The organism is Desulforapulum autotrophicum HRM2 (assembly GCF_000020365.1).
Taxonomy (GTDB): Bacteria; Desulfobacterota; Desulfobacteria; order Desulfobacterales; family Desulfobacteraceae; genus Desulforapulum; species Desulforapulum autotrophicum.
The window spans coordinates 1,383,271-1,440,941 of record NC_012108.1 but is presented as its reverse complement, the minus strand read 5'-3'; the positions used below and the strand labels follow the sequence as shown (position 1 = coordinate 1,440,941).

The following is a 57,671-nucleotide window of genomic DNA, read 5'->3' as shown; positions in this document are numbered from 1 at the left end:
GGGCTTTTCTGGCAATGGCGGACCCCCGCCACAGAATGATACAAAAGAGGACCAGAATGGCAAGAACACCCACAAGCCCCAGCTCTTCCCCGATGACCGAAAGGATAAAATCCGTGTGGGGTTCGGGAAGATAATGAAGCTTCTGCATTCCAAGGCCAATGCCCTTGCCAAAGATTCCACCCGATCCAAACGCCTTGAGGGAATGGGTAATCTGGTAACCGGTGTTCAGAGGATCATCCCAGGGGTTCATGAAGGCCAGAATTCGATCCATGCGGTAATCCACTCGATAGACCAGAAAATAGGCCACCGGCGCAAGGAAAGGAAGGGGCAGCAGCAAATGTACAAGTCTGACCCCGGCCACAAACATCATCCCCCAGGTGATGCAACCCAGGATCATGACCGTTCCAAAGTCGGGCTGCAAGAGGATGAGGATCGAAAGTACCACCAGCAGAATGACATGGGGCATAAACCCGACTGAAAAATCCTTGATCATCTCCTGGTCGTCCTTCTTTGAAAGGGAGTAGGCCAGAAACAGAACCAGGGCAAGCTTGGTAAATTCCGATGGCTGAAAGGTAAATCCGGCAAGGGCAATCCATCGACAGGCACCGCCCGCTGAATGACCGATTCCCGGCACCTGAACCGCCACCAAAAGCACAACGGCAAGCCCCATGAAGAAATAGGCAAACACCTTGAAAATTCGATAGGGCAGCAAGGCTGTTGTGAACATCACCCCAAGGCTCAGGAGGGCAAAGGATGCCTGGCGCTGCATGTAAAAAAGATTGTTATCAAACCGTGTCACGGCCAGGGCAGCGCTTGCACTGTACACCATGACAATCCCCATGCCAACGAGCAGGAGCACCGGAAAAAGGATGGCCGACTCCCCTAAACAACCATGTATTTTTTGGGCTGCTTTGTTCACGGCGTGTTTCCTTTGAGTTTCATCACCTGGTCTTTAAAATCCCTGCCCCTCTGGGCGTAATTGTCGTACATGTCAAAACTTGAACACCCCGGGGAAAGAAGGACCGTGTCGCCATGGGTTGCAATGCGGTTTGCAACGGACACGACATCGGCCATGGACCCAGCTTCCAGAATTTCGACTGTTGAACCCAAGACCGCCTTGATCTCCCGGGCAGCTTCTCCCATGAGAATGACGGTCTTGACCCGCTGGTTGATTAGGGGCACCAGGCAGGAAAAGTCGGTTCCCTTGGATCGACCCCCCAGGATCAGAATCACCCGGTCAAACCCCCTTAAGGCTCCTTCAACAGCATGGGGATTGGTTCCCTTGGAGTCGTTATAATAATCCACCCCATTGATGGCTGTCACATACTCGGTTCGATGGGCAAGTCCTGAAAAGTCGTCCAAAGCGCCTTGAATTCCTGCCTGGCAGGCCCCGGCCAGAAGGGCTGCAAGGGCAGCGGCGGCGATGTTTTCCCGGTTGTGGGCACCCCTTAAGCGGGTCACGGACAGATCCAGGACAAATTTTTGGTCCTGGGTGCTGATGGCAATAGACCGGGTGTCAATGGCGGCGTTGCAGGCCTTGTCTTCACCAAAGGTCAGAAGAACTGCCTTGATTGTTCGTTTCCGGTCGGAATCAATGGGAAGGGTTTGGTTGACAACGGCAATATCATTTTCCGACTGGTTGCCCAGGAGCGCCCACTTGGAATCGGCATAGGCAGAAAAAGCTGTGTACCGGTCCATGTGGTCCTCGGCAATGTTGAGCAACACAGCCACCCGGGGAGCGAACATTGTTGCCGCATCCAACTGAAAGCTGCTCACCTCTGCAACAACTACATCTTCCGTTTGTCCTGATTCAAGAAACTCAACCAGGGGGGTTCCGATGTTTCCGCCGGTAAACACGCTTAAACCCGACCTTTTCAACATCTCACTGACAAGGGTGGTTACCGTAGTCTTGCCGTTGGTGCCGGTGATGGCCACAAGGGGACGTTCAAGGAAATAAAAAAACAGGTCAAGCTCGCCCGTTACGCTTATTTTCTTGGCCCTTGCCCGTTCAAAAAAAGCCATGTCAAGGGGAATGCCAGGGCTGGTCACCACCAGGGCCGCACCTTCAAATGTTTCAACCCTGTGGCCGTTGGTTTCACATCTTACGCCAAGGGCTTCAAGGGGTGCTGTCACATCCTGGCCCAGGGGCCGGCTGTCCGTTGCAACCACATCAATATTTTTTGACCGCAGAAACCGGGCAATGGCAACCCCGGAGACGCCAAGGCCGGCCACAAGCACGTATCCCTCGTCCGGGTGTTTTAACAGGGATGCCATGACAGTTGAAAGGGTCATTGTCGGTTTCCTAACGAATCTTAAGGGTTGAAAGGGAAATCAGGGCCAGGGTAATGGCAATGATCCAGAACCGCACGATCACCTTGGACTCGGGCCACCCCTTGAGCTCAAAATGGTGGTGCAGCGGTGCCATGCGAAACACCCTTTTCCCCTTGGAAAGTTTGAAATAACCCACCTGGATGATCACGGAAAGGGCCTCGATGACAAACAGTCCGCCCACAACCAGGAGCAGAATTTCCTGCTTGGTAATCACTGCAATGGTTCCAAGAATCGCCCCCAGGGGAATGGACCCGGTATCGCCCATAAAGACCTGGGCCGGGTGGGCGTTAAACCAGAGGAACCCGAGTCCTGCCCCGGCAAGGATGCCACAGACAATGGTGATCTCGCCGCAGGAGGCAATGTGTTTCACCTGGAGATAGGAGGCTATGGTGATGTGGCTTGCCACATAGGCAAAAATCATATAGGTCACCCCTGCAATGATGATGGGTCCGATGGCAAGGCCGTCAAGGCCGTCGGTGAGATTTACGGCATTGGAGGTCCCGACAATCACAAGGGTTGCAAAGGGGATGTACCAGATGCCAAGATCCGGGGTGAAGTTCTTTAAAAAAGGGATGGACAGACTGGTATCAAAATCCGGACAGAGATACACCAGGTAGGAGATCACAAGCCCGGCCATGATCTGAACCAGGAACTTACCCCTTGCCGTGAACCCCATGTTTCTTTTTTTAACCTGCATCAGATAGTCGTCAATGAACCCAATGGCACCAAAAAGCAGCATGGATAAAAGGGTTATCAGGATGTAGTGGTTGGTGAGATCAGCCCAGAGAAGGGTAGAGACCCCAAGGGAAAAAAGGATGAGAATTCCGCCCATGGTGGGTGTACCCTCTTTTTCAAAATGGGTTTCAGGCCCGTCATTTTGAATGAACTGACCGATCTGCATCCTTGAGAGTCTATTGATCACCCAGGGTCCGAGCAGAAAACAGATCAAAAAGGCGGTAAGCCCCCCATAGATGGTACGAAAGGTGATATACCGAAACAGGTTGAAAAATGAAATTTCGGTGTGCAAGGGATAAAGGTAGTGAAACAGCATATTCTAATTCCCGTCGGAGGGGTCCATCTTTCCCCCCCCGGCAATGGTTGTGGTTCGTTTGAGTTGAGAGACGATCTTTTCAAGCCGCATTCCCCTGGAACCCTTGACCAGGATCCAGGCGTTTTCAGGTGTATGTGCCAGCAGGTCCGCGGCAATCTCATCCCGGGTGCCGGTCATGGCCGCCGATCCTGGGAAACCGGCCTTTACGGCCCCGTGGATCACATGGTCAGCCATGGGACCATGGGCGTATAGCCTGGATATTCCCGATGCTGCAGCAAGGGCACCCATCTCCCGGTGAAATTGTTCAGTCCCCGGCCCAAGCTCGAGCATGTCGCCAAGAACGGCAATGCCGACCCCGTTTTGCGTAACCCGCTCAAGGGTTTCAAGGGCAGCCCCCACAGAACCTGGATTTGCATTATAGGTGTCGTCGATGATGGTGGTGTGGTTAAAGCCAGGCTCAAGGTGCATGCGTCCCGGTTCCGGTTCAAAGGCTTCAAGACCCTGTTTAATCACGTCCATGGAGATGCCGGCAGCAAGGGCCGCACCAGCGGCAGCAAGGGCATTGCTGACCATGAAACGGGCCGGCGTGTGAAGAAAAACTTCCCGCGTCCCTTCCGAGGGTGAGACAAGGGTAAACCCCATGCCTTCTTCCCTGTCTGCTATTGCCGATGCCCCCACACAGTCCATGTTCAAACGGTCCATGGAAAAACAGACAATATTTTCAATGGCGGTATTGGCCCGGACCGCTGCGGAAAAAATGGGAAAACGTGGGTCGTCCAGGTTCAAGACCGCACTCCCATGGACTCGGACATGGGGCAGGAGTTCTGCCTTGGCCCGGGCCACGCCTTCCACCGTTCCCAGCCCCTCAAGGTGACAATGACTGGTGTTTGTGATTACGCCGATGTCGGGCAGGGCAATTGATCCCAGGCGGTGAATCTCACCTCCATGGTTCATGCCCATTTCCACCACGGCCCATTCATGGTCCAGGGAGAGTCCCAGGAGTGTCAGGGGAAGTCCAATCTCGTTGTTGAGGTTTCCCCGGGTCGTAAGGGTATTGAATTTGCGGCCGAAAATTTCCCCGGTCATCTTCCGGGTGGAGGTCTTTCCATTGGATCCGGTGATGGCAACCACTCTGACCCCGGCCCTCAACCTCTGGAATCGGGCAAGGTCACCCAGGGCCGTGAGGGTGTTGTCCACGGAAAAAAACAGGCAGCCCGGGACATCCTTGGGAATCTTTTGCCCCTTTTTAACCACAAACCCCCGGACGCCCCTTTTCACAAGGTCGGCAATAAAGGTGTGGCCGTCAAACCGTTCTCCTTCCAGGGCCACAAACAGGTCCTGGACGCCAATGGTGCGCGAATCGGTTGAAACGCCTGAAAAAACAATCTCAGTTACCGTATGCGTGGGCCCTTGTCCCAGGGCCTTTGCGATGTCAGCCACCCGCCAGGGTATGGGCCGGTTCATAACGTTTCTCCCAGCCCTTGCACACCTGCAAGGGCACTGGATAAAATTTCCCTGTCGTCAAAATGAATAGTGCCACCCTTTAAGATCTGATAGGTTTCGTGGCCCTTGCCTGCAGCAACAAGGATATCACCCGGGGTTGATGCAGCAACGGCCAGTTCAAGGGCTTTTCTTCTGTCAGGCTCCACAAAAAAACCGTTCCCGGTTTTCAACTGATCAGGTTTGAGCTCAGGACAGAGGGCCGTATCAATCCCCTTAAGGATCTCCTGGATAATCCCATGGGGATCTTCGCTCCTTGGATTGTCAGAGGTGATGATGGCAACATCACTCAAGGTTGCAGCAATCTGGCCCATGATCGGCCGCTTTGAACGGTCCCGGTCCCCGCCGCAACCAACAACGGTGATAATCCGTTTCGGGGCCTGGGCCTTAAGTGTTTCAAGGATGGACATCAGGGCGTCCGGGGTATGGGCATAGTCCACAAATACATGGCGACCATTGTCGGGCTCAACCCTCTCAAGGCGGCCGGGAACACCCTTGCAGCCTTCAATCCCCCTGACAATGACCTGGGGATCGATGCCAATGGCGTGTGCAGCCCCGGCAGCCGACAGTATATTTTCCACATTGAACGCCCCCACAAGGGCCGAGGAAAACGGGTATGGGGCCCCATCTATTTTCAGGATTCCGGTTGTGCCGGTTATGGTTTCAGCAAGGTCAAGGGCACAGACATCGGCACGGGAATCTCTTCCCGTGGTCACCACCTTTGTGGCTGCGGCGTCCCTGAGGGCCTGCCCCTTTTCATCATCCAGGTTGATAACGGCCATGGCTGTCAGAGCCTTGGGACCGCTTGGCAGTATCCGTGTAAAAAATCTTCGTTTGCAGGCAAAATAGCGGCCCATGGTCCGGTGGTAGTCCAGATGGTCCTGGGTAAGGTTGGTGAACACTCCGGCATCAAACCTGCAGTTTCTCACACGGTGAAGGTCAATGCTGTGGGATGAAACTTCCATGACAACATGGCTAACTTGAGCAGCCTTCATCTGGGCCAGGATCCGCTGAAGATCTATGGATTCAGGAGTGGTTACGGGGTTGTTAAAGAGTTTTCCCCGGTACCGGAAGTTTACCGTTCCAATCACCCCCACACAATGGCCGGCCTGGGCAAAAATACTCTCAAGGATAAAGGAGGTAGTGGTCTTACCATTGGTCCCGGTAATTCCCACAAGACACATTGATTCCGAGGGGTTGTCGTAAAAACGTGCAGCAATGGAAGCCATGGCCTTTCGGGTGTCAGCCACCTCAACCATCCGTTGTTTACCCGGAACTCGTTGCTGGACAACAACGGCTGCGGCCCCCCGCTCAAGGGCGTCTTCAACGTAGTCGTGACCATCGATCTTGAATCCTCGGACAGCAATGAATAGCCCTCCTGGCTTTACATCCCTTGAGTCGTTGTGGATGGACGTAATTTCAGGGTCAGAACCAGGATCAGAGGCCGGGTCCAGGCTGCGACGCCACAGGGGGGTACATTCTTTTAATAAATATGATAATTTCAACGGTTATACTCCATCTGACACCCTTGCAACCACCTGTTTCGGACCTAAGTCCGGACCAATATCCGGGGGGATGTTAAGATAATGAAAGGATTCTGCAACAATACTTTTAAATGCCGGTGCAGCCACAACACCGCCATAATGATTTCCCCGGGGTTCATCAACCACCACAACAACGGCTATCTCGGGACTATTTTCCGGGGCAAACCCTGCAAATACCGCTGTATAGCGGTTTTTGGCGTAGCCCCTGCCGTTCTGTGCAACCTTTTGGGCCGTTCCCGTCTTGCCACACACAGAATAGCCCTCGATTGCGGCATTGGTGCCTGTGCCGTCTTCCGTCACAACAGACCGCATCATCTGGCGAACCGTTTGTGCCGTCCGGGCAGAGATGACCCGCCGGACCCGTTGGGGTTCAAAGGTCTGATCGACCTCACCGGTATTGAAAAGCGTTTTTTGAACCAGAAGCGGGCGCATGAGCACCCCGTCGTTGGCAATGGCGGCGATGGCGGCCACAAGCTGAACTGCTGAAACCGACATGCCCTGGCCAAAGGATATGGCCGCAGCATCTATGGCGGACCACCTCTGGTAGAAGGACAAAGAACCAGGGGTTTCCCCCGGAGACGATACACCTGTTCGACTGCCGAACCCGAATCCGGAAAGGCCCTCGTAAAGGGCCTGTTCACCTGTTGTTTCTGAAATTTTCACAGCGCCTATATTGCTCGAATACTTAATAATCTGTGCCAGGGTCAGCCAGCCGTGTTCATGGGTATCATGGACGGTATAGGACCCGACCCTGTAACTGCCGTTCTCGCAGAAAAAAATAGATTTAGGGGTACAATACCCTTTGTCCATGGCAGACGCTGCCAGAAACACCTTCATGACGGACCCCGGCTCAAAGGGATCTGTCACGGATCGATTTCTCCAGCGCTCCCGTGTAAATTCAGAAAAGGCATTGGGATTAAATTCAGGATAGAGTGCCATGGAAAGGATTTCACCGGTTTTCGGCCGCATGGCAATTGCCATGGCAGATTTGGCCTTAAAACGGGTCACCACGTTCTTCAGCGCCCCTTCGGTGATATACTGGATATTTCTGTCAATGGTCAGGACCAAGCCGCCGCCGCTGAGTACCTCGCTTAAATTTTTGTCCGCATCAAGCCTTCTTCCCGCAGCATCCTTGGTGATGGTGAACTTGCTCTGCTTTCCCTTCAGTACATCCTCATAACCATACTCCAGCCCCTCCAACCCCTTTGAATCAGACCCTGTAAACCCAATCACCTGGGCTGCAAGGGTCCTGTTGGGGTAGAAACGGACCACATCTTTTTGAAACGACAAACCTGTAAGGTTAAGGCCCTTGAGCGCCTCTACCTCTGCAGGGGAAATTTTACGCTTAACCCAGACAAAATTTTTACTCGAAGATATTTTCCCCGCAAGTTTCACCGGGTCCATCCCCAGAACAGCTGCAATTGATCGGGCATCCTTTGCCGGGTTCCCAAGACGTTTTGGGAAAACAGCAACGGAAAGCGCATCAATGGTCGTACACAGCCGTTTGAGGTTTCTATCCAGAATCTCTCCCCTTTTTCCCTGGATCTGGACGGTATCTGTATACTCGTTTTCCGCCTTTTTAGCAAGATCATCACTGTCAAAGATCTGAATTTTAACGGCCTTTGCCCCAAGAAGACTCATGAACAGAAAAAAAAACAGCTCTACCAAAAGAATTCGAACCTGCATTCCGCTGTCTTTTTTCTGGCCCATTTGTGCCCTTTCCTCGTCATCTGGTTTTATGAAACTCCCACCGAAATCTCATAATCAGAGGTGTTTCATCATTTATTGTGGCAGGGGCCGATACCCTGCTCCGGCCAGGCCGGTGAGTTCATTGTGGGTCCATGTAAACGACCTGATCCTGTTCCGGCATCTCAAGGCCAAGTCTTGTTCTTGCTATTTTTGCGATTCTCTCGGGCGCTCCCAACCGATCCAGCTCGATGATCAACTCTTTCTGGTAAGTCCGTGCCCTTTTTCCCGCCTCTTGGGCCCGGGAGATCTGAAATCGGTTCCGTGTACAATCCACCCGGATACCGGTATAAATAAAAAGTTCACAGATAAAAAGGAGCAGAAACACCAGCCAGGGGCCTTGAATCTTTTTAATCTCCGACTTTACGGCGTTCCTACGTAATCTGCCGAATTCGTCTCCCATGGAATCATACCCTCCAGGCAACCCTGAGCCTTGCACTTCTTGCCATGGGATTTATCTCAATTTCCTCGGGTGTCGGCATGACGGCCCTTTTGGTCACGGATTTGAGCCTGGGCTTAAACCCGCACACGCACTCTGGAAAATCCCGGGGGCAGGTACAGCCCTGCTCAAGGGCCCTGAACCGCCGCTTGACCATCCTATCCTCAAGGGAATGGAACGAAATGATGCAGATCCTGCCCCCTGGGTTTAAAAAATCCACAAAGGTCTCCAAAAACCGCTCCAGCTGCTCAAGTTCCCGGTTAACACTGATCCGGAGGGCCTGGAACACCCGGGTTGCCGGATGAATCTTCTGCTGGTGAACAATTTTAGCAGGAATGGCAGCCCTTACAATTTCGGCAAGTTCACAGTTCCGGGTTATCGGAGCAGACGCCCTTTGTCTGACAATGGCCCGGGCAATCTTTCTTGACATTTTCTCTTCACCATACTTGAAAAAAATGTCTACAAGGGCCCTTTCTTCAAGGGTGTTCACAAGATCGGCGGCCGTTAAAGCTGTACGCATGTCCATGCGCATGTCCAGGGGTTCGTCTCCCTTGAAGCTGAATCCCCTTTGCCCCTTCCGGAGCTGATGGAGCGACAGTCCAAGGTCCAGCAGGATGCCGTCCACCCCCTTTATGCCAAGACTGTCAAGAATGGCGGGAAGATGGGAAAAATTGTCGTGAAAAATAGATACGTTGGCCATGTCATCTGCAAAGACCCTGTGGGCATTCTCAATGGCATCCAGGTCCTGATCAATCCCTATGAGCCTGCCGTTGGGCAGCACGGCCGCCAGGCTTGTTACGGCATGGCCGGAACCGCCAAGGGTACAGTCAACGCAGGTTTCTCCAGGCTTGAGATCCAGGCCGTCTCGGACCTCCCGGGGCATGACGGATCTATGTTCAAATTTCATTGATTAAAGCCCATATTAAAAGCCCCATAATTAAAGACCAAGGGATGCGATTGCTTCTCGTACTTCCTTTTTTTCCAGCTCTTCTTCCATCAAGTTGTTTTCCCTGTCCCACTGCTCCCTGGACCAGATTTCAAAATGATCCAACATCCCCACAAGTACGATTTCCTTCTCTAACCCGGCATAAGCCCTAATGCTCGGAGGAATCAGTATACGGCCCTGCTTATCACAGAGGCATTCACAGGCATTCCCAAGGAAAAACCGCTTGAATCGCCGCATGGGCTCACTCTTTGCGGAAAGAATCTTCTTTTCGATGGCCTGCCACTCGTTAAAGGTATAAGCGTAAAGTGCCTTGTCCAGGATCGAGACCATAACCCCATCTGCGCCACCGGCCCGAATATCATCCCGGAACCGTGCCGGAACAATGATTCTGCCCTTGGGGTCAATGGTATGGAAAGAGCTCGCTCTGAACATTTGGTTCTACATCCGTTTTTTTTTTGGATTTTCCTGGAACTACATCCACCTTACTCCACCTGAACGCTATAAGATTACGAAAACTGATATTTATGTCAAGATAAAAAAAATTTTTAAAAATAAAATGCAAGCATATCAGGAATATATATTTTTGTGGATAATAGTGGAAATTAATCCCATACCTTGATTATTTTTTAGCCCAAATCTGCCTGGCAGACATTTATGGTGGACCTTACCCAAGGGATATGCTACCCCAATCTGCGTATTTAATGTTTGAATCAGGAGTTCTGAATGTGGGGACAATGACAAACGGTTAAAAAACGGAGCAGAACGTGGAAGACCTTCAAAAAAATATTAATTTTGGGCGGCAACGGCAATGATTGTGGGCGTTGTCTTTGGTTCGGGTCTATTTTGCAAGGCAGATGGTGTACTCAAGGCTTCGGAAGTTAACATCACCAGAACCCCATGACATCAATTTTTGCATCCATAGAATACACCGCATCCATAGTACTTCCCATGGGCGGGGTCATGTTTTTGAGCCTTTTCGGCATTGAGTTTTTCATGCAGATGGGGCTGATGAAACACCTCAAGCCCCTGGGAAAGCCAATAGCAGGGTTTGCCAATCTGCCATCGGAAAGCGCGGTAAGCTTTCTTGCTGCCATCGGATCCATGATTGCGGCCCACACCATGGCGGCAGGATTCCATGCTGACCAACGGCTCACGGACCGGGAACTGATCCTCACGGGGGTCCTCAACACGGTGCCCTTTCACTTCAAGGAAACCCTCACCTTTCAGCTCCCCGTTATTCTGCCCCTCCTCGGCCTGAAACTCTGCCTTGTCTACATTACCGCATTCTGGTTGACAGGATTCATCAAAATCGGATTTGTTGTTCTGGGGGGCCGTTTTTTTATTTCTAAAAGGAAACAAACCAGGGACGCCTTCAGCACCTTTGAGTGCGACCCCCTGGACCCCGGATGTGGGCCGCGGCCATGGAAGCGACTGGTTTCAGACACCTGGAACACCCGGAAAAAAATGTTTTCCCGCATGATGACAACCCTTACCGCGGTGACCCTGGCCATTCAACTCCTCACAAATTTTGGAATGCTCAAATGGTTTGAACAAATCATCATTCCCATGACGGCCCTGTTTGATCTTCCCCCCGGGGTTGTGGGGCCGATCAGCACCTATGTGTTCAGCCCAACCGTGGGAATCACTTATATGTCGAACCTTCTCAACCAGGGAACGGTCACCCCGTTCCAGGCCATTGTAGCCCTCCTTGCCGGAAGCCTTTTAATGATCCCGGTCACCCGGCTGAGAAGGACCCTGCCAAGGTACACCTCCATCTACGGCATCCGGAACGGGTTTTCCATCTGCGCATGGACCACTTTTTTAAGCATGCTCTCAAGGGTAATGATTCTTACCTGGGTGCTCGTATTCTTCTGACTCAAGAACCACCGTTGTCCAGATTTTTCCCAGGGTGTTGAAAAGAGCCTCAGTGACAGGGATGTCTTTCCTGGAAGGACAAGAGGCTTTCAATGAAATCTGCCATCAGCTCTGGATCCTGGAGCCGTTGGGATTCCTCCACAGGAATGGTGGGAAACCGCCGGGTAAAGGCCCGTGCAAACAGCCCCCTTCCCGTGGGCGTAACCCCACCTTCTGCATCAAACACCTTGACCCGAAACAGACCGCAGCTCGGGGATTTATTCTTAAATATAAAACCGCAGAGATTCTCTTGTTCAAGGGCCTTTGACCGATTCTGTGCCCAGTCAACCATCTGATCTGTCCGATCAACCCCGGTATCCCTTGTGACCAGCCTCGGGTTTTCAGGATCCCCCATGAGGATTATGGGCTCCCGGGGAGTGGTCATGCCGCATTCAACCTCGGGACACACGGCAACATAATCAACAAAAGGCCCCAGGGTCTGAAGCAACAAGGGATCGTGGCTGTGGTTGCCATCATAGCGCACATAGTTGCCAAGCAGGCAGGCGCTGATTCCAATCCGTATGGGTTTTACCATCTGCGTTTCCTCTTTCCATGTTCCATATTGACTTTCCATGGTTGACTATATAAACTTTATAAACCAACCTTGAAAAGGGAAAAAATATGTCCCCTTCCGATCCAGACAATCAAACAGTGCAAAAACCCGTCCTTGTGACCGGGGCCACCGGATATGTTGCTGGCAGGCTTATTCCGCTGCTGCTGGATTCCGGCTACACCGTCAGGGCCATGGGCCGATCCCTTGAGAAAATGGCATCCCGGCCATGGGCCGTCCATCCCCGTATTCAACTTGCCCGGGGAGACATCGGCGACATCGCATCCCTGGGAAAGGCCGTCAGGGGATGCGGCGCCGTCTATTACCTGGTTCACTCCATGATTTCACAAAAGGGAAAATACCGCCATGCCGACATGATCGGGGCCAGGAATATGGCTGCGGCAGCGGCTGCTGAAAAAGCGGATCACATCATCTACCTTGGGGGGCTTGGGGATATCAACCACAGGAACATAAGCCGCCATCTCATATCCCGAAATGAGGTGGGAAAAATACTGGCCCAGGGTTCTGTTCCGGTGACCGTGCTGCGGGCAGCCATGATCCTTGGATCGGGAAGTGCCAGCTTTGAAATATTGAGATATCTTGCAGAACGCCTGCCGATGATGATCACCCCCAAATGGGTGAACATGCCCACCCAGCCCATTGCCATCACCAACGTGCTCGGCTATCTCAAGGGGTGTCTCGAACATCCTGAAACCCGTGGAAGGACCTTTGATATCGGGGGACCCGACGTGGTCTCCTACCGGGATCTTTTCTACATTTTTGCACAAACGGCCGGGCTGCCCAAACCATTACTCATCCCCGTGCCTGTGCTGAGCCCTAAATTTTCCGCCCTGTGGATCCATCTGATCACCCCAGTCCCGGCAGCCATTGCAGGCCCCCTGACCCAGGGTCTCAGTATCCCCACCGTGTGCAGGGAAAATACCATCACGACCATCATTGCCCAGGACCTCATCACCTGCTCCGAAGCCATCAAAAGAGCCCTTGACCGTATCAACCACCAGGAGGTGACCACCTGCTGGGCAGATGCCGGCGCCATGGCCTTTCCAGAGTGGACCCACTGCGGGGATTCGTCCTACTCCGGGGGAACGCTTTTAGAATGCGGATTCAGGGCAACGGTAAATGGCACTCCCCAGGCCCTGTGGCCTGCCATGGAACCGCTGTTCAAGGGAAACGGCTGCTACACGACAAGTGGCCCCTGGCGATTAAGGGGGCTCCTGGACCGATTTGCCGGAGGGCCTGGCCTTAAGCGGGGAAGGCGGCCAGACAAACACCTTCAACCTGGGGACACCCTCGATTTCTGGCGGGTGCTCAAGGTAAATCCACTGGCCATGGTCCTGCTGGCAGATGAGATGAAAATGCCCGGCCAGGCCCTGCTGGAGATAAAAATCACCCCCCTTGACAACCAGTGCTGCGAGCTGACCATCCTGTCACGTTTTCGCCCAAAAGGACTTGCCGGGATCGCATACTGGTACCTGTTCTACCCGTTCCAGCAATACGTTTACGCCCGAATGCTCAGGGATATGGTACGGATTACGGGCCTTGAAATGCCATCGGGCCCTGCAAGGTTCACCTCCATCATACAGCGGGCATGCATGGTCAAAGGGAAATAAACCGTTATCCCAGGGCAAAGCACCATTGAACCCCCAGAAAAACCGCCATGCTCACCACAATGGTTAACAACAGGTTTTTAAACAGCCCGCCAATAACGCAGGCGGCAAGGGCACCAATGAGATAGGGGTTGCTCAGTTTGAGGTTGAGTGCCTGCCCATCGGGCATGAGCACGGAAGGCACAATAATGGCTGAAAGCACCACGGGGGGGACATATCTCAACCCACGCGCAAACAGGTTAGGAAATCGGAATCGTCCTGAAAGGGGAAACATGATATAGCGAATACCAAAAGTCACCAGGGCCATACCCGCAACCATGTAAACCTCAGAAAGACCAATACCCGGGTCAAACATCTTGAACCACCTCTTTTTTCACTGAAACGAACAACTCCCATGCGAGGCCGGCCGCAACACCGGCAAGGGCGGCAACCATCAGGCCAAGCTTGTGGGGAAGCCCACTGGCCATAATTGATACCGTTCCTGCGGTGAGCACCGAAGCCCACATGGGTTTTGAAACAAGATAGGGAATAACAATGCCGATAAAGGTGGCAGGCATGGCAAAATCAAGCCCCCATTGGGATATTTCAGGAAAGGCCTTACCGGCCGTAAGTCCAATGATGGTGCACAGGTTCCAGTTTAAATACATAAACACCATTGAACCCAGGTTGTAGTAATGCTTGTCCAGAGCCCCGTCCCGCCGGCTGTAACGGCTGACAGCCACGGCAAAGGTTTCATCGGTCAGACCAAAGGAGAGCACAATTTTCCACAGCGGATTCAAATTTTTATAAAAAGGCACCATGGTGGCTCCGTAGAGCATATGCCGCAGATTGACCACAAAGGTGGTCAAAACGATCATGGGCCAAGCTGTCCCCGCGGCCACAAGGCCCACACAGACGAACTGTGAGGCTCCGGCAAAGACAAACATGGACAACCCTATGGTTGCACCAAACGATATGCCTGCCGTGGCCGCAAGGGTTCCAAAAATAATACCAAATGGAATGGCTCCGACAATCAAGGGAAAAGTATCTTTTGCCCCCTCAAAGAACATGGACAAACGACCTTGTGAAAAATGGGTAACGGATTGACTCATCTGAGTATAAACGCCTCTCTTTTTGTCATTTTATCAAAAGATTAAATCATCATGATTAAAACCAAATTTATTATCATGGTTTTTATAGAAATTAAACCCGCATTTACAATCGCCATCCGATTCAGCCTCTTTATCCATTGTCAAAACCACCCTTTCAGACAAACAATCACCCGGGAAAAGCCATTGACAGATCAAACGCCATATGACAATACTTTCTCAAACTTTAGGGGCCGATTCTCAATGCCCCCCCTTGCTGGAGAGGCAGGAACCATGACTGACAAACCAACCTATCAAGCCCTTGAAGCCAGGATAGGTCAACTTGAAAAAGAGGTCGCGGAAAAAGAAACACTTTCCGCACAGTTGCAACAGGCCCAGAGAATGGAGGCCGTGGGGACCCTTGCCGGAGAAATTGCCAATGATTTTAACAACATTCTCCAGGGCATCAGCGGGTACACGGAAATTTTGCTCCAGGGAAAAGAACCCGACAATCCTGATTTTCCAAATCTCACCGCCATATATAAAGCCGCAGAACGGGGTACCCGACTCATCCGGCAGCTTCTTTCGTTCAGCCACGGGGTAACCGCCCGAAAAGAACAAACGGCAAAGGCGGATGCCCTCCTGGAGAAGAACACCTCTCCCCTGGGCGGACGAGAAACCATTTTGGTGGTGGATGATGAAAAAAGCATCATAGACATGGTCGGCACGATCCTGAATCAATTTGGATATCAGGTTCTCACGGCAGCAAATGGACGAGAAGCCCTTGAACGCCATCGACAGCTTTCCCGAAAAATTGATCTTGTTATTCTTGATATTGGAATGCCGGAAATGGGCGGCCAGGAATGCCTCCAGGAACTTCTCAAACTCGACCCCCACACCCGGGTTGTCTTTACCAGTGGTTATTTAAACGACGCATCCATTGCAGAGCTTATGAAATCAGGAGCCATGGGTTATATCGGTAAGCCTTACAAGGTAACGGATTTTCTGCAAAGCATCAGAACCGTTCTGGACAAAGAACGGCCCTATTTCCAGGAGTCATAATAATCTGCATTAAACCCAATGACAAAGCAATCCTTTGTCTGAAAAGCAGGCGCCCTTAAATTACCGCTGGGCCCCATGACCTGCTTTAAGATTTTCTCCCTATCATCCAGGGCAGGATTCCAGACTTGAACCTTTTTCCCCTTTGCCGTAACAATGGCCGGTGAATGTTGAATCATTTCCCAGGCAGAACCCGCATCAAATCGGTCTTTTCGGGCGTCCACAACGATCTTTATGACCACATTTTTTGCATCAAGAGCCTCTTGTGCCTTTTTACACGAGGCTCAGCCCCTACGAAGGTATGCCCATTCTATCTCCATAATCCCTCCCTGATTTTTTTATATGAAACTCGTTTCGACCGGCAGACGGAAACGGGTGTTACCCTTCTCTCATTCTCGCAGGCCGTCCATGGCCTGCTCCGAGGGAAATGGCAACTCCTTGGACCTCGTGTCCACCGTTGCCATTTAATCCGTTCAGGGCAACACCCGTTCCCGCCTGCCTACTACTGTCGAGTTTCGTGATTCGTTGTGTCCGCAGGACATAATGGTTATATGAAACTCGTTCCGAAGCATTACCATTAGCAGAGTTTCAATATTCGTTGTGGCCGGAAGCCATCCCTCGCTCCGGCCACGCCGGTTTTATAAGAAACTCCCGTCGAAACATCATTGTGAAAGTCTCGACTTTCGAGCCCCCTTTGGTTTCCCTGACCGGAACATTGTAAACCCAAGGGGATAGGATTTTTGCCCTTCCAGACGTTAAGAAGCGCAGGTTGTTTGAGGACTTTAGCCCGCAGTTCCTGCGCTTTAGTCTGGAAGGGCAAAAATCCCCCCGACGTTTACCGTTCCGGTCAGGGTAACCAAAGGGGGCGGAATGGTACTATCGCCTGCTCAGTACCATCGTATTTCATTCTTCGTTGTGGCCTGGGCAGATACCCTGCACCGGACATGCCGGTTTATAGAAATTGTAATCGCTGCAATTTTTTGTTGGACGAAGCCGCTACGCGGAGACTGCAAGTCCCACCTTTTTTAAAAATCAACACATTTTAATTTTGCCTTCTTATAGTGATATACCGGAAAAGGCGATGCCAACGCATCCGCCATTGACCAGTTACTTCAAAAAGGAGGTTTACAATGGACACCAGCATGCCCAATGATCCAAAATTCAACAAGTATTACCATAAGCATCTTCAATGCTTGAAACTGGCAGGCCTGCAACCTAAGACCATCGAGGCCTACTCACGGGCGATCAGGCGGATCGGCAACTATTTCGACTGCCGGGTCGAAAACCTGACCACCGACCAACTCCTTGATTACTTCAACGACCTGCTCGAGAACCGTTCCTGGAGTGCAGTCAAGCTCGACCTTTATGGCCTGAAGTTTTTTTACACCAGAGTGCTGGGCAAGACCTGGGAGGACATCCCCCTGATCAAACCACCGAAGACCACCAGGATTCCGGATATTCTTTCGGTAGAACAACTCCAACAACTGGTCTGCGCTACACGACAGTTGAGTTACCGGGTTTTCTTCTTCACAGCCTATTCACTGGGCTTGCGTCTTGGAGAAGGAATCAGGTTGAAGGCCGGCGATATCGATTCTGTCAATATGCGGGTCCACATCCGCGACGCCAAGGGAAACAAGGACAGGTTGGTTCCCCTGCCGGAGAAGACCTTGCAGACCCTGAGAAATTTCTGGTCTGTCCATCGACACTCAGAGTTCCTCTTTCCCAATCGGAAGCGGGGGCTGAAAAATGCACATCTGGTAGATACGCCCTTGGACAGAGGCGGAATTCAGACTGCCATGAAGGCCGTGGTCACGCAACTCGGTATTAAAAAAAAATTTCATGCCACTCGCTTCGCCACAGTTATGCCACCCATATGCTGGAATCCGGCGTAGATCTTGTCGAACTCCAGCAGATCCTGGGACATGTCAGCATCCTGACTACCTCCAGATATACTCACCTGACGACCGTCACTAAAAACAACGCCCGCCAGGCCGTCAATTCCTTGACCGACACCTTTGATATTACCTGGGGAGGTGTCAAATGATTCTAATCTCCACAATAATCAACAAATTCAAGCATGGCTTTCTGGAGCAATACAAAGATTCAATCCTACCCAGTCACCAAAAGGCCCTCTGGGCTATGGAGCAGTGCAGGCAGGAGCATGGCCCGCACATGCTGGCACAATGCACAGATCATGACTGCGGCGAAAAAAGATATATTCCCCACTCCTGTGGTCACAGAAACTGCCCCCATTGCCAGAACCATGAAAACCAGCAGTGGATCGAAAATCAACTGGACAAGCGACTCCCGGCCGAATACTACCTGGCCACCTTCACCCTCCCCAGGCAACTTCGGGCCTTGACATGGAGGCACCAGAAAATCGTCTATTCCCTGATGTTTGATTGTGTCCAGGAGACCCTGAAAACCTTCACCCGGAACGACAAAAAACTTGGTGGAGCAGCCGGGTTCACCGCCATACTCCACACGCATTCACGAGAGCTCGAGTATCATCCCCATATTCATGTCGTCATGCCCGCGGCAAGCATCAACATGCTAACCCGTTTATGGAAGAAAAAGGCCGGATACCTCTTCAACGAAAGGGCCCTGGCAAAGGTCTTCCGGGCAAAAATGCTGGAAGCCTTGGTCGATCAGGGCCTGAAACTGCCCGGGGATTGCCCCGAAAAGTGGATTGTTCATTGCAAAAACGTCGGCAACGGCGACAAGGCCATCATCTATCTTGGAAAATATCTTTACCGGGGAGTCATTCAGGAAAAGGACATCTTGCGATGCGAAGACGGCATGGTGACCTTCCGTTACCTGCACGCAAAGTCTAAAAAATACAAAACCCGGACCGTGACCGGAGAAAAATTTCTTTATCTGCTCATGCTCCATATCCTGCCCAAGGGTTTTCGTAGAATCCGGTGTTATGGATTCCTTCATCCCTGCAGCAAGAAACTCATTAAACTCCTTCAGCTAATATTGCGAGTCATTCCATTCCGTATGCTTGCAAGCAGACAGAAAAAACGACCCGCCATCACCTGTCCCATTTGTGGAGCAAAGATGAAAATCATCCAAACACAAATTCTTCTGCCGCTGGTTGCCTGACCAGCATGAACGAGCTGAAAAGGAGGTGTTGACTAATCCAAATTCCGCACATCACTAAGCGTGAAAGGAAACTGGTTCTCCCGGCAACGCATACTTGCGCGCAGAAAACAGCCTTTTTGGGTTCGAACGGCCTCGATAATTTGATGAATTTATTTCAAAGATCAATTTTTCGAAAAAAGAACCGGTCCTGCCCCACATCCGTCTGATCAGGCGGCCTTGCTCCGAAAAAGCTATTTTCTATATAAGGTGTGACCGGGCTTGTCCAACAAACGGTTCAGATTGTGGTTCGCTGCGCTCACACAATCTAACCTTATTCGTTAGGTTTAAACCATGACAAAAAACAACGCGCTTCTACTTGTGTCCCTATTTTTAGTGTTCATCAACGGCTGTGCCGCTCTTCAGCCCGGTTACGAAACACCGGTGGTCACCATATCTTCCTTTGAAGCCATCCCGGCCCAGGGCATGGTCCCCCAGTTTCAGATCGGGCTCCATATCGTCAACCCCAATCGATCTGCACTTAATTTAAAAGGAGTCTCATATACCATCTCCCTTGAGGGACATCAACTCATGACAGGTGTATCCAATCAACTGCCCAAGATCGAGCCCTATGGTGAAGGAGATGTGGTTCTCAATGCAACCGTTAGCCTGTTCAACGGGATACTTTTTTTAAAAGACCTCGTGGGCAATCAACAAAGGAAAGAGATCGCCTACACCCTCAAGGCAAAACTGGATGCCGGGAATTTACATCCATTAATCCGCGTCACACAAAAAGGCAGCCTATCGTTTAAACAGCCCATCTAAAACCCTCTCCTACCGGATATATTTATTCCTGGAGTCCCTACCCCGCTGGAGCACCTGCTCTTGTTCCAGGGCGGTTGTTGAATGATGACTCAGGCACAGGGGGACCTGGACCTTGACCGGGGGGGTATACACTTGTGTTGAAAAATAAAAATGCCCCCTTTTAAGGGTGGGGATCTCCTTACCGCTGCCTCCTTTTTGTTGAATCTGTCGTCTTACCGCTTCAATGGATGAAATGGCATTCACCCTGCCGTAAAACCGGTTGGAACAGCCGGCCATGATCCCATGGTCAATACGCCCGGGTTCCTGGGTGGCAAAGACAAGCCCGAGGCCATATTGCCCTGCCTGGGCGCACAGTCGCAAAAGAATCCGACTGCAAAGGGCTTTCCCCATGGCCGGGATGAACTCCTTGACCTCATCAATGACCAGGAGTCCCCGGACGGGGGCTGAATTTTTTTTCGTCCAGTTATAGAGATTGATGGCCAGCTGGTTGATGAATTGCTGCCTCTCCTTAAGCTCGGATATGCCAGCCAGGCTGAATACCGATATCCTGGTTCTGCCAGAAGGTTTGTCCAGTCCAAACAGCACGGATGGATCAAGGGGCGTCCGCCTTTCCAGGCCTGGAGTCCACACCACCACTTCTGTCCCGGCATGATACGCCGCGGCCCGAGGAGTGTCATCGGGATTCCACTTGTCGGGAACCACGGGCCATGGGTCGGAAAGCCTTACAAAATCGTTGGTACAATCAATGACAATGGCTGGGATTCCCTTAAGGGCAGCCTCTTCAACAAGCCGCTTCACAAGAACAGTCCTGCCTGAACCGCTTCCGGCAAGGACCATTGTATGGGCGGTCAACGACGGTATCGCCATTGAAATCTTTCTGGAAAATTCTTTGCCTGTAATCTCAATACCAACGGGAATATTTCCGGTCCTTTCAGGGGATGATGCCTGTCCAGGTTCCCGAATTAATGATTCTTTGGGCCTGGTGTCGTCGGTAAGCCAGGTCGTGAGCCGCCGAAAATACCCCAGCTTTGACACGATCTTTTCCCGGATCAGCCAGCCCTCAAAATCAGAGTCTTTTAATTTCTCCATTTCAGACAGGGCCCACAAGGATCTGACGCCCTCAAAAGAGAGGGGTTCCAGAATACCACCGGAACCTTTAAACCGGCCCAGAAGCGCAAGGGTTTCACCCCCCGAAGGGATTTCTCCCTGGCGCAGGATCACCAGGTGCCTGGACCTGAGACCTGAATCCATGCCAGACGCTGTCATGGCGGCCCTCAGCCTTGCCTGAAACGCCCGGCTGTTGTTCTTCTGTATCCCCCGGGCGCAGAAATGTTTTTCCCGGTTATTCTGATCCCTGTAGGTTACACAGACCCTGGCATGCAGGGTACGATAGGCCGCACCACCGGGAAACTGCGTCTCAACGGTCACATCCAGACGGTCAGACATGGGTATCTCTTTGACAAGGCATCTGCAGGCCGTCTGAACAAGGGTTTTCAACAGATCGTCCTCGTTCTCCGGGTTAAGAATATCATTGACAGGAGCCTGGTCATAGATGGTTTTAAACATTTCCCCGAGCCCTTCCCAGCGCTCAGGGGAAGTGGTCTCCTCCCCCGGGTTGGGCGCTTCAACCCCACCAAAGGATTCCAGCTCAACAATGTTTTTTGTGTTTAAACAGCGCTGGCGAAAATGGTCACACCTTTTGAGTATCTCCCTGGGAAAAAGTGTCTTTGCCGTATCAAAGGCAAGGGGTTTAATGGGCCAGGTGGGATAGGGAGGAATAAATCCAAGCCGTTCATAGGCATGGGCAATCCGTGGACCAATGATTTGCTCGGCAATGTCACCCCTGGAGATCGGCCCCAGCAGAAGGGGGGGCTTAAACCGGTCCATGCTCGATTTCAACGCCCTGGCTTGAAAAAACGCCCAGGTGGCCTCCAGGCAGGCCGCAACGGTTATGGTCCTGGAGGTCATGTCCCTCAGGGCCATGAGACCGGCTGCAATTTTTTCGACCACGGCAAGGGATCTCTTTTCCTGATCACTGGCAGGCCCATCCAAAGGATTTCCGCACTTGACAGAATGCTCAGCAACAATGGCGTCAAACTGATCCAAGGCCAGAACAACGGGAAATTTAAGACTCATCAGCCAGGATAACCCTCGGATAATGTCTGTATGTCTCCCCCTGGCCTGATTGAATCCATGGGTGCGCCGATGGGATTCCTCAATGGGTTGTCCCTGAAGCCACAGATATCCAAGGTCTCTTTCCCTGAAATCTTCGGCATTAAACAGCAAAAAGGCCCTGATTACATCCTGAAAAGGCGGTGACGCCTGCCGGGGAAAGCGCCTGCGCAGCAGGGTGATTATTTTGTCCCTGAGTTGCTGCACCTGGTGTTTGCTTAAACTGGACATTTTTTCGACCAGCCGTTCCCTGGTCAACCTTTTTTTGTCAAGGGTCACATTGACCATGCCCAGAAGATGGTAAAAGACAACCTGACTCTGGGTCTTTCCCTGGGCACAGGGCTCTTGAAGGGACCCCAGGTAACCGAGCACAACCGTTTCATAAAAATCGCTCACATCGGTCATATCAACCAGAACAAACCCGGCAGACCGGTTGAATATCTCCCTCCGGAGTTCCCCCAGAAAATGGGTTTTCCCTGCACCGGCAGGTCCCAGAATCACCCGGCCAAGCAGTGAGAAAACCTCTTTTGAATCCACCAGCCGGCTGAAATCTCCAAGGATCTCGTCCCGGATCTCCTTGTTCAGCCCGGCTGCGTTAAACCTTACATCCGTCCAGATACCCTTGACGTGCATGGTCCAGTCAAAATCAATCTGCCGCAGCACATCAAGTTCTTCCATTTCTAGGCTCCCATATAAATGATATGATTATCCCGTCCGGCCGCATGAACGGCAGCAGCATCGTCTTCTGGGGTGATTTCCCGGGGATCATCATGGGGATACATCACAAGGGTGTAATCCCCACTGAACTGCATTCGGCAAAGAAGTGCACTTAAATCATCCCTGTTAATGTCTGAAAGAACCTTGCGCAGGGCGGCAATGGACACCCGAACATTCCACTGGTTGCCTGCAAGCCGATGGTAGGCGGAGCAGATTCGTCTTTCAAGGTTTTTTGTATGCCGGGCGTCACCCCCATCAGGCCCTCTTTTATCAATTCCAGGAGCATTAGGCCCGGATTCATAACTTACAGGGTTTTCTCCGGCTAACAGGTCACCAAGCCCAACCTTATTCTTTACCATGTAGACGCTCAATCGTCCCAACAGTCCTTCAAGGGCAGCGGCATTGAGTTTCAACAGGGGGGGCACCGACTGGTTAAAAGCGTCAGATGCCCAGGCCCAGGCCTTGTCAGTCAGGATCAGGTGTGAAGCCCTCCCCCTTTTTTCAAGCTCAATAAAACCCGCATCCACCAGCTCCTTTCGCTGCTTAACATTAAGAACAGGGATGGTTTTTGACATGGCCGGCTCCTCACCTGTAAACAGCAGGGAGAACAGCAGATGCCTCTGTGTTACACCAGGATGATAATCCATAAAGTTCCTCTTCAGTCGGTAAACAGGTGCCAGGCCCAGACACGGCCCGGTTCAGCCCCCATATCCTAACCATCCCTTGTCCCAAGGTCAAGGCAGTGTTTAAAACCTGTGTAATCAACAGGGTCGACCCTGATTCGAATCTTTTTGATGTTGTCTCTTTTTTTAAAAACATCTATTGTTGATACCAATAACCGGAATGGTTGGAGTATGGTATCTGCTTCAGCCACAACGATATTTGAACGACACCCACTGATGATGCCTCGGTGGGAAATTCAAAAGGAGGCCTTCCAATGAATCAGGCGATGAATCAAGCGGAGTATAAAGCGCTGGTAGTTGAAGAGTTGTCCCCCAGAGCCTTTACACGAACGGTCAAGACAAAATCAATTGATACGCTTCCCCCCGGTGATCTCCTGATCCGGGTCAGTTACTCGTCCCTAAATTATAAGGACGCACTTTCGGCAAGCGGCAACCGGGGGGTCACACGCACCTTTCCCCACACCCCGGGAATTGATGCCACAGGCGTTGTGATGGAAAGCGCCACCCAGGAATTTAAACAGGGGGACGAGGTGATCGTCACAAGTTATGACCTTGGCATGAACACCCCTGGAGGTTTTGGCCAATACATCCGGGTACCCGCCCAATGGGCCGTGAAATTACCTCCAGGGTTGACCCAAAAGGAGAGCATGATTTTCGGGACGGCAGGATTTACCGCCGGCATGTCTGTTGCCCACATCACCAAGACCTTGACGCCTTCCATGGGAGAAATTCTGGTTACAGGGGCCACCGGGGGTGTCGGCAGCCTGAGTGTTGCCATCCTCGCCAAACTCGGGTTTGAAGTGGTCGGCGTCACAGGCAAAAAAACAGGCAGTGATTTTTTAAAGAGCCTTGGGGCTAAACGAACCATAACCCGGGAAGAGGCCATGGACACCTCGGGCAGACCCCTTTTAAAGGCCCAATGGGCCGGCGCCATTGACACCGTGGGTGGAGAAATCCTGGCAACGGCCATCAAATCCACAAATTCCTGGGGCGTTGTCACCTGCTGCGGCAATGTGGCATCCCCGGATCTTGCCATCAATGTTTTTCCCTTTATTCTAAGGGGGGTTACACTGGCCGGCATTGATTCCCAGAATTGTCCCATGCCCCTTCGAGAATCCATTTGGAAAAAGCTTGCAGGTGACTGGAAATTCAACTCCCTTGACACCCTTCACAAGGAGGTCACCCTTGCAGGCCTTGAACGTGAAATCATTCTGATCCTGGCCGGCAAACAGCAGGGACGAGTGCTTGTCAACCTTTCTGAAAACCGTTGACCCTGACATTAAATGGGGGTAAGACATCTGCTTACAATCACGAAACCCACAAAGAGGTGATATGAAATCAATCCATGAAAACGCCAGACAATTAATGAGGGGATATTGCCGGGTCTGCCCCAGATGCGATGGCAAAGCCTGCGCAGGAGAGGTGCCAGGCATGGGCGGCGTTGGAACGGCCGCCGCGTTCAAGGCCAACCTCACGGCCCTTGACAACCTGACCTTCAACATGCGGCTCATCCACGATGTTACAGACCCTGACACAACTGCCTCGTTTCTCGGCATGGACCTTGCTCTACCCGTACTTGCGGCCCCCATTGGCGGGGTCAGTTTTAACATGGGCGGAAAAATCACCGAACAGGCCTACATCGAGGCCATTGTCCATGGTTGTCAGGCAAAAGGCATTCTGGGATGCACAGGAGACGGGGTTCCTGACTTTATCCATGAATCAGGATTTGAGGCCATCCGACAGGCCCAGGGAAGGGGCATCCCCTTTATCAAACCCTGGGAGGACCACGAACTGTTTGACAAGCTTCAAAAGGCCGAACAGACAGGAGCCAAAATTGTGGGCATGGACATTGATGCAGCAGGACTGATCACGCTTAGAAAAATGGGACGGCCCGTGGCCCCAAAAACCCTTGATGCCCTGAAAGAAATCATCAACTCAACCCCCATGAAGTTCATACTCAAGGGAGTGATGACTCCGGATGAGGCCATGCTGGCCGTTGAAGCCGGGGCCGACGCCATTGTGGTTTCCAACCACGGGGGACGTGTCCTTGACCACACCCCGGGAGCGGCCCGGGTGCTGCCCGGCATTGTTGAACAGGTCAAGGGCAAAATTGCCATCCTCGTGGACGGCGGTGTGAGAACAGGCGGTGATGTCCTCAAACTTGTGGCCCTTGGGGCCGATGCCGTGATGATTGGCCGGCCCTTTTCCATTGCCTGTGTGGGTGGGCTCCAACAGGGGGTTGAGACCTATATAGACACCATCCATGGAGAGCTCAAGCAGACCATGGTGCTCACAGGAACCGCCAGTATGGCCAAGGCAACCCCGGCCATACTTAACTCCCAGGAGGCCCCATGTTAAATTCGCTTATGGCAAAACTGATCCCCTTTTTCCCTGAAAAACTGGTGTGGATTTTTTCAAAACGCTATATTGCCGGCATTGATGTAAACGATGCCCTTGCGGCATCCAGGGATCTCAACAACCAAGGCGCCATGGTGACCCTTGACCTGCTGGGGGAATTCATCTCCACAATGGATGAGGCAAAAAAAAACACCCAGGACTACCTTGACCTCATGGACGCCCTCCATGGATCCGGCATCAACGGCAACCTGTCGGTCAAGCCCACCATGTTCGGACTCCTCCTTGACAAGGAGGCGTGCTTCAGCCATGTAAGGGAAATTGTCCAACGGGCAGCAGGTTACAACAGCTTCATCCGCATAGACATGGAAGACGCTTCTTGCACCTCCATGGAGATAGAGATTTTCAGACGGCTCAAGGTCGAATTTCCAGGCCATGTGGGCCTTGTGCTCCAGGCATATTTGAAAAGAACCCCCGAGGATATAACCGGTCTCATGGACCTTCACACCCCGGAGGCACCCCTGAACTTTCGCCTCTGCAAGGGCATCTATGTGGAGCCGGCAACCATTGCCTTTAAGCAGTACGATCAGATCAACAGGGCCTATGTTGAGAATCTTGAGTTCATGTTCAAGAATAAAATCCATGCGGCCGTTGCAACCCACGATGCCCTGCTTGTGGAAAAAGCCTTTGAACTCATTGAGCAATACAAGGTTCCAAAGGCCTTGGTTGAATTTCAAATGCTGTTCGGGGTAACGCCGAAATTGAGGCAAACCATCATTGACCGGGGATTTCCCATGCGGGTTTACGTACCATTTGGCAAAGAGTGGTTCGGCTACTCCACGCGAAGACTCAAGGAAAACCCGGCCATGGTCCAGCACATTATCAAAGCCCTTTTCATGCGAGGGTAAAACGATCCCAAGGAACAGCCATGATCGATCTTAGAAGCGATACAGTAACAAAGCCCTGTCCGGCAATGCGGGCCAGGATGGCCGAGGCCGAGGTGGGTGACGATGTCTACGGAGAAGACCCCACGGTCAACCGCCTGGAAGCCCTGACAGCCGAAATCATGGGCAAGGAAGCGGCCCTGTTCTGCTCGTCTGGAACCCAGTCCAACCTTCTGGCCCTGATGAGCCACTGTGCCAGGGGAGACGAATATATTGTGGGTCAGCAGGCCCACACCTATAAGTACGAGGCCGGCGGAGCCGCTGTTCTGGGTAGCATCCAGCCCCAGCCCCTGCCCCTTGAACCCGACGGCACCCTTGATCTTGAAGGGGTCAAAAAAGCCATCAAACCCGATGATTTCCATTTTGCCAGGACCCGGCTTTTCTGCCTTGAAAATACCCAGGCAGGCAAGGTACTGCCCATGGACTATATCAAAACTGCCGGTGAATTTGCCCGGGCCAGGGGACTGAAATTCCACCTGGACGGGGCAAGGATATTCAATGCGGCCGTCAAGCTCGGCATAGATGCCAGAATCATTGCTGAACCCTTTGACTCGGTCTCGGTCTGTATTTCCAAAGGCCTTGGTGCCCCTGTGGGCTCTCTTCTGTGTGCAGACCGGGCCCAGATCAGCCAGGCCAGACGATGGCGTAAAATGGTCGGCGGGGGCATGCGCCAGGCAGGCATCCTGGCTGCCGCCTGCATCTTTGCCCTTGAGAACAACATTGACCGGCTGAACCTTGACCATGAAAATGCAGCCCGCATGGCCCAGGAGCTTGCCCGGGTGGATGAACTTGAGATCGCGCCCGAATCCGGCCAGACCAACATGGTCTTTGTCCGGGTCCGACACCGGGCAAACGAACTTCAGGATTTTATGGCACAGAAAAAAATTGCCATCCCAGGCGGTGATTCCCTGAGGCTTGTCACCCACCTGAACATCTCTTCAGCCGACATTGACACAGTGGTATCGGCTTTCAAGGATTTTTACCGTTGAAAAAGGGGCATCCCGCCATGAAATTTACAACTGTCGATCAGGTCCAGCAAAGCCTTGCACAGGCAAACTACATTGCCTCAAAGGAGATCGCCACGGTGATATTCCTGGCCCTTGCAACGGACAAGCCGGTTCTCATTGAAGGACCGGCCGGGGTCGGCAAGACAGAACTTGCCAAGGCCGTTGCCACAAGCCTTGAAAGGCGTCTCATAAGACTCCAGTGCTACGAGGGCCTTGACGAGGCAAAGGCCCTGTACGAATGGGAGTATGCCAAACAGCTCCTCTACACCCAGATGATCAAGGAACGAATCAACACGGTAATCAAGGATGCCGACACTCTGTCCGAAGCAGTGGAAAGAATTGCAAGCCAGGAAGATGCTTTTTTTTCAGAACGGTTCATCCAGCCCCGACCCCTTCTCCAGGCCATTCTCTCGCCGGATCCAGTGGTGCTTCTCATTGACGAGGTGGACAAGTCCGACCCCGAGTTTGAGGCATTTCTCCTTGAACTGCTCAGCGATTTCCAGGTCACCATTCCAGAAATCGGAACCCGTAAACCCGTCACCATCCCCATTGTCCTGCTCACCTCAAACAACTACAGGGACATGAGCGATGCCTTGAAGCGGCGGTGCATCCACCTTTACATCGACTACCCAACCCAGGAACGGGAAATGGAAATTGTCCGGATGAAGCTTCCCGGCATTGAAGAAAGGCTTGCCCGGCAGATGATCGATGCCGTCACCCGGATCCGTAATCTTGATCTCAAGAAAAAGCCCTGCATCTCGGAATCCCTGGACTGGGCAAGGGCGCTCATGGCGTTGAAGACTGAAGAACTCACACCTGACAGGGTGAAGGACACCCTCAACATCGTGCTCAAATACCACGAGGATACGGCCCTTGCCAGACAGGCCGTCAACGAGATCGTGGGTTAGGGATGCTCACCCGTTTGACTGGATTTGCCGCCTGCTGCAGGGCCTTTGACCTCAGGGTCTCCACGGGGGAAGTAATCGATGCCGCACGCCATCTTGAACTGGTCAACCCCCTAGATCCGGTTGCGTTCAGGCTTGTCATGGGGGCAAACTTTGTCAAAAGCCGCAGGGACCAGACCCGGTTCGACTATATCTTTGACCTTTTCTTCAACAATGCAAAGGATCAGACAAACGACGCCCCTGCCCCGGGCGCACAGCAAATCATTGATACCCTTGCCCAGGATCTCAGGAACAGGCCCGACCCCCATCCCATGGAGCAGGCCCTGGTCGATTTCCTTGACAACAATCCCCTGACCCTCATCGACCTGGTTCACAGGATGCACACCATGGAAGAACCACCCCAGCGGTTCTTTAAATCCAACATGGGACAGCTTTCAAGCAAGCTTGGCATCATGCTCCAAATCAACGCCCTGCGAGACAGGATCAACACCCTCGTCAAACAGACCCGTCAGGAAGCAGATACGGTATCCTTGAAAAAGCTGTTCATGGATCGCCTGGACCGGGCCATGACCATGGTCACTCAAGAGCCCAGGGAACTCAACGACCTCCAGGGAAAAAAAGGGGTATCCGGCCCGGGCAATGAACTTATTTCAGACAAACCCTTTTCAAACCTCACCGCCCTTGAGGTGAACCAGATGAAGGCCGTTATGGAACAGCTGGTTCGAAGACTTAAAGACCAGGTTTCACGAAGGTTTGCCGCCAAAAACAGGGGAGCCGTTGACATCAAAAAAACCCTGCGGAACTCGGGAAAATTCCAGGGGGTACCCCTTGATATCGCCTTTAAGAACAAACCACCCCGAAAGAGCAGCATCGTTGCCCTGTGCGATGTATCAGGCTCAGTCTGGTCCGGTGCACGTTTCATGCTCACCCTTCTCTACTCCCTCCACGACTGCTTTGCCAGGGTCAAAAGCTTTGTATTTGTGGCAGACCTCGTTGAAGTGACCGATCTGTTTGACCGATTTTCCGTCAACCAAGCCATTGACAAGACTCTGGACGACGACACCATCAACCGCAACCTCCCCACGGATTACGGAAGCATGTTCCTGTCGTTTAAACACAACCACATGAACGATCTCAACCAGAAAACCACCCTCATCATCCTGGGGGACGCCCGTTCCAACTTTCTCAACCCCCAGGCAACCATCCTGGCGCAAATGCGGGAACGCTGCCGCAGGGTCATCTGGCTCACCCCGGAACAGGTCCGCACCTGGACAACAGGGGACTGCGAAATTTCAACCTACAAGACCCACTGCCACGAGGTGAGAACCGTGATGAACCTCACCCACCTCATTACATTCATCAAGGAGCTTGTGCTGTAAATTATGGATGGCGAATTCAAAGAATTGCAGGCAAAGGTCACAGCCCTCTGCCAGGGCCGTCAGAATTTCGAACAAACACGCTCAACCCATGATTTTCCCATGGATTTATGGCAGGATCTTGGCCAGGAAAGCCTCATGGGAATTCTTGTTCCAGCAGAATACGGGGGGCTGGGACATGGGCTGGACGCCCTTGCCTGTGTAACCGAACATCTTGCGGTTTGTGGTGCCCCCATGGGGTTTGCCCTGGCGTTTGTGATCCACCATCTTGTGTGCCACCATTTCATACACATCCACGGGAGCAGACACCTCTGGGACAACTATCTGCCGGCCATGGCCCGGGGCAAATTCACGGCCGCGGTTGCCGTATCTGAACCCGGGGTTGGAGCCCATCCAAAACATCTTAAAACCCGTGCCGTAAAAGACAAGGAAGCCTTTATCATTGACGGGGAAAAAAGCTTTGTCACCAACGCCCCCCTGGCAGACCTCTTCATCGTTATCGCCGTCACAGGGGTTAAGGAAGGACGCAACCTTTTTTCAGCCCTTGCGGTTCCCCGGACAACCACCGGCCTTACACCGGGAAACCCCATGGATACAAAATTTCTGCGCCCCTGCCCCCACAGCACCCTCACCCTTGAAAGGTGCAGGGTTGGATCAAATCAGATCATGGGCAAACCCGGCCTTGCCTACGAAACCATGGTCGTCCCCTTCAGACGGCTGGAACAGCTCCTGGTGCCGATCATCATTTCAGGCGCAACAGCCAACCAGGCCAGACACCTTGCGGTATCCCTGAAAATCGATCTGGGAAACGAAAAAATTTCAGCCATAAACGCCATGGTCTGCCGCCTGTCGCAACTGTCACACAAAAATGTCAAAGCACATATAAACAGCAGAAGTGATGGCGTTTTTTCCCCTGCAACCCAGGCCTTTACAGAAACTGCAAGACAATACCAGCAATCTGTCCGGCAGCTCATGGAACAAACAGGAACACCACAGTCTCTATACCAGGGGGAATTTGACAAGGATCTTTCCGTGCTGCTGGGACTGTTTGCCGGCCCAGGGCAAGTTTAATTTTAACCCCTATCAGGGGTATTATTTTATAAATGCCTTGCTTCTTATCCCTGTTTTTTACTAAAAATGGTGGAAAAGTGAAAACCAATTTTTTTTACCAATGTTTAAAGGGATTCTAAAAAAAATGACGTCACGCGCCCTTGAGGTTAACCTGGCCGATTACCATGTTGATGTAACCATTGACGAGAGATACCAACCGCTCCAGGAAATCATGGCAGACTACTATGGTATTTTAAAAAGGCTCAACGTCTTTTTAAAGGAACTGTCCCACCCCTACAAGAACTGGGACTTCATCGTCAAAGAGGCCAGAAGTTTCTCCCTTGGCTATTTTCACCTGCTACGCCCCCATCCCGAAGGTCCTGCAGCTGTACAGATTTTTGCCGATATTTTCCTCAGGGCCATTGCTGAAAATGAAAACCAAACCATCCAGGAGGATGCCGCTGAAGACCTGCTGCTCTTTCTGCACCATGTCCTGACCGATGCTACGGATGAAACGCCAAGATTTCTACCTGTTTTTAAATCCATTCTTGCCCAGACCCTTGACCTTTCGGGCGTGAAATTTCATCTTTTTGTTACAAGTTATTTTCAGCCGGACAAGCTTGCCAGGCTTTTCATCAAGATCGGAACGGAGGAGACCGGGGACAATGAAACCCTGAACCGGTTTCTGGTCCGATTTTACGATCACTCCCTTTCCTACTGGCTGGAACTGGAAGACCCCCTGGTCTGGATTCAGCGGGAGGCAAGCCACACGGATTACAAAAACCTGGCCGAGCAATTCATCAATGAAACCTCCCACCAGAAATTTTTCGCCTGGAAAGAGACCCTTCTCACCATGGCAAGGGAGGAACCCATAGGTTCCATTGAGCTGACAAAACGACTGGTCACCCTTCCCGGATACAAGGACATCGTCTCCCTTTTCAGGCAGATGCCCAAAAAAATCAGCCGGACCATGCCCGACGAGATAACGAGCAAACGCCTGGAGGTGATGTTTTTGTTTTATATCATCAACACACCTGGCCTTGCCATGATCCACAAGGACGCCCTGGGGGACATCAACCGGGCACTGACCTGGCTCATCGGACATGAGGACTTTAAGAACAACCTGGCCATCATCGATAAAACCTTTGGCGTTTTAAGGGCCCTTGACGGCAGGTTCCCCCAGACGGTTCTCAACTGCGTATTAAAGTCAGGCGAGGCTGTCTACCGCACAGAAGAGGTTGAGGTGATCAACTACTTCATCGACCAGGTGGTTGACCTTGGATTCCACGCACCGACCATCAAGGGCATGGGTAACGACTGGCAAGTGATCAGCAACAACACCCATATTCAAAACATCCGCAACTGGCTGGAACTGATTGGACAGAAGCCCAAAAGTTCGGTTCGCCTGATGTCGGCCTTGATCATCTTTCTCTCCTGCGGCGGGGTTTTCATCAAGGACACGGACCTCTTTGCAAGGGATATTTCGGCCTTTCTGGCCAAAGATATTGCCCCGGTCTATAATCTTGTAAAGCAGCTTGCACGACTCCTGCCTGCATTTTTCAACGAAATAGGTGCCGAAGGAAAACTCCGGGATATTTCAACACGCCTTGACGAGGTGTGCATGCGTAAGGATACCCTGGTTCATTTCCTTCGGAAACAAAGCCATGTGGAAAGCAGCAGTCGGGTGGTAACCTTTATTGAGGAGGTACTGCAATTCTGGCAACGGGCGGACAAACACGGTCTTCAACCCTTCATCCCCCCTTTGATCTATGATGAAATAGAAGAGAATGGAATCTACAGCCATGGCATGACCATTATCTTTTCAGCCCTTGCAGACCAGGGGGTCGCCATTCCGGCAGATCTTTTGACAATGGATGACACAACACTTGTCTCCATGATCAACCGTGTTGACAAGGCGTCTGATCAGGACCGGGAACGGGCCGTTCTGACCCTGGAATTTTACCGGCTCCTCAACCAGAAATACAACTTCAACAACATTGAGTTTGACAGCTACCTTAGCCTTCTCAAATCCGAAGATCTTCCCGACACGGGCAGGCTTAAACAGGCCCTGGCCCAGACTGACCTCAAGCAAAAGATTGCCGGTCTGCTCAGCTTCCTTGAGGAACTCAAGGCCGTGATCCTGTCGGACCAGACCTTTGAGATCAGGGAAAACATGTACCACAAGCGCCACATTGCCGTGGACATCCCGTCGGTGTATGGCAGCTACCATGAAGCAAGATTTGACGCCCTGGGGCTGACGCTTCGCATCGAGGCCATTGTGAACGTATTGTTCGAGGAGCTGATCAACGCCATTGATTTAAGCCTTATCACCAAGGTGACCTTTTCCCAGATACTTGAGATCCTGGAGCTTTTTGCCAAGGCCCTGGGGGTGGACGGGATTTCGTCAAACAAGATGAAGATGCAGCTTGAACTTCTGACCCATTCCATAGGCATCAGAGAATTTTCCTTTACCCAGTACATTGACATATTCAAGGGCTTTTCCCGGGCCGTTAAAAACATCATTGACGACAACTTCCACACCATCCACGGCAGGAACATCCTCCAGATCATGGCAAAAATGCCCGAAGATCAAATCCTTGAAAAATTTCTACCCAAGGAAGAGGATATGGAAAGGAAAAAGTTAGCCCACATGGTGGCAGACCTCTTCTTCCGGGACAAAATCGTCACCTCCCTGGGTCTCCAGCAGCTGGATGTATTTCTCAACCGGATCATGAATACCCTGTTCCGCCAGAGTGAAAAGCTCTCGGAAACCATGCTCAACAAACTTTTCAACTATGATCCTGACAATGCCATGACCGAAATCGGGGAAGACAAGCGAAACAACCACCACATCATCCACCTTGGCAACAAAGGACTCAACCTGGTGGAACTCAAGCGCATGGGGTGGCCCGTACCCCCTGGATTTATTATCACCACCGAGGCCTTCCGATGCCAGGAACTGATCAACACCTATGAACCGGCCGAAAACAACTTCAGAAAGCATGTGGAAGAAAACCTTACCTTCCTTGAACGAAGTACAGGAAAATGCTTTGGCAACCCCAAAAATCCACTGCTGCTGTCGGTCAGAAGCGGCTCATCCATCTCCCAGCCCGGCATGCTTGAATCCTACATGAATGTGGGGATCAACGAAGAGATTGCCGAAAGCATTGCCAACATTTCGGGCAATGCCTGGTTTGCCTGGGACTGTTACCGTCGGTTTCTCCAGGGGTACGGCATGTCCTTTGGCCTGAACCGCAATGACTTTGACTCGATCATGTACAAGTTTAAGAAAAAAAACGGTGTCCCCCTGAAACGCGAATTCACCGGAGAACAGATGAAGCTGCTCTCCATAACCTACAAAAACATGATCCGGGATTCAGGCATCAAAGTCGTTGAAAGCCCCATCGGCCAGCTCTACCTTGCCATCAACAAGGTGTTCAGTTCCTGGGATTCCCCCCGGGCCAGGGCCTATCGAAGAATCATGGGCATCTCCGACGATTGGGGCACGGCTGTCACAGTCCAGGCCATGGTGTTCGGCAATGTTTCAAGCCAATCAGGCTCCGGGGTGTTTTTTACCCACAGCCCAAGGCTTCCCGGTGATACCTTAAGGCTCTGGGGTGACTTCACCATCGGCAACCAGGGGGAGGATGTGGTGTCAGGACTTGTCAGGACCCTTGCCATCTCCGAGATGCAGAGGGAAATTGAACAGCGGGGCAGCGGCATCAGCCTGGAATCAGGCTTCCCTGTCCTGTACAACAATCTCAAAGCCATTGCCCATGCCATCATCTATGACAATAAGTGGGATCCCCAGGAGATGGAGTTCACCTTTGAAAGTCCCAACTACAAGGACCTTTACCTGCTCCAGACCCGGGACATGTCCGTTCGCGAGCGAAGCGTCATCCGATCCTTTGACATGGATGACCTGAACGCCATGGAATACCTTGGCAGGGGGATCGGCGTGTCAGGCGGTCCCATGAGTGGAAGAATCGTTTTTACCCTGGAGGAGATCAAACAGTGGCGAAAGGATGAGCCCCACATGAACTTGATTCTCATCCGGGGAGACACGGTGGCCGACGACATCAGGGAAATCTATGCAGCCGACGGCATCCTCACGGCCAGGGGTGGCGTCACCTCCCACGCCTCGGTGGTGGCCCACAGCCTTAAAAAGACCTGCGTAGTCGGCTGTGAGAACCTCATGAGCAACGAAAAAAAACGGCAATGCAAATTCGCTAACACCCTCATGAAGTCCGGTGACTTTATCAGCATGGACGGCAGGGAGGGATTAATATACAAGGGTTACCTAAAGGTAAATGAGCTATAGGAGAGGCAGATGAGTGAAGACAATTCTAGAATACTTGGTATTAACGGACTCGGCAGAATCGGCAAACTCACCGTATGGCACCATGTGGGACGGGGCTATTTTGACGAACTTGTGGTTAATCTCGGCCGGGAGGCAGGCAGATCCCTTGGAGACATTGCCCATTATATTGAACGGGACACCACCTATGGACGCCTGAATGCATTTCTCCACGGCCATGGTGCCCCGCCCGTCATCACTGATATTGACGAGGCAAAGGGAACCATGCAGATCAACAATGTCAAGGTGACCCTGCTGCGTGAAAAACGCAACCCCCGTGAAATAGGATGGGGCGATCACGGTGCACGTCTTGTGGTTGACACCACCGGCCAGTTCCTGGATCCCAATCTCTCGTTTGAGGCATCTGCAGGATCGGTCCGGGGCCACCTTGAGTGCGGGGCGCAAAAGGTGGTGGTCAGCGCACCCTTCAAAGTCCAGGAGGGTTCCCCCATGCCCGATGACGCCGTTACAACGGTAATGGGGATCAACGACAAAAGCTATGATCCAAGGATTCACAGCCTGATCTCCAACGCCTCGTGCACCACCAACTGCCTTGCCCACATGATCAAACCGCTGCTTGACTACTTTGGCGCTGACAGAATTCTGTCCGCATCCATGGCCACTGTCCATGCGGCCACAGGCTCCCAGCAGGTCCTTGACCGCCTGCCCAAAAAGGGAGCAACGGATCTCAGGAAGAGCCGCAGCGTCATGAACAACATCATTCTCACCTCAACGGGTGCGGCAAGGGCCCTTGCCCTGGTAATCCCGGAAATGGAGACCATCGGCTTTATTGCAGAATCGGTCAGGATTCCCACAGCTTCAGGATCATTGATCATCCTGGTGCTCAACATCCAGGACGCCCCCAAGGGGGGTCCCATCAACAAGGCCCTGATCAACGAACTTTACCGAAAAACCGCCACAGAAAAGAACGACGGGTACCTGGTGTTCACGGAAAAACAGAACGTATCGGCCGATATTGTTGGCACCCCCAGGGCCGCCACCATCATCGAAGGCCATGAAACCCATACAAGAACGGCGGAAATCAGCATTGATCTGGGTCAAGTCAAGGGCCTTGACCCCGCCCTTCTCAAGAGCCTTGACAAAACCATTGCCCGCATCCCGGTCACCAATGCCGTGATCTATGGCTGGTACGACAATGAAATGGCAAGCTATGTCAACACCCTGGGGGATCGAACCGTCTCCATTGCCGAAACCATATGACTTGACACCTGTCAGGGGATTGTATAGAAAAGTGTTTTAACTATTGATGTTCAGGAGAAAAATGATGGCTGACAAATTTGGAGACAATGGATCTGACAACCAGGAAGAAGCAAGCTTTGCAGAGATGTTTGCCTCCTATGACGCAGAAATTAACCACGATATCCGCCAGGGAGACAAAATAGATGGAAAAATTATCTCCATTGGTCAGAATGCCGTATATATCAGCACAGGCGCCAAGAGCGACGGAGTCGTGGACAAGGCAGAACTTTTAGACAAAAACGGAGAATTTCACCATGCCGTGGGCGATGAGATCTCTCTCTACGTGGTATCCATGAATGAAAGTGAAATCACCCTGTCTAAATCACTGTCAGGCGCCGGCACCGCAACCATGCTCGAAGAAGCATCCTTTACCGGCACCCCGGTCGAAGGCAAGGTAGCAGGAACCATCAAGGGCGGATTCAGCGTTACCATCATGGGAAAAAGGGCCTTCTGCCCGGTAAGCCAGATGGACATAAAGTATATTGAAGACACCGAATCCTATGTGGGTTCGACCTTTAACTTCATCATTACCCGGTTTGAAGAGGGGGGCCGCAACATTGTCGTCTCCCGCCGGGATCTCTTGAATCTGGAAAACAAAGACCGGCAGGATGCGTTCTTCAAGGAGGCCAAAGAGGGCGACATCCTCACCGGCAGCGTCACCAAACTCATGCCCTATGGGGCGTTCATCGAACTTGTTCCGGGTGTTGAAGGCATGGCCCATATTTCAGAACTCAGCTGGTCAAGGGTGGACAAGGCAGAAGAGGTGGTAAAGCAGGGAGAGACGGTCAAGGTCAAGCTGCTTAAAATCGAAACAAAGGAGGGAGCGGATATGCCCAAAATCTCCCTTTCCATCAAGCAGGCCCTGTCCGAAGACCCCTGGGATTCCCAGGCAGGCACCATTGCCCCGGGGGATCAACTCACGGGCAAGGTGGTTCGCCTTGCCCCCTTTGGCGCCTTTGTTGAAATCGCTCCGGGCATGGACGGACTGGTTCATTTGAGTGAAATGAGCCACACACGAAGAATCGTCAAGGCCGATGACGTGGTAACCCTGGGTGAAATGGTCCAGGTGGTGGTCAAGGATATCGACATTGAAAAACGGCGCATCTCCCTGAGTATCAAGGATGCCCTGGGGGATCCCTGGGCCGGCATTGCAGAAAAATACGCCCCGGGCACCATTGTGGAAACCACCATGGAAAAAAGAGAGCAGTTCGGCATTTTCCTCAGTCTTGAGCCGGGCGTCACAGGTCTTCTACCGGCATCTGTTGCTTCCAAGGCGTCCAAACCGTCGGATTATGACTCACTCAAACCCGGAGACAAGGTCACTGTAATGGTGGAGTCGGCCGACGAGGAGAAACGGCGTATCTCCCTTGCCCCTCCCGAAATGAAGGATTCCGATGACTGGCGCAAATTTGCCCCTGCCCAGAAGGCGCCCATGGGCGATATGGGAGCCCTTCTCATGGAGGCACTTAAAAAGAAAAAATAAAACAACGGGGGACGTTCCATTGAAACGTCCCCCAATTCCGGCAGATGACACTAAACTGTTAAACATCGTAATAATGATCCATGAACCGTTTAGGCGATACTGGGATAAACGGAAACCAGACGATCTCCGAGCATTCCTGCAACCCGTTTGAAAAAAAGCGCTTCACTTTGAGGATCCTTTGCAAGATTCTCAAGAAAGCTTTTTTTGCCGACTTTTAGCATTTTTGACGCTTCAACACAGATAGCCGTGGCCGAATAGTGCTCCCTGCCGAGCAGGGTGGACCACCCAATAACCTGGCCCGGCTCCTTTGCCATGTAGACAACAGGCCCCTTATCGCCAATGGTGAGTTTGACCCTCCCCTTGATCAGGATATAAAAATCGTCTGCAACATCACCTGCTTGAAAAAGGGTGACACCCTCATCAACATTTTTTTTCTCGGTTGCGTCCATGACCTTTATGACAAAATCATTGTCCATTCCCCAGAAAAGATCTCCCTGTTTAAGTTCCATAATATCCTCCCCTTTTTAAACTAAAATCTGCCGGATAATAAAAGGCGGTAAAAAAAGAATGCAGGGCAAGAAAAAAAGAAAATGCAGGGCAAGAACAGGAGGGCAAAAATAGAAGGTTCAGCAAATACGCCTCCATGTGATCTATTATAAATGAAAACACAACTATGTAAAGGAAAATAGTGGGTTAGAATTGAGCGAGCCCCGGGGAAGAACAGTTGAACCCATGAACTTTCCCAAAAAAGACTTGCAAAAATAGTCAATCAACGAAAACATAGGGTGCCTGACACCGTGGGGGCTGACCCCACCGGCGGGACACCCTGGAACCCTTAGGATAAAAGATCAAACATGAAACAAAACATATACCTTGTTGATGGAAGCGCCTATCTTTACCGTGCCTTCCACGCCATACGAAGCCTGTCTACATCCACGGGCATCCCCACAAATGCCACCTTTGGATTCACAAGAATTCTCCTGAAATTGATCAAGGAGAAACAGCCTGAATACGTGGCCGTATTTTTTGATGTGAAGGGGCCCACCTTTCGCAATGCCATGTTTGACGCATACAAGGCCAACCGACCGCCAATGCCCGATGACCTGAGGCTGCAAATTCCCTATATCAAGGAGGTTGTCAAGGCCCTGAACATTCCCATTGTGGAGAAGACCGGGTTTGAGGCAGACGACCTCATCGGCACCTATGCCCGACTGGCGGAAGAGAAGGGATTCGCCGTGGTCATGGTAACAGGGGACAAGGATTTCATGCAACTTGTAACGGACAATGCCGTGATCTGGGACCCCATGAAAGAAGAGATCATCGACAAACGAGCGATTTCGGACAAGCTGGGACTGACCCCCATCCAGGTGATCGACATGTTAGGCCTTGCCGGAGACACCGCTGACAACATCCCGGGCGTTCCAGGGGTCGGTCCCAAAACGGCCCAGAAGCTCATTGCTGAACATGGAAACATGAAAACCATCTATGATAACCTGGAAAGCCTGAAATCCAAAAAAAGCCTGTATGCAAAACTTACCGACAACCGGGACCAGGCATTCCTGAGCCGGGACCTGGTTACCATTGACAGAAACGTTGCCGTTGAAATCCCCCTGGACGAATTCATCCTCTCGCCCTTTGACCACGGGCGGCTGGCAGAAATCTTCAAGGAACTTGAGTTTACAAAGCTCTACCAGGAGTTCAAGCCCACACAGGCGCCTGCAGAAAAAGAGTATATCCTTGTAACAGGGCTGGATCAATTAAAGAAACTGATAGAGACCTTTAAACAGGCAGACATTCTGAGTGTTGATACGGAAACCACTTCAAAACACCCAATGCTGGCCAAACTTGTGGGTATCTCCTTTGCCGTGGAGCCCCACAGGGCCTATTATATCCCCGTGGGCCACACGGGAATGGACGCCAAGAAACAGCCTGATTTATCCCGGGTGATTGCCCTAATACGTCCCCTTCTTGAAAACCCCGAAGTTAAAAAGGTCGGCCAGAACATCAAGTACGACTACATTGTGCTTACTCGCCACGGCATCAGAATGCAGGGTCTCGGGTTTGACACCATGATCGCCTCCCACCTGTTAAACCCATCCCAAAGGGGCCACAGCCTGGACAAAATTGCCATGGACCTTCTGGACCATAAAACCATCCGCTACAAGGAGGTAACGGGCAGTGGCAAGACCCAGATCGGATTTAACGAGGTTGAGATCCAAACGGCCCTGGACTATGCAGCAGAAGATGCGGATATAACCCTTCTCTGCCATGGAATCCTTAAGCAAAAGCTTCAGGAGAGCAACCTTCTGGACCTGATGAACCAGGTGGAGATGCCCCTTATCACTGTCCTTGCAGATATGGAAATGCACGGCATCAAGGTGGACCGAAAAAAACTCGGGGAGCTTTCAAAAACCTTTGAACAGGAGATGATGACCCTTGAGACACAAATTTACGCCCTTGCAGGCGAAACTTTTAACATCAACTCGTCACAACAACTCGGCACTATTCTGTTTGAAAAACTGCAACTGCCTGCCAAGAAAAAAACCAAGAAAAAAACCGGTTATTCAACAGATGTGGAGGTGCTCAATGAACTGGCAGAACACCATGAACTGCCGGAAAAGATCCTGAGATACCGCTCCCTTGGAAAACTTAAATCCACCTATTCAGACGCCCTCCAGGAACTTATCCATCCAGAGACGGGCAGAATCCACACCTCGTTCAACCAGGCCATCACAGCAACGGGCAGGCTCTCAAGCTCGGACCCCAACCTTCAGAACATCCCCATCCGTACGAACGAAGGTAAAATGATCAGAGAGGCCTTCGTTCCCGAACCGGGCCACATCCTTGTTGCGGCCGACTACTCCCAGATTGAACTCAGGCTCCTTGCCCACTTTGCCGAGGACGAAATCCTGATTCAGTCGTTTAGAAACGACGAAGATATCCATACAAGAACGGCGGCCGAGGTGTTCCAGGCATTTCCCGAGTTCATCACCGAGGATTTAAGGCGCCAGGCAAAGGCCATCAACTTTGGTATCATGTACGGAATGAGCGCCTTTAAACTTGCAAAGGAGATCAACGTCACACGGAAAACAGCCCAGACCTATATTGATTCCTACTTTGCAAGGTATGCAGGGGTAAAAAGATTCATTGACAAAACCATCGAACAGGCAAAAACAACCGGAGAGGTGACAACCATTCTTGGCAGGAAAAGGCGGCTCAACGACATCAACGCCTCCAACGTGAACCTAAGGAAACTTGCCGAAAGGGCCGCCATTAACACGCCGGTTCAGGGCAGTGCCGCAGATCTGATCAAGCTTGCCATGATCAACATGGACAGGGAACTAAAAAAAACACCGCTAAAATCACGGATGCTCCTGTCCGTCCACGATGAAATTATCTTTGAAACGCCCCTGGCGGAAAAAGAGGCCCTCATGGATCTTGCCCGACAGGTCATGGAAGGGGTGTTTGCCCTCAAGGTACCCTTGAAGGTCAACATAGCGGCAGGAATAAACTGGGCCAGGGCCCATTAAAGAAAAACTACTCCTGGTCCTTCGTGTCTGTGTCCATGCTGCCCTTGACCGTTTCCCTGATGGTGGCATGGATATCCCGGATGGATTCATGCACGGTTGCAGGGGAAAGCCTTCCTAACTCGATAAACTTCACCACGATCTCTTTTGTTGCCCGCAGTATTTGTTCGTCCATTGATTTCATGACCCAGCAGATATCACACATCCAGACACAAGGTCAATGGGTGACGTTTTATTTCTTGCCATTGTCCTTGAAATGATTATAATTATTGCTTTGCTGAACCAACAGACAACCTTTAGGACAATTTAAGGACACCATGGGCGTATGGACAACATAGCAACTGCAGACCTTGAAGGGGTAGACCGCATCTTCTGCAACGGAAAAGAGATCATTTTAATCGGAACGGCCCACGTCTCCAAAGAGAGCGCCCTCCTTGTCACCCGGGTCATTGAGTCTGAACGTCCGGACACCGTGTGTGTGGAGCTCTGCGAGACCCGGCTTCAATCCATACGGGACAAGGACGCCTGGCGCAACATGGACATCATCAAGGTAATCCGGGAAAAAAAGGCCATGTTCCTTCTCATGAACCTGATGCTTGCCTCGTTCCAGAAACGAATTGCAGAAAAATTTGAAATCAAACCCGGCCAGGAGATGATCAACGCCATTGAGGCAGGCGAAAAAATTGACGCCCGAATTTTTCCAGCGGACAGGGCAATCCAGACCACCCTTACCCGGGTATGGAGAAGCATGGGCCTGTGGGAACGACTCAAGCTGATGTTCCAGATGGTTTTCTCCCTTGGCAACACCGACGAGATCACTGAAGAGGAAATCGAACGTATGAAGCAGGAGGACATCCTGCAAACCCTGCTTGCGGACATGAAACGCTCCCACCCCATCCTTGAAAGAATACTGATTGACGAACGGGACCAGTTTCTTGCAGAAACCATCCGAACCGCCCCGGGTGACAGGATCGTTGCCGTTGCAGGTGCAGGTCACGTTCCCGGCATCAAACGCTACCTGGCAGACAGCACCGCTGTGGACATGGATGAGTTGACCCGGATACCCAGGGGTGGCAATTTCGGAAAGATCATGAAGTGGCTCATTCCCCTTGCCATTCTTGTCCTGTTTGGTGCAGGATTCTTCATAAAGGGCAAGGGCGGTGGCACAGACATGATCTGGATGTGGATTGCAGCCAATGGTCTCTTTGCGGGACTTGGCGCCGTTGCAGCCCTGGCACACCCCTGGACAATCCTCACCTCGATCCTTGCGGCCCCGTTGACATCCCTCAACCCCATGATTGCCGCAGGATGGGTGTCGGGCCTTGTGGAGGCAATCTCAAGAAAACCCAAGGTAAAGGACCTTGAATCCATACCCGTTGACATCCTCACAGTACGGGGATTCTGGAGAAACAATGTCACCCGGATTCTGCTGGTGGTTGTATTTACAAATCTTGGCAGCTCCATCGGCACCATGGCAGCCATCCCGTTGATGCTCAAGGTAATCGGATAACACCCCTATCCCAGAATCCTTCGTGCAAACTTCTGGATACACTCGGGATAGAGTTCCCACTCAAGGGCAAGCCCCTTTTTCTTGATGGTTTCAAGGGTGTCGTTCTCGTCAATGTCAAAGGCCCGCTGACCAAGTATGGGGCCAGTATCCTCACCATAGTCGATGAAGTGAACCGTGCATCCGCCCACCCTGCACCCATACCTGAAGGTGTCTCCATACCCGTCGGTTCCGGGAAATGCCGGAAGAAGGGCCGGATGGATATTCATGATCCGTTTACGGTCCGTGTTGATGCGATCGATGAAATAGGGGGTAAGGGTGCGCATGAAGCCTGCCAGGATCAGAAGATCAACCTTGTGGGGCAGGATATGGTCGAGCATTGCCCGTTCAGCAACGGCCCTTGAGGTCAAAAACTGCTCAACCTTTGACGCACCCGCAGATTCCGGAACAAGGCTCTGTTTTCCTCGAATCTCTTCCAGGTTGAAATCATCAGGAATATCAACGCTTTCGGGTGAATTTTTTACCTGTTCGATAATGGCCCGGTAGTCAACCACAAAGGTTTCAATCCCTGCTTTTTGGGCCCGTTCAAGGCCCTTGGCCTCAAAATTGTCCGCCCCCACAAACACCAGATCCACATCAATCTCTCCCTGGCCTGCGGCATCGATAATGGCCTGTAAATTTGTCCCGCCGCCCGAAACCAGTGCCCCTGCCTTTATTTTTTTTTTCATGAAAATTTCTCCTTGTTTTTTATGGGCAATAATGGGAGAGCCAATCGAAGATGTCAAGCAAAACGAAGTTCAGATCATATTGACAAACTAATTTTAACAACATATATTTACCTGATGTTTAAACGAACCTGTAAATAAAGGAATACATTATGTCAGAAATTTTAGAGATAGACGACGATGGTTTTGAAAAGGATGTATTGAACTCAGACAAACCCGTTGTGGTTGATTTCTGGGCCCCCTGGTGCGGACCGTGCCGGGCCATCGGACCCATTGTTGAAGAGCTTGAGGCAACCTATGGAAATACGGTAAAATTTGTCAAGGTCAATGTTGACGAGAACCCCGTGACCCCCAGCAAATACGGAATCAAGGCCATCCCCACCCTGATCTTTTTTAAAGACGGCAAGATTGCGGATCAGATCACCGGCATGGTGTCAAAATCAAAGCTTGAGGCGGCTATAAAAGCCCTTTAACCTTTGACAATATATGTAAAAAGGAGAATGCGTCCATGCCAGAGACCGATACCGATTATGAAATCGTGATTATTGGTGCAGGGCCTGCAGGTATGACTGCGGGCATTTACGCTGCCCGGGCACGAATGAAGGTGCTACTTTTGGAAAAAGCAGCACCAGGTGGCCAGGTCATTATCACGGACTGGGTTGAAAACTATCCAGGCTTTCCCGAGGGAATCAGTGGATACGACCTGGCTGAAAAGATGCTTACCCAGGCAAAAACCCTGGGCCTTGAGATTGAATCCGAAGAAGTCTCCTCAATGACACTCACTCCCAAGGTCAAGACCCTTCAACTGGGAGAGAGAACCATCACGACAAAAAGCCTCATCATCGCATCAGGGGCCTCTCCCCGAAAGCTCAATGTGGGAGAAGAGAAGTTCATGGGCAAGGGGGTTTCCTTCTGCGCCACCTGTGACGCCCCGTTTTTCAAAGAGAAAACCGTTGTTGCCGTTGGCGGAGGAGATACGGCCATTCAGGAGGCGATCTATCTGACAAAGTTTGTCAACAAGGTATACCTCGTCCACCGGCGGGATGAACTCAGGGCCACAAAGATCCTCCAGGAACGAGCGTTCAAGAACAAAAAAATCGAATTTGTCTGGGACTCTGTTGTCACGGGCATGGACGGTTTCTTTGGCGTTGAAAATGTTCACGTCAAAAATGTCAAAACCCAGGAGTCAAGGACCATCAAAGCAGACGGCTGTTTTGTCTGGATAGGCATCACGCCCAACACCGGTTTTCTGGACAAGAGTATAGAACTTGACCAGTGGGGTTTTATTGTTGCCGATCAGTATATGGCAACTTCTGTTCCTGGCGTTTTTGCAGCAGGGGATGTCAGAAACACGCCTTTACGACAAATTGCCACTGCCGTTGGAGATGCTGCCATTGCATCTGTTTCCGCCGAACACTTTATTGAGAATATAGGCTGATGAAAAAAATTGCAGTGATTGTTTTGTCTCTGTTTGTGTTCTCTGCTTCCGGCTGCGCTTGGTTCAAGGGAAAGCACGAGATGGAAAAAAGTGCAGAGACCCTTGTCCGGGAAGGATCTGCACAGTTCAGAGACCAGGATTACAAGTATGCCATCAAATCATTCACCACATTAAAGGACTGGTATCCCTTCAGCAAATACGCCATCCTGGCAGAGCTGAAAATCGCCGATGCCCACTTTCAGTTGGAGGAATATGATGAGGCGATCTTTGCCTACCAGGAATTTGAGAACCTCCATCCCAAGAATGAGGCCATTCCCTATGTCATTTACCAGACTGGACGCTGCTGGTTTGACAGGATTGATACGGTTGACCGGGACCAGAGATGTGCCTTAAAAGCCCAGACTGAATTCAACCGTCTGGTCCACAGATTTCCTGACGCCCCGGAGTCGGCCAAGGCCGCACAACACATCGAGGTGTGCATCAAAAGCCTGGCAGGTCATGAACTCTATGTTGCCGAGTTCTATTTCAAGGCAAAGCACTATAAGGCGGCCATGAAACGGTTTGAACATCTTTTTGCAAACTACCCTGACACAAGGGAAGGTAAAGAAGCCCTGCCCCGGATTGCCGTCTGTCGTGAAATGATCGACCAATTTGGAGACCAGGCCAATGGAGGGGATGAAAAGTAACCCCGATTCAACCGATCCCGATCTGAAAACAGGCTGACCGGCCCGGATTTATCTTTACAAGGCATGCCGTTTAAGGTATGAATCCTTGTTTAAAGTTTAATTGAGTTTCAGGCTTGGGTTTCAGGCTTGATGATATTTTTTTGTCTTTAAGGAGAATAGCAATGTCCAAGGAATGCAAGATATGCGGAAAAAAACCCATGGTTGGAAACAATGTCAGCCATGCACACAATGTTAACAAAAGAAGGTTCAACCCCAACCTTCAGCGGGTAAAGGCCCTTTTTGATGGCCAGGTAAGACGTATCGATGTATGCACAAGCTGCATCAAGGCCGGCAAGGTAGTCAAGGCCCCGACCATGGGCCAGGGAAAGGTCACCAGCGCTTCCTAATCGTTGGGCACCATTCGCTTGACATCCTTAACCTGCTTTACCTTTCTGATCTCGGTCATGATTTTCCGGAGTCGATCCGTACTCTCCACCGAGATGGTAAAATAGGAACTCACCGCACTTAGTTCGGAAGTGTCCGTGCTTGCGTTGATAATATTTGCGTTGTTTTTAGTGATGGCGGCAACCACATCCGCCAACAGACCAAATCTGTCGGTGGAGCGCACCCTGATCAATGCAGGGTATGACTCGGTGAAGTCATTGCTCCACTCGACATCAATCTGTCTTTCAGGATCCATCTTCTGAACAGTGACACAGTTTTTTCTGTGAACAGTAACCCCCTGTCCCTGGGTGATATAACCGATAATGGGATCTCCGGGCAAGGGGTTACAGCATTTTGAAAACCGCACCAGAATATCGTCAAGTCCCTTTACAATAATCCCGTCCCTGCTCTTTTTTCGAATTTTTGACTTGATCAGCTTGTCAAAAATAGACGGCTCCTTCTGGGTCTCCACCCCGGGCAAGGCCCGATTCATGATCTGCACGGGGGTAATTTTGCCAAACCCCACATGGGCGATAAGGTCTTCGACCTGCTTGAAGCCATAACCATCAGAAACCTGTGCGATCACCCCGGACTTGACAAGGGCAGCAAAGCTGTGGCCCTTTTTCCTGAACTGCTTTTCACACATCTCCCGACCCAGGGTGATGCTTCTCTCCCTTTCCCGGGTCCTGACCCACTGGCGGATCTTTGTCTTTGCCTTTACCGTCTTGACAAAATTGAGCCAGTCTGCACTGGGATGACTTCCCTTGGTGGTGACGATTTCAATGGTATCCCCCGTGATCAGGCCATGGGTCAGGGTGACAAGTTTACCGTTCACCCGGGCACCCGTGCACTGATCTCCCACCTCCGTGTGGATAAGATAGGCAAAATCAACCGGGGTTGCCCCCTTGGGAAGGGTTTTGATTTCCCCATGGGGGGTGAAGATATAAATCTCGTCCGAATAAAGATCGATGCGGACGTTTTCCAGGAACTCGTCCGGGTCACTGAAATTTTCCTGGTTTTCCACAAGGTTTCGAATCCAGGCAAAGGCCTCACCCGTTTTTTCGTCAAAGCCCCCTCCCTGCTTATAGCTCCAGTGGGCGGCAATGCCGGACTCAGCAATCTTGTCCATTTCCCGTGTGCGAATCTGAAGTTCCACCCGGTCCCCCCGGGGGCCGATGACCGTTGTGTGCAACGACTGGTACATGTTGGGTTTTGGCACCCCGATATAATCCTTGATCTTACCGGATATGGGTTTCCACATGGAATGAATCAGCCCCATTACCTCATAACACCTGGAAACCGTATCAACAATAATCCTGAAGGCAACAATGTCGTAAAGCTCTTCAAACTCAAGGTTCTGGGTGACCATCTTGTGATAAATGCTGTAGTGCTGTTTGTAGCGTCCCTTGACATCGGCCTCAATGTTTGAATTGGCAAGTTTTTCCTTGACCCTTTCCATGACCGTTGCAATGTAACTCTCCCTTTCCTCCTTTGCCTTGTTCACCAGAAGATCAATGGACGCATACTCTTCCGGATGGGTATATAAAAAGGAGAGGTCCTCAAGCTCCTGCTTGATCCAGAAGATACCCAGCCGAGCAGCAATGGGCGCATAAATATCCAGGGTTTCCTGGGCAATGCTCCGCTGCTTTTCCTGGCTTTTATGAAACTTCAGCGTTCGCATGTTGTGAATCCGGTCGGCAAGTTTGATAAGAACAACCCGAATATCATCGGCCATGGCAAGAATCATCTTTCTCAGACTCTCGGCCTGCTGGGCCGCTTTCGTGGAAAAGGTAAGCTTGGAAATCTTTGTGACGCCTGCAACAATGTGAAGAATTCCTGGACCAAACATCTCCAGGATCTCCTGTTCAGTTGCATGGGTATCCTCAATGACATCGTGGAGCAGTGCCGCAGCAATACTTTCAACATCAAGCTTCATATCTGCAAGAATGGCGGCCACCTCAAGGGGATGGGAGAGGTAAGGCTCGCCTGAAAGCCGCATCTGACCTGAATGGACCCTTGCCGAATAGACATAGGCCCGGTCAATCACGTCAAGATCAGCCCCGGGATTGTACTCAGCGATCTTGTCAAGGATATCATTTATTCTTATCATGATACGAACCTACCCATGGTCAATAGGCCTTTGCAAACAACACCCTGCGTCCGCTTGCATTACCGCAGCAGATACAGCGACCCTGTTCTGTCTTTGAGTCAAAGGGAATACAGCGGATGGTAACTGACAGATCCTCTTTTATTTTTGCCTCACACTCGGCCGCACCACACCAGTGGGCCATGACAAATCCGCCATGGATACTGTTTTCGTCGGGTGCAGTGAACAGCGCTTTAAATTCTTCAGTGTCATCTATTTCAATGGTATTTTCCCGTTTAAAGGCAAGGGCCCGGTTAAACAGGTTATTCTGGATATCATCGAGAATCGTGTCAATGGTGTTGATAAAATCTTCCCGGGGCAGGGAAACTTTCTTTCCAGGGGCTTCATCCCTCCGGCCAAGAAAGACACAATCGTTTTCCATGTCCCTGGGTCCGATCTCAGCCCTCAGGGGGATTCCCTTTTTGATCCAATCCCAGGCCCTTGCACCGCCCGTATCCCTGTCATCGATCTCGACCCTGATTCTTGAACCGTGATAGGTTCTAACCGCCAGGGCATCGGCAAGACTCCGGGTGTATTCCATTACCTTTCTCTGGTCTTCCTCTTTTCGGGCAATCGGGAGCAGCACCACATGGGCCGGGGCAACTCTGGGAGGCATGATCACGCCGTCGTCATCGGCATGGGTCATGATCATGCCCCCGATCATCCGGGTGGACGTTCCCCAGGAAGTGGTCCAGGCAAACTCTTCTTTTTTATCTGCATTCTGGAAACGGATGTCGGAACTGCGGGCAAAATTCTGCCCGAGAAAATGGGAAGTTCCAGCCTGGAGGGCTTTTTTATCCTGCATCATGGCCTCTATACACACCGTATCAACTGCTCCTGGAAATCTTTCAGAGGCAGTTTTTCTTCCCCTGACAACGGGCATGGCAAGATACTCTTCGACAAACCGTGTGTATACATCAAGCATCATCATGGTCCGCTCCCTTGCCTCAGCCTCAGTGGCGTGGGCCGTGTGGCCCTCCTGCCAGAGGAACTCGCTTGTCCTGAGAAAAATCCGGGTCCGCATCTCCCAGCGTACCACGTTGGCCCACTGGTTGAGCAAAATGGGAAGATCCCGATAGCTCGAGGTCCAGCGGGACATGGATTCTCCGATAATGGTCTCGGAGGTGGGCCTGACAATCAGGGGTTCGGTGAGTTTTCCCGCCGGAACGAGCTTACCGTCCTCCCCTGCTTCAAGTCTGTGGTGGGTAACAACAGCGCATTCCTTGGCAAATCCCTCCACATGTTCAGCCTCTTTCTCAAGGTAACTTAAGGGGATAAACAGAGGAAAATAGGCATTTTTAATACCCGTATCCTTAAACATGCCATCCATTGTGCTCACGATGTTTTCCCACAGGGCATACCCCCAGGGTTTAATCACCATGCAGCCCCGGACAGGTGATTTTTCAGCCATTTCCGAGGCCTTCACCACCTCCTGGTACCACATTGGATAGTCTTCGTCCCGGGTGGGTGATATCGCGTTTTTTGCCTGTTTTACCATCTATCTTCCTCCAGAATTTATTTTAAATTTTCTATTTCTTTGAGCAGGACCCTGACAAGGTCATGCTGATCTATCTTTCGAACAACTTTTCCCTTTTTAAAGAGAATACCGAAACCATCCCCACCGGCAATGCCGATGTCAGCCTCCTTTGCCTCTCCCGGTCCGTTAACCACGCACCCCATAATGGCGACCTTTATATCAAGGGGGCAGTTGAGCAGCGCTGCCTCCACCTGTTCAGCAACAGTAAAAAGATCGATTTTACAGCGCCCGCAGGTGGGACAGGAGATAATTTCCGGCCCCCTTGACCGAAGCCCCAGTGCCCTCAGGATCTCCCAGGCCGTTCGAACCTCTTCAACCGGGTCCCGGGTCAATGAAACCCTTATGGTGTCACCGATGCCTTCAGCAAGGAGCATGCCAATGCCAATGGCCGATTTTGTGATGCCGGCAAAAAGCCCTCCCGCCTCGGTTACCCCCACATGGAGGGGAACATCCGTCCTTGCGGCAATCAGTCGATAGGCTGCAACGGTTCTTGCCACATCAGAGGCTTTCAAGGAGACCTTTATATCTTTAAAACCAATACGTTCAAGGATTCCGATATTCACCATGGCGCTTTCTACCATGGCCTCAGGGGTGGGCCCAAGCCTTTCGATAAATTCCCGTTCAAGGGAGCCCGCATTCACGCCGATGCGTATGGGAACCCCCTTTTCCCGGGCACAATTTGCCACTTCACGCACCTTCCACTCTTCACCAATATTTCCCGGATTGATCCGTAACCCGTCTGCCCCGGACGCCAGGGATGCAAGGGCAAGCCGGTAATCAAAATGAATATCCGCGATCAGGGGGATGTTAATCTTCTGGCGGATTTTAGCCAGGGCAAGGGCCGCCGCCATGTCGGGAACGGCCACCCGGATTATTTCACACCCGGCAGCCTCAAGGCGTTGGATCTGTGTAACGGTTGCTGCAACATCCCCTGTCGGGGTATTGGTCATGGACTGTACAGCCACGGGCAGGCCTGCTCCTACGGCGACCTTCCCAATTGAGACTCTGCGGGTTTTTTTCCTCCCTTGAACCAGCGGCATTCCTCTCCTCAATAAACTCCTGAATCTATAATTTCTTCCTAAAAAACAACGGTCAGGCAGTGCAGAACTTGTGGCCCACGCACCGTCACCGATATCCATCAAACAAATATCCTTTAAAATCGAATACCATAATAGTGATTTACTATTCAAGAGAATTGTACCAAAGAGAGCTTTGCGGCTAAAGCGTTTGTCGAACAAATTGCCCTTGTACAAATTTTGATTAATTGGTAGGGTTAACTCTGTTTATCAACGCACACAGGGGTGGAGAGTGAATACACAAGAAAAAGAAGCGATCAGGGTGGAGTCCCTTTATAAGGATTTTGGAGAACTCAAAGTACTCAAGGGAATCTCGGTTGCAGCAGATGAGGGGGACGTCATCTCCCTTATCGGATCAAGCGGTTCGGGTAAAAGCACCTTTCTTCGTTGCATGAACCTGCTGGAAATCCCAACGGCCGGCGAAATATATGTGGGCGGCGAGCACATCCGGCTCAAAAAGAACCGCAGAAATCAGACGGTGCCTGAAGACCAAAAACAGGTTGACCGGATCAGAACCCGCCTGGCCATGGTGTTCCAGCATTTCAACCTCTGGTCCCACATGACGGTCCTTGAAAACATCATGGAAGCACCGGTTCATGTTCTCAAGCGCCCGAAAAGAGAGACAAAAGAAACGGCCATGGCCCTACTGGAAAAGGTCGGCATTGCCGAACGTTCCCACTATTTTCCCTCCCAGCTCTCCGGCGGGCAACAGCAGCGGGCAGCCATTGCAAGGGCCCTTGCCATGGATCCCGAGGTCCTTCTATTTGATGAACCCACCTCGGCCCTTGACCCGGAGCTGGTGGGTGAAGTACTCAAGGTGATGCAGGATCTTGTCAAAGAAGGTCGGACCATGATCATGGCCACCCATGAAATGGGGTTTGCAAGGGAGGTGTCATCCAAAGTGATCTTCCTTGACCAGGGGGTCATAGAAGCCCAGGGCGCTCCTGCCTATATCTTTGGATCTCCAGATTCAGAACGGTGCAGGCAGTTTCTTTCAAATATGATGTAGGACAAGACGCTTTAATATTATCTTTAAACGCTAAATTGAGGAGAGAAAATGAAAAAAACGTTATTCGTTTCCATTGTATTGCTGGTTGCCATGGTTGCAGGATCAGCATTTGCCGGCAATATCACCAAGGTCCGCATGGGAACCGAGGGCGCCTACCCTCCATTCAACTTCATTGACAAAGACGGCAAACTCCAGGGATTTGATGTGGACATTGCCAAGGCCCTGTGCGTTGCAGCTGGCGTTGAATGTGAATTTGTCATGCAGGACTGGGACGGCATGATCCCGGGCCTTCTTGCCAAAAAATTTGATACCATCATTGCCTCCATGTCCATCACTCAAGAGCGCCTGCAAAAGGTCAACTTCACCAAAAAATACTACCTCACCCCTGCAAAATTCATCGCAAAAAAGGGCAGTAACTTTGAAATCACCCCCGAGGGCCTCAAGGGAAAAACCGTGGGCGTTCAGAGGGGAACTATCCATGAAAACTTTGTCAGGGACAAATTCGGCAAGACCATGAACATCAAATCCTATGCCACCCAGGACGAGGCCAACATGGACCTTGCCTCGGGCAGGGTTGACCTTGTCATTGCCGACACGGTGGTCCTTTCCGACGGATTCCTCAACAAAAAAGAGGGCAAGGATTTTGAATTTGTGGGCCCGGGCTTCACAGACAAGAAATGGTTTGGCGAAGGCATCGGAATTGCCATTCGAAAGGAGGACAAGGAGTTGCTTGACCTCATGAACAAGGCCATCGACACCATCCGCGCCAACGGTGAGTACCAGCGAATCAACGCGAAATACTTTGATTTCGACGTATACGGAGACTAAACCATAAAACCGTAACCGGGAGATCGGCCAGCCGATTTTCCGGTTTTAGAATCTTTAGGATACCCGCCACGTGTTTACGCTTCATGGATATGGCCCCCTGCTGATCAAAGGGGCAAAACTTACCATCACCGTTGGTGCAGGGGCCATGGTCATAACAATCCTGCTCGGACTGGGTGCGGCCCTTTGCAAGCTCTCGAGCATCAAGTCCCTTGGCATCATTGCAGAAACCTACACCACGGTCATCCGTGGCATCCCAGAACTGGTGCTGATTCTTCTGGTCTACTACGGTGCCCCGACCCTGATTCAGGACATGGCCGCATTTTTCGGCCAGGAGATCTATGTTGAGATCAAGCCCATGGTCGCGGGCATCCTCACCATTGGATTCATCTATGGTGCATTTGCCACAGAGGTGTTCCGGGGGGCTTTCCTTGCCGTGCCCAAAGGACAGATCGAGGCGGCCCAGGCCTGCGGCATGGGACCTCTGCTGGTCTTCCGGCGCATTCTTCTGCCCCAGATGTGGCGGTTTGCCATCCCGGGCCTTGGCAATGTGTGGATGGTTCTGATCAAGGCAACGGCCCTGGTGTCGGTGATCCAGCTGCCGGAACTCATGCGAAGCACGGATATCGCTGCAAGGAATCTTCACAAGCCCTTTACCTGTTACTTTGCAGCCTCGCTGATCTACCTTGCCATCACCATCTTCTCCCTGTTCTTCCAGCAATGGGCAGAACGAAAAGCCAACCGGGGCGTCAGGAGGGAAGTGTAACCATGGAAACCAGCATTATCATCAACACCCTTCCCAGATTTTTGAACGGCACCATACTCACCCTTGAGATCACGGCCCTTTCCGTCATTATCGGTTTTGTCCTGGCCATTCCCCTTTCAATCATGCGGGTCTCCAAAAATCCGTTAATCCGAATGCCTGCCTTTTGTTTCAACTTTTACTTCAGGGGTACCCCCCTCCTGGTGCAACTGTTTCTTATTTACTATGGAAGTGGTCAGTTCCAGTCGTTTTTATCGGACATCGGGCTGTGGCAGTTCTTCAGGGAGGCGTATTTCTGTGCAGTCCTCTCTTTAACCTTGAACACTGCAGCCTACAGCTCGGAGATCTTCCGTGGGGGTATTGAAGGGGTACCGTTTGGAGAAATCGAAGCGGCCCGGGCCTGCGGTATGTCAGGCATCCTCTTATATCGAAGAATCATCATGCCGGCAGCCCTGCGAATTGCATGGCCAGCCTACACCAACGAGGTGGTTTTTCTGCTCCAGGCATCCTCACTTGTTTCGATTATCACCCTCATGGACATCACAGGAGTTGCAAGGGTTGTTTCGGCACGATCCTTTGCCTTTTACGAACTCTTTATCACGGCAGCCGTCATCTATCTCATCCTGGTTTACGGCCTGATTTTTGTGTTTAAACGCATCGAACGGAAAATCACGGCCCACCTGAGCCCGGATGTGATAATTCATTGATAAATGGATAGGGATGTTTTTCTTTTAATTGTCTTTGTACTGCTGGCACTGGTTTTTTCATTTCTTTGTTCCATTGCTGAAGCCGTGCTGTTGAGCATTCCACCTTCATATGTTGAAGGCATAAAGGTAAAACGACCTAAATTTGCCAAACTTCTAAAAGAGTTGAAACAGGATAGTATTGACCGATCCCTTGCGGCAATTTTGACACTGAACACCATTGCACATACAGTCGGTGCAATAGGTGCTGGAGCCAAAGCCACAGTTGTTTTTGGAAGCGCCTGGTTCGGAGTCTTCTCCGGTGTAATGACATTTTTAATTCTTTTCCTTTCTGAGATCCTTCCTAAAACAATTGGTGCCGTATATTGGCCTGTCCTGGCTGGCCCAATCGCTTTTTTTGTAAAATCCTTGATTATTTTACTCTACCCGGTTGTATGGATCTCAGAAAAAATTACAAAATTTATTTCCCGGGGGAAAGCCAGACATATCTTTACCCGGGACGAGTTCATTGCCATGACATCCGTTGGTGTCAAAACGGGTCAGATTCATATCAACGAATCGAAAATAATACAAAACCTGCTCAGGTTCGAATCTCTAAAAGTAGTGGATATAATGACGCCACGCACCGTGATCGAAGCAATTGACCAGAATATAAAAATAAGTGATTCTTTAAAACAAATAAGCCAAACCCCGTTCTCCCGCCTGCCACTCTACAACAGGAATATCGACGACATCACAGGATTCGTCCTAAAGGGTGAAGTTTTGGCTTATGCGGCCCAGAATATAGGCGATGAAAAGCTCGAAACATTAAAGCGTAATATCCTTGCAGTCCCCCACTCGGTATCATTGTCAAATCTGCTTGAGCACTTTCTTAAAGATCGCCAGCATATCGCCATTGTCGCAAATGAATATGGCAGTTTAGATGGATTGGTAACGCTTGAAGACTTAATTGAAACGATTATGGGAATGGAAATCGTGGATGAAACAGACAATGCCGAAGACATGAGAATTTTAGCACGAAAGCAATGGGTGGAACGGGCAAAAAGCATGGGCATAAAAGCCGATTTATAGGTAAAAAAGAATCCAGTCCCAATGGTTCATCGCCCCATTATTTGTGGCAAAAAAAGAACGATTCCCGGATAAAGGGTCACAAGAACGACCACGAAGAAAATGGGGAGAAGGAAAAAGAATGCTCCCTTGAAAACCGTTTCCATGGATTCATCCGCCACCCCTGCAATCACAAAAATGTTCAAACCCAGGGGCGGAGTGATAAGCCCTGCCTCCATCATCAAAACAGAAATCACCCCAAACCAGATCGGATCAAACCCAAGCTTTAAAATTGTGGGAAAAATCACCGGAAGGGTCAGCACCATCATGGAAGTAGCATCCAGGAAACAGCCAAGGACAAGGTAACCTGCCAGTATCACAGCAAGGATAAGGTATCGTGACACCACCATGGCACTGAGCCACACGGAAAGGTTCATGGGAATCATGGTCAAAGCCATGAAATAAGTAAACACATAGGCTCCGGCAAGGATCATGAAAATCATGACCGACACCCGGACCGTTGCAGCCAAAGCCTCGACAAGCAGAGGCCAGGTCAATTTTTTCCTTAAAAGGGTTACCACAAAAAGGAAAAAAGCCCCCACAGCACCGGCCTCAGTGGGGGTAAACAGCCCGAAATAGATCCCTCCCATGACAAGGAAAAAAACCAAAATCAGCTCCCACACATCCCTGAGTGCCTTAAGCTTCTCGCCCATGCCCGCCTGTTCAAGATTCCTGGGCGCCGCTTCGGGCCGGATCATCACCCAGACAACCACGATGGTGACAAAGGCTGCAACCAGAATCCCCCCGGGAAGAATACCTGAAACCAGAAGTTTACCAATGGACTGTTCCGTGAGAATGCCATAAACCACAAACCCGATACTAGGCGGGATCAAAAAACCAAGGGTACCGCCGGCTGCAACGCTTCCCGTTGCAAGATAATTGTCATAGCCGTACTTTCGCATCTCGGGCAGGGCCACCCTGCCAATGGTTGCTGCCGTTGCCACGGATGACCCACAGATGGCGGCAAACCCGGCACACCCACCCAGGGTTGCAATGGCAAGACCGCCGGGCAGCCGCCTGAGCCACTTGTCGGCAAGGGTGTATATCCCCTGACTTAAGCCTGAAACAGTGGCAAGCTCTCCCATGATCACAAACAGGGGAATCACGGTAAACGAATAGGTGGTAAAGGTGCCGTTAAACGAACGAACCAGGGTGGGAAGGGCAACGCTTATATCCGTGATAAAGGCAATTCCCCAAAAGCCCACAAAGGCCAGGGAAAAGCCGATGGGCATACCGATAAACAAAAGCAAAAACAGAACGCCAATACCGATAAATCCAATGGTCTGGGGATCCATAATAGCGTCCTTTACCCCTGGTTCTTAGCTGCGAAGAGCCGGTAAAAAGCATCACCAAGGTTGACAATGATCTCCAACCCGAGCAACAAGGTACCAAGGGCCAGGAGGAATTCAAGGGGGTACAGGGGAATGGAAAGGGCGTCGGTGGTGGCGTTTGCATGGTACTCTTCCAGTCCCATTCTGACTGCGTACCATGCCATCATTCCCACTATCTGGAGGGTAAGGACTGTGGAGATGATCACAAGAACGTTGGCAAAAAAAGGAGGAAGGGTTCGAATCAGCATGGTGACCCGGACATTGGCACCCCGTTGATGGGTATGGGCCATTCCCAGCATGGCAAAAACAGCCAGCATGAACGAACTCAACTCCATGGCGCCCGGTACTGGTTTTGACAAGAAATAGCGACCAGCAACATCAGCCGTGGTAAGAATCATCATCACCAGAACCCACCCCATGCCAAGGGCCAGGGACCACCGGGTGAGCCCATGGACCAGTCGCTTAAACCTTGCAAACAGCAGGTGTTTAGTAAGGGCAGGCATTAAATCCAACACCCACCCGGCCAAGTTCCTCCCTGAAGGCCGTCAGAGCCTTTTTACCGGGCAATCCCTTGGCCTCGAGTTCTTCGGCCCACGCCACAAGCATCTTTCTGAACCGGTCATCCCATCGCTGCTGCTCGGCCGGGGAAAGTTCCTCGATCTCCATGGTGGTTTTGAATTCAGCCATGGTCGCCGCATACCACCCTTCGTCAAAGATGCCTGCAATTTTATAGGCATCCCTTCCAACACTTTCGATGATGGGTTTAAGATCCTCGGGCACCCTTTCCCAAAACCGTTTGTTGACAAACAAGCCTTCGGAAACGCAGCCAAAGGAAGTCGGCACCCCAAACCCTGCCACCTCGTTAAGCTTAAACGCC

At 51.4% G+C, this 57,671-nt stretch carries 52 protein-coding genes (2 of these 52 only partly in view); 28 read left to right on the top strand and 24 right to left on the bottom strand.

From position 1 onward, the window contains the following. The 9 genes from ftsW to mraZ form a co-directional block, all read right to left on the bottom strand. Positions 1 to 919: the 5' portion of a putative lipid II flippase FtsW gene (gene ftsW / locus HRM2_RS06300; protein ID WP_015903169.1), read on the bottom strand. Its footprint begins 206 nt before the window's first position; 919 of the gene's 1,125 nt are visible here — the first part of the coding sequence; its start codon is at positions 917 to 919; its stop codon lies beyond the left edge, outside the window. Continuing rightward, positions 916 to 2,292 carry a UDP-N-acetylmuramoyl-L-alanine--D-glutamate ligase gene (murD, locus tag HRM2_RS06295; RefSeq protein ID WP_015903168.1) on the bottom strand — a complete coding sequence of 459 codons (1,377 nt, stop codon included), beginning with the start codon at positions 2,290 to 2,292 and terminating at the stop codon, positions 916 to 918. The genes ftsW and murD overlap by 4 nt, the downstream gene beginning before the upstream one ends. Before the next feature lie 10 nt (positions 2,293 to 2,302). Beyond that, on the bottom strand, positions 2,303 to 3,382 hold the full coding sequence (gene mraY, locus HRM2_RS06290; RefSeq protein WP_015903167.1) for a phospho-N-acetylmuramoyl-pentapeptide-transferase: 1,080 nt from the start codon (positions 3,380 to 3,382) through the stop codon (positions 2,303 to 2,305). Between the two features lie 3 nt (positions 3,383 to 3,385). Then, positions 3,386 to 4,846 (bottom strand): UDP-N-acetylmuramoyl-tripeptide--D-alanyl-D-alanine ligase, encoded by a 1,461-nt coding sequence (locus tag HRM2_RS06285; RefSeq protein WP_015903166.1) that lies wholly within the window; start codon positions 4,844 to 4,846, stop codon positions 3,386 to 3,388. After that, the gene (locus HRM2_RS06280) at positions 4,843 to 6,387 is read right to left on the bottom strand and encodes a UDP-N-acetylmuramoyl-L-alanyl-D-glutamate--2,6-diaminopimelate ligase (protein WP_015903165.1); all 1,545 of its coding nucleotides are present in this window, start codon (positions 6,385 to 6,387) and stop codon (positions 4,843 to 4,845) included. The genes HRM2_RS06285 and HRM2_RS06280 overlap by 4 nt, the downstream gene beginning before the upstream one ends. 3 nt (positions 6,388 to 6,390) lie before the next feature. Then, positions 6,391 to 8,136, bottom strand: coding sequence for a peptidoglycan D,D-transpeptidase FtsI family protein (locus tag HRM2_RS06275; protein ID WP_015903164.1), 1,746 nt, complete (start codon positions 8,134 to 8,136; stop codon positions 6,391 to 6,393). Positions 8,137 to 8,254: 118 nt separating this feature from the next. Further along, positions 8,255 to 8,575 carry an FtsB/FtsL family cell division protein gene (locus tag HRM2_RS06270; protein ID WP_015903163.1) on the bottom strand — a complete coding sequence of 107 codons (321 nt, stop codon included), beginning with the start codon at positions 8,573 to 8,575 and terminating at the stop codon, positions 8,255 to 8,257. A 4-nt stretch (positions 8,576 to 8,579) separates the two neighbouring features. Then, complete coding sequence (gene rsmH, locus HRM2_RS06265; protein ID WP_015903162.1) at positions 8,580 to 9,518, bottom strand: 16S rRNA (cytosine(1402)-N(4))-methyltransferase RsmH; 939 nt, start codon at positions 9,516 to 9,518, stop codon at positions 8,580 to 8,582. A gap of 30 nt (positions 9,519 to 9,548) precedes the next feature. Then, positions 9,549 to 9,989, bottom strand: a complete 441-nt coding sequence (gene mraZ, locus HRM2_RS06260; protein ID WP_015903161.1) for a division/cell wall cluster transcriptional repressor MraZ — start codon at positions 9,987 to 9,989, stop codon at positions 9,549 to 9,551. 465 nt (positions 9,990 to 10,454) lie between these two features. Between mraZ and HRM2_RS06255 the strand changes: the two genes are divergently transcribed. Then, positions 10,455 to 11,432, top strand: coding sequence for a nucleoside recognition domain-containing protein (locus HRM2_RS06255; RefSeq protein WP_015903160.1), 978 nt, complete (start codon positions 10,455 to 10,457; stop codon positions 11,430 to 11,432). 49 nt (positions 11,433 to 11,481) lie between these two features. Here the strand turns inward: HRM2_RS06255 and HRM2_RS06250 are convergent, their stop codons facing one another. Beyond that, on the bottom strand, positions 11,482 to 12,006 hold the full coding sequence (locus HRM2_RS06250) for a DUF523 domain-containing protein (RefSeq protein WP_015903159.1): 525 nt from the start codon (positions 12,004 to 12,006) through the stop codon (positions 11,482 to 11,484). Positions 12,007 to 12,092: 86 nt separating this feature from the next. Here HRM2_RS06250 and HRM2_RS06245 point away from each other — a divergent pair, with 86 nt between their 5' ends. Next, on the top strand, positions 12,093 to 13,652 hold the full coding sequence (locus tag HRM2_RS06245; RefSeq protein WP_015903158.1) for an SDR family oxidoreductase: 1,560 nt from the start codon (positions 12,093 to 12,095) through the stop codon (positions 13,650 to 13,652). A gap of 4 nt (positions 13,653 to 13,656) precedes the next feature. Here the strand turns inward: HRM2_RS06245 and HRM2_RS06240 are convergent, their stop codons facing one another. Continuing rightward, on the bottom strand, positions 13,657 to 14,004 hold the full coding sequence (locus HRM2_RS06240) for an AzlD domain-containing protein (RefSeq protein ID WP_015903157.1): 348 nt from the start codon (positions 14,002 to 14,004) through the stop codon (positions 13,657 to 13,659). Next, positions 13,997 to 14,740 carry an AzlC family ABC transporter permease gene (locus HRM2_RS06235; protein WP_232364210.1) on the bottom strand — a complete coding sequence of 248 codons (744 nt, stop codon included), beginning with the start codon at positions 14,738 to 14,740 and terminating at the stop codon, positions 13,997 to 13,999. Before HRM2_RS06235 ends, HRM2_RS06240 begins: the two co-directional genes overlap by 8 nt. Positions 14,741 to 15,010: 270 nt before the next feature. Between HRM2_RS06235 and HRM2_RS06230 the strand changes: the two genes are divergently transcribed. After that, positions 15,011 to 15,778, top strand: coding sequence for a response regulator (locus HRM2_RS06230; protein WP_187149342.1), 768 nt, complete (start codon positions 15,011 to 15,013; stop codon positions 15,776 to 15,778). Here HRM2_RS06230 and HRM2_RS06225 read toward each other — a convergent pair. Beyond that, positions 15,760 to 16,017, bottom strand: coding sequence for a hypothetical protein (locus HRM2_RS06225; protein WP_015903154.1), 258 nt, complete (start codon positions 16,015 to 16,017; stop codon positions 15,760 to 15,762). The two genes, HRM2_RS06230 and HRM2_RS06225, sit on opposite strands and share 19 nt — an antisense overlap. Before the next feature lie 888 nt (positions 16,018 to 16,905). Between HRM2_RS06225 and HRM2_RS06220 the strand changes: the two genes are divergently transcribed. The 4 genes from HRM2_RS06220 to HRM2_RS06210 all read left to right on the top strand — a co-directional run bounded on the left by HRM2_RS06220 (position 16,906) and on the right by HRM2_RS06210 (position 19,681). Further along, a complete protein-coding gene (locus HRM2_RS06220) occupies positions 16,906 to 17,667 on the top strand; it encodes a tyrosine-type recombinase/integrase (RefSeq protein ID WP_012662387.1) in 762 nt (253 codons plus the stop codon). After that, positions 17,649 to 17,819, top strand: a complete 171-nt coding sequence (locus HRM2_RS26975; RefSeq protein WP_012662388.1) for a tyrosine-type recombinase/integrase — start codon at positions 17,649 to 17,651, stop codon at positions 17,817 to 17,819. The genes HRM2_RS06220 and HRM2_RS26975 overlap by 19 nt, the downstream gene beginning before the upstream one ends. Next, entirely contained in the window at positions 17,816 to 18,880 is a 1,065-nt protein-coding gene (locus tag HRM2_RS06215) for an IS91 family transposase (protein ID WP_012662389.1), read from the top strand. The genes HRM2_RS26975 and HRM2_RS06215 overlap by 4 nt, the downstream gene beginning before the upstream one ends. Before the next feature lie 330 nt (positions 18,881 to 19,210). Continuing rightward, positions 19,211 to 19,681 carry an LEA type 2 family protein gene (locus tag HRM2_RS06210; RefSeq protein WP_015903152.1) on the top strand — a complete coding sequence of 157 codons (471 nt, stop codon included), beginning with the start codon at positions 19,211 to 19,213 and terminating at the stop codon, positions 19,679 to 19,681. 9 nt (positions 19,682 to 19,690) lie between these two features. On the opposite strand, the gene HRM2_RS06205 is transcribed toward HRM2_RS06210, so the two are convergent. Both HRM2_RS06205 and HRM2_RS06200 read right to left on the bottom strand, forming a co-directional pair. Beyond that, complete coding sequence (locus HRM2_RS06205) at positions 19,691 to 22,531, bottom strand: helicase HerA domain-containing protein (protein ID WP_015903151.1); 2,841 nt, start codon at positions 22,529 to 22,531, stop codon at positions 19,691 to 19,693. Between the two features lie 2 nt (positions 22,532 to 22,533). Further along, positions 22,534 to 23,145: a hypothetical protein gene (locus HRM2_RS06200; RefSeq protein WP_232364209.1), complete on the bottom strand. Its 612-nt coding sequence runs from the start codon at positions 23,143 to 23,145 to the stop codon at positions 22,534 to 22,536. A gap of 362 nt (positions 23,146 to 23,507) precedes the next feature. Here HRM2_RS06200 and HRM2_RS06195 point away from each other — a divergent pair, with 362 nt between their 5' ends. The 10 genes from HRM2_RS06195 (at position 23,508) to HRM2_RS06150 (ending at position 37,990) form a co-directional block, all read left to right on the top strand. Continuing rightward, positions 23,508 to 24,524, top strand: a complete 1,017-nt coding sequence (locus tag HRM2_RS06195) for a YhdH/YhfP family quinone oxidoreductase (RefSeq protein ID WP_015903149.1) — start codon at positions 23,508 to 23,510, stop codon at positions 24,522 to 24,524. A gap of 61 nt (positions 24,525 to 24,585) precedes the next feature. Further along, positions 24,586 to 25,611: an alpha-hydroxy-acid oxidizing protein gene (locus HRM2_RS06190; RefSeq protein WP_015903148.1), complete on the top strand. Its 1,026-nt coding sequence runs from the start codon at positions 24,586 to 24,588 to the stop codon at positions 25,609 to 25,611. Continuing rightward, the gene (locus HRM2_RS06185) at positions 25,605 to 26,516 is read left to right on the top strand and encodes a proline dehydrogenase family protein (RefSeq protein ID WP_015903147.1); all 912 of its coding nucleotides are present in this window, start codon (positions 25,605 to 25,607) and stop codon (positions 26,514 to 26,516) included. The genes HRM2_RS06190 and HRM2_RS06185 overlap by 7 nt, the downstream gene beginning before the upstream one ends. Before the next feature lie 20 nt (positions 26,517 to 26,536). Then, on the top strand, positions 26,537 to 27,541 hold the full coding sequence (gene ltaE, locus HRM2_RS06180) for a low-specificity L-threonine aldolase (RefSeq protein WP_015903146.1): 1,005 nt from the start codon (positions 26,537 to 26,539) through the stop codon (positions 27,539 to 27,541). 17 nt (positions 27,542 to 27,558) lie between these two features. Next, positions 27,559 to 28,467, top strand: a complete 909-nt coding sequence (locus tag HRM2_RS06175; protein WP_015903145.1) for an AAA family ATPase — start codon at positions 27,559 to 27,561, stop codon at positions 28,465 to 28,467. 2 nt (positions 28,468 to 28,469) lie between these two features. Continuing rightward, positions 28,470 to 29,843 (top strand): VWA domain-containing protein, encoded by a 1,374-nt coding sequence (locus tag HRM2_RS06170; protein ID WP_015903144.1) that lies wholly within the window; start codon positions 28,470 to 28,472, stop codon positions 29,841 to 29,843. 3 nt (positions 29,844 to 29,846) lie between these two features. Continuing rightward, a complete protein-coding gene (locus tag HRM2_RS24985) occupies positions 29,847 to 30,911 on the top strand; it encodes an acyl-CoA dehydrogenase family protein (RefSeq protein ID WP_015903143.1) in 1,065 nt (354 codons plus the stop codon). Positions 30,912 to 31,035: 124 nt separating this feature from the next. Beyond that, the gene (locus tag HRM2_RS06160) at positions 31,036 to 35,211 is read left to right on the top strand and encodes a PEP/pyruvate-binding domain-containing protein (RefSeq protein WP_015903142.1); all 4,176 of its coding nucleotides are present in this window, start codon (positions 31,036 to 31,038) and stop codon (positions 35,209 to 35,211) included. A 9-nt stretch (positions 35,212 to 35,220) separates the two neighbouring features. Further along, entirely contained in the window at positions 35,221 to 36,468 is a 1,248-nt protein-coding gene (locus HRM2_RS06155) for a type I glyceraldehyde-3-phosphate dehydrogenase (RefSeq protein WP_015903141.1), read from the top strand. A 61-nt stretch (positions 36,469 to 36,529) separates the two neighbouring features. Beyond that, entirely contained in the window at positions 36,530 to 37,990 is a 1,461-nt protein-coding gene (locus tag HRM2_RS06150) for a 30S ribosomal protein S1 (RefSeq protein ID WP_015903140.1), read from the top strand. Between the two features lie 89 nt (positions 37,991 to 38,079). Here HRM2_RS06150 and HRM2_RS06145 read toward each other — a convergent pair whose 3' ends face one another. After that, entirely contained in the window at positions 38,080 to 38,499 is a 420-nt protein-coding gene (locus HRM2_RS06145) for a cyclic nucleotide-binding domain-containing protein (RefSeq protein WP_015903139.1), read from the bottom strand. Positions 38,500 to 38,844: 345 nt separating this feature from the next. Between HRM2_RS06145 and polA the strand changes: the two genes are divergently transcribed. After that, positions 38,845 to 41,520 (top strand): DNA polymerase I, encoded by a 2,676-nt coding sequence (gene polA, locus HRM2_RS06140; RefSeq protein WP_015903138.1) that lies wholly within the window; start codon positions 38,845 to 38,847, stop codon positions 41,518 to 41,520. A 7-nt stretch (positions 41,521 to 41,527) separates the two neighbouring features. Here the strand turns inward: polA and HRM2_RS06135 are convergent, their stop codons facing one another. After that, positions 41,528 to 41,692: a conjugal transfer protein TraB gene (locus HRM2_RS06135; RefSeq protein ID WP_232364208.1), complete on the bottom strand. Its 165-nt coding sequence runs from the start codon at positions 41,690 to 41,692 to the stop codon at positions 41,528 to 41,530. A 150-nt stretch (positions 41,693 to 41,842) separates the two neighbouring features. On the opposite strand from HRM2_RS06135, the gene HRM2_RS06130 reads away from it, so the two are divergent. Beyond that, entirely contained in the window at positions 41,843 to 43,027 is a 1,185-nt protein-coding gene (locus HRM2_RS06130; protein WP_015903136.1) for a TraB/GumN family protein, read from the top strand. Positions 43,028 to 43,032: 5 nt separating this feature from the next. Here the strand turns inward: HRM2_RS06130 and purN are convergent, their stop codons facing one another. Continuing rightward, positions 43,033 to 43,752 carry a phosphoribosylglycinamide formyltransferase gene (gene purN, locus HRM2_RS06125; protein ID WP_015903135.1) on the bottom strand — a complete coding sequence of 240 codons (720 nt, stop codon included), beginning with the start codon at positions 43,750 to 43,752 and terminating at the stop codon, positions 43,033 to 43,035. A gap of 149 nt (positions 43,753 to 43,901) precedes the next feature. Between purN and trxA the strand changes: the two genes are divergently transcribed. The 4 genes from trxA to rpmB all read left to right on the top strand — a co-directional run bounded on the left by trxA (position 43,902) and on the right by rpmB (position 46,259). Further along, positions 43,902 to 44,222 carry a thioredoxin gene (gene trxA, locus HRM2_RS06120; protein WP_015903134.1) on the top strand — a complete coding sequence of 107 codons (321 nt, stop codon included), beginning with the start codon at positions 43,902 to 43,904 and terminating at the stop codon, positions 44,220 to 44,222. A 35-nt stretch (positions 44,223 to 44,257) separates the two neighbouring features. Continuing rightward, positions 44,258 to 45,187, top strand: a complete 930-nt coding sequence (gene trxB / locus HRM2_RS06115; RefSeq protein ID WP_015903133.1) for a thioredoxin-disulfide reductase — start codon at positions 44,258 to 44,260, stop codon at positions 45,185 to 45,187. Then, a complete protein-coding gene (locus HRM2_RS06110) occupies positions 45,187 to 45,873 on the top strand; it encodes an outer membrane protein assembly factor BamD (protein WP_049770407.1) in 687 nt (228 codons plus the stop codon). Before trxB ends, HRM2_RS06110 begins: the two co-directional genes overlap by 1 nt. 161 nt (positions 45,874 to 46,034) lie before the next feature. Then, the gene (gene rpmB / locus HRM2_RS06105) at positions 46,035 to 46,259 is read left to right on the top strand and encodes a 50S ribosomal protein L28 (RefSeq protein WP_015903131.1); all 225 of its coding nucleotides are present in this window, start codon (positions 46,035 to 46,037) and stop codon (positions 46,257 to 46,259) included. Here rpmB and HRM2_RS06100 read toward each other — a convergent pair. From HRM2_RS06100 to ispG, 3 genes are read right to left on the bottom strand one after another with little or no spacing between them, the layout of a single operon-like run. Then, positions 46,256 to 48,406, bottom strand: coding sequence for a RelA/SpoT family protein (locus HRM2_RS06100; protein ID WP_015903130.1), 2,151 nt, complete (start codon positions 48,404 to 48,406; stop codon positions 46,256 to 46,258). The genes rpmB and HRM2_RS06100 overlap by 4 nt on opposite strands. Before the next feature lie 19 nt (positions 48,407 to 48,425). Continuing rightward, positions 48,426 to 49,940 carry a proline--tRNA ligase gene (proS, locus tag HRM2_RS06095; RefSeq protein WP_015903129.1) on the bottom strand — a complete coding sequence of 505 codons (1,515 nt, stop codon included), beginning with the start codon at positions 49,938 to 49,940 and terminating at the stop codon, positions 48,426 to 48,428. 17 nt (positions 49,941 to 49,957) lie between these two features. Next, entirely contained in the window at positions 49,958 to 51,019 is a 1,062-nt protein-coding gene (gene ispG / locus HRM2_RS06090) for a flavodoxin-dependent (E)-4-hydroxy-3-methylbut-2-enyl-diphosphate synthase (RefSeq protein ID WP_041273091.1), read from the bottom strand. Between the two features lie 268 nt (positions 51,020 to 51,287). On the opposite strand from ispG, the gene HRM2_RS06085 reads away from it, so the two are divergent. From HRM2_RS06085 to HRM2_RS06065, 5 genes are all read left to right on the top strand, one after another. Then, positions 51,288 to 52,064 carry an ABC transporter ATP-binding protein gene (locus HRM2_RS06085; RefSeq protein WP_015903127.1) on the top strand — a complete coding sequence of 259 codons (777 nt, stop codon included), beginning with the start codon at positions 51,288 to 51,290 and terminating at the stop codon, positions 52,062 to 52,064. Positions 52,065 to 52,112: 48 nt separating this feature from the next. Then, a complete protein-coding gene (locus tag HRM2_RS06080; protein WP_015903126.1) occupies positions 52,113 to 52,892 on the top strand; it encodes an ABC transporter substrate-binding protein in 780 nt (259 codons plus the stop codon). Positions 52,893 to 52,962: 70 nt separating this feature from the next. Beyond that, positions 52,963 to 53,655, top strand: a complete 693-nt coding sequence (locus HRM2_RS06075; protein WP_015903125.1) for an ABC transporter permease — start codon at positions 52,963 to 52,965, stop codon at positions 53,653 to 53,655. Between the two features lie 2 nt (positions 53,656 to 53,657). Continuing rightward, positions 53,658 to 54,359: an ABC transporter permease gene (locus HRM2_RS06070; protein WP_015903124.1), complete on the top strand. Its 702-nt coding sequence runs from the start codon at positions 53,658 to 53,660 to the stop codon at positions 54,357 to 54,359. A gap of 3 nt (positions 54,360 to 54,362) precedes the next feature. After that, positions 54,363 to 55,427: a hemolysin family protein gene (locus HRM2_RS06065; protein ID WP_015903123.1), complete on the top strand. Its 1,065-nt coding sequence runs from the start codon at positions 54,363 to 54,365 to the stop codon at positions 55,425 to 55,427. A gap of 26 nt (positions 55,428 to 55,453) precedes the next feature. On the opposite strand, the gene HRM2_RS06060 is transcribed toward HRM2_RS06065, so the two are convergent. The 3 genes in view from HRM2_RS06060 to HRM2_RS06050 are tightly spaced (at most 11 nt apart) and all read right to left on the bottom strand, a layout consistent with a single transcriptional unit that may run on beyond the window. After that, a complete protein-coding gene (locus tag HRM2_RS06060) occupies positions 55,454 to 56,758 on the bottom strand; it encodes a TRAP transporter large permease (protein ID WP_015903122.1) in 1,305 nt (434 codons plus the stop codon). 11 nt (positions 56,759 to 56,769) lie between these two features. Continuing rightward, positions 56,770 to 57,297: a TRAP transporter small permease gene (locus HRM2_RS06055; protein WP_015903121.1), complete on the bottom strand. Its 528-nt coding sequence runs from the start codon at positions 57,295 to 57,297 to the stop codon at positions 56,770 to 56,772. Continuing rightward, on the bottom strand, positions 57,281 to 57,671 hold the final stretch of the coding sequence (locus tag HRM2_RS06050; RefSeq protein WP_015903120.1) for a TRAP transporter substrate-binding protein. It continues 662 nt past the right edge of the window; 391 of the gene's 1,053 nt are visible here — the last part of the coding sequence; its start codon lies beyond the right edge, outside the window; it ends in the stop codon at positions 57,281 to 57,283. The genes HRM2_RS06055 and HRM2_RS06050 overlap by 17 nt, the downstream gene beginning before the upstream one ends.

What these genes read in the sequence shown, in the direction of transcription:
- HRM2_RS06155 (WP_015903141.1), top strand. Translation starts at nt 35,221, where the DNA reads ATGAGTGAAGACAATTCTAGAATACTTGGTATTAACGGACTCGGCAGA.
- HRM2_RS06195 (WP_015903149.1), top strand. Translation starts at nt 23,508, where the DNA reads ATGAATCAGGCGATGAATCAAGCGGAGTATAAAGCGCTGGTAGTTGAA.
- HRM2_RS06055 (WP_015903121.1), bottom strand. Translation starts at nt 57,297, where the DNA reads ATGCCTGCCCTTACTAAACACCTGCTGTTTGCAAGGTTTAAGCGACTG.
- mraY (WP_015903167.1), bottom strand. Translation starts at nt 3,382, where the DNA reads ATGCTGTTTCACTACCTTTATCCCTTGCACACCGAAATTTCATTTTTC.
- HRM2_RS06060 (WP_015903122.1), bottom strand. Translation starts at nt 56,758, where the DNA reads ATGGATCCCCAGACCATTGGATTTATCGGTATTGGCGTTCTGTTTTTG.
- HRM2_RS06245 (WP_015903158.1), top strand. Translation starts at nt 12,093, where the DNA reads ATGTCCCCTTCCGATCCAGACAATCAAACAGTGCAAAAACCCGTCCTT.
- HRM2_RS06130 (WP_015903136.1), top strand. Translation starts at nt 41,843, where the DNA reads ATGGACAACATAGCAACTGCAGACCTTGAAGGGGTAGACCGCATCTTC.
- HRM2_RS06065 (WP_015903123.1), top strand. Translation starts at nt 54,363, where the DNA reads ATGGATAGGGATGTTTTTCTTTTAATTGTCTTTGTACTGCTGGCACTG.
- ltaE (WP_015903146.1), top strand. Translation starts at nt 26,537, where the DNA reads ATGATCGATCTTAGAAGCGATACAGTAACAAAGCCCTGTCCGGCAATG.
- mraZ (WP_015903161.1), bottom strand. Translation starts at nt 9,989, where the DNA reads ATGTTCAGAGCGAGCTCTTTCCATACCATTGACCCCAAGGGCAGAATC.
- HRM2_RS06205 (WP_015903151.1), bottom strand. Translation starts at nt 22,531, where the DNA reads ATGGAAGAACTTGATGTGCTGCGGCAGATTGATTTTGACTGGACCATG.
- trxB (WP_015903133.1), top strand. Translation starts at nt 44,258, where the DNA reads ATGCCAGAGACCGATACCGATTATGAAATCGTGATTATTGGTGCAGGG.
- HRM2_RS06255 (WP_015903160.1), top strand. Translation starts at nt 10,455, where the DNA reads ATGACATCAATTTTTGCATCCATAGAATACACCGCATCCATAGTACTT.
- HRM2_RS06240 (WP_015903157.1), bottom strand. Translation starts at nt 14,004, where the DNA reads ATGTTTGACCCGGGTATTGGTCTTTCTGAGGTTTACATGGTTGCGGGT.
- murD (WP_015903168.1), bottom strand. Translation starts at nt 2,292, where the DNA reads ATGACCCTTTCAACTGTCATGGCATCCCTGTTAAAACACCCGGACGAG.
- HRM2_RS06135 (WP_232364208.1), bottom strand. Translation starts at nt 41,692, where the DNA reads ATGGACGAACAAATACTGCGGGCAACAAAAGAGATCGTGGTGAAGTTT.
- HRM2_RS06210 (WP_015903152.1), top strand. Translation starts at nt 19,211, where the DNA reads ATGACAAAAAACAACGCGCTTCTACTTGTGTCCCTATTTTTAGTGTTC.
- rpmB (WP_015903131.1), top strand. Translation starts at nt 46,035, where the DNA reads ATGTCCAAGGAATGCAAGATATGCGGAAAAAAACCCATGGTTGGAAAC.
- HRM2_RS06145 (WP_015903139.1), bottom strand. Translation starts at nt 38,499, where the DNA reads ATGGAACTTAAACAGGGAGATCTTTTCTGGGGAATGGACAATGATTTT.
- HRM2_RS06275 (WP_015903164.1), bottom strand. Translation starts at nt 8,136, where the DNA reads ATGGGCCAGAAAAAAGACAGCGGAATGCAGGTTCGAATTCTTTTGGTA.
- rsmH (WP_015903162.1), bottom strand. Translation starts at nt 9,518, where the DNA reads ATGAAATTTGAACATAGATCCGTCATGCCCCGGGAGGTCCGAGACGGC.
- HRM2_RS06175 (WP_015903145.1), top strand. Translation starts at nt 27,559, where the DNA reads ATGAAATTTACAACTGTCGATCAGGTCCAGCAAAGCCTTGCACAGGCA.
- HRM2_RS06190 (WP_015903148.1), top strand. Translation starts at nt 24,586, where the DNA reads ATGAAATCAATCCATGAAAACGCCAGACAATTAATGAGGGGATATTGC.
- HRM2_RS06285 (WP_015903166.1), bottom strand. Translation starts at nt 4,846, where the DNA reads ATGAACCGGCCCATACCCTGGCGGGTGGCTGACATCGCAAAGGCCCTG.
- purN (WP_015903135.1), bottom strand. Translation starts at nt 43,752, where the DNA reads ATGAAAAAAAAAATAAAGGCAGGGGCACTGGTTTCGGGCGGCGGGACA.
- HRM2_RS06235 (WP_232364210.1), bottom strand. Translation starts at nt 14,740, where the DNA reads ATGAGTCAATCCGTTACCCATTTTTCACAAGGTCGTTTGTCCATGTTC.
- HRM2_RS06215 (WP_012662389.1), top strand. Translation starts at nt 17,816, where the DNA reads ATGATTCTAATCTCCACAATAATCAACAAATTCAAGCATGGCTTTCTG.
- HRM2_RS06110 (WP_049770407.1), top strand. Translation starts at nt 45,187, where the DNA reads ATGAAAAAAATTGCAGTGATTGTTTTGTCTCTGTTTGTGTTCTCTGCT.
- ispG (WP_041273091.1), bottom strand. Translation starts at nt 51,019, where the DNA reads ATGCCGCTGGTTCAAGGGAGGAAAAAAACCCGCAGAGTCTCAATTGGG.
- HRM2_RS06185 (WP_015903147.1), top strand. Translation starts at nt 25,605, where the DNA reads ATGTTAAATTCGCTTATGGCAAAACTGATCCCCTTTTTCCCTGAAAAA.
- HRM2_RS06220 (WP_012662387.1), top strand. Translation starts at nt 16,906, where the DNA reads ATGGACACCAGCATGCCCAATGATCCAAAATTCAACAAGTATTACCAT.
- HRM2_RS06230 (WP_187149342.1), top strand. Translation starts at nt 15,011, where the DNA reads ATGACTGACAAACCAACCTATCAAGCCCTTGAAGCCAGGATAGGTCAA.
- HRM2_RS06100 (WP_015903130.1), bottom strand. Translation starts at nt 48,406, where the DNA reads ATGATAAGAATAAATGATATCCTTGACAAGATCGCTGAGTACAATCCC.
- polA (WP_015903138.1), top strand. Translation starts at nt 38,845, where the DNA reads ATGAAACAAAACATATACCTTGTTGATGGAAGCGCCTATCTTTACCGT.
- HRM2_RS06150 (WP_015903140.1), top strand. Translation starts at nt 36,530, where the DNA reads ATGATGGCTGACAAATTTGGAGACAATGGATCTGACAACCAGGAAGAA.
- HRM2_RS06160 (WP_015903142.1), top strand. Translation starts at nt 31,036, where the DNA reads ATGACGTCACGCGCCCTTGAGGTTAACCTGGCCGATTACCATGTTGAT.
- HRM2_RS06270 (WP_015903163.1), bottom strand. Translation starts at nt 8,575, where the DNA reads ATGGGAGACGAATTCGGCAGATTACGTAGGAACGCCGTAAAGTCGGAG.
- HRM2_RS26975 (WP_012662388.1), top strand. Translation starts at nt 17,649, where the DNA reads ATGCTGGAATCCGGCGTAGATCTTGTCGAACTCCAGCAGATCCTGGGA.
- HRM2_RS06080 (WP_015903126.1), top strand. Translation starts at nt 52,113, where the DNA reads ATGAAAAAAACGTTATTCGTTTCCATTGTATTGCTGGTTGCCATGGTT.
- HRM2_RS06170 (WP_015903144.1), top strand. Translation starts at nt 28,470, where the DNA reads ATGCTCACCCGTTTGACTGGATTTGCCGCCTGCTGCAGGGCCTTTGAC.
- trxA (WP_015903134.1), top strand. Translation starts at nt 43,902, where the DNA reads ATGTCAGAAATTTTAGAGATAGACGACGATGGTTTTGAAAAGGATGTA.
- HRM2_RS06250 (WP_015903159.1), bottom strand. Translation starts at nt 12,006, where the DNA reads ATGGTAAAACCCATACGGATTGGAATCAGCGCCTGCCTGCTTGGCAAC.
- HRM2_RS06070 (WP_015903124.1), top strand. Translation starts at nt 53,658, where the DNA reads ATGGAAACCAGCATTATCATCAACACCCTTCCCAGATTTTTGAACGGC.
- HRM2_RS06200 (WP_232364209.1), bottom strand. Translation starts at nt 23,145, where the DNA reads ATGTCAAAAACCATCCCTGTTCTTAATGTTAAGCAGCGAAAGGAGCTG.
- proS (WP_015903129.1), bottom strand. Translation starts at nt 49,940, where the DNA reads ATGGTAAAACAGGCAAAAAACGCGATATCACCCACCCGGGACGAAGAC.
- HRM2_RS24985 (WP_015903143.1), top strand. Translation starts at nt 29,847, where the DNA reads ATGGATGGCGAATTCAAAGAATTGCAGGCAAAGGTCACAGCCCTCTGC.